The organism is Psychromonas sp. SR45-3, assembly GCF_014163575.1.
Classification (GTDB): domain Bacteria; phylum Pseudomonadota; class Gammaproteobacteria; order Enterobacterales; family Psychromonadaceae; genus Psychromonas; species Psychromonas arctica.
Genome location: NZ_JACJDP010000011.1, coordinates 1 through 57,671, shown reverse-complemented (window position 1 = coordinate 57,671; position 57,671 = coordinate 1). Strand labels below are relative to the sequence as shown.

General features: G+C 37.8%; 50 protein-coding genes and 1 rRNA gene (1 of these 51 running past the window's edge). 11 read left to right on the top strand and 40 right to left on the bottom strand.

Going from position 1 to position 57,671, the window contains the following annotated elements:
• The 18 genes from fusA to H5084_RS08300 form a co-directional block, all read right to left on the bottom strand.
• On the bottom strand, positions 1–450 hold the beginning of the coding sequence (gene fusA, locus H5084_RS08385; protein WP_182690159.1) for an elongation factor G. Its footprint begins 1,647 nt before the window's first position; only the first 450 of its 2,097 coding nucleotides appear in the window; it begins with the start codon at positions 448–450; its stop codon lies beyond the left edge, outside the window.
• 77 nt (positions 451–527) lie between these two features.
• Complete coding sequence (gene rpsG, locus H5084_RS08380) at positions 528–998, bottom strand: 30S ribosomal protein S7 (protein WP_025565708.1); 471 nt, start codon at positions 996–998, stop codon at positions 528–530.
• A gap of 84 nt (positions 999–1,082) precedes the next feature.
• A complete protein-coding gene (gene rpsL, locus H5084_RS08375; protein WP_028869203.1) occupies positions 1,083–1,457 on the bottom strand; it encodes a 30S ribosomal protein S12 in 375 nt (124 codons plus the stop codon).
• Between the two features lie 205 nt (positions 1,458–1,662).
• Positions 1,663–1,953: a sulfurtransferase complex subunit TusB gene (gene tusB / locus H5084_RS08370; RefSeq protein WP_182690158.1), complete on the bottom strand. Its 291-nt coding sequence runs from the start codon at positions 1,951–1,953 to the stop codon at positions 1,663–1,665.
• Positions 1,954–2,313 carry a sulfurtransferase complex subunit TusC gene (gene tusC / locus H5084_RS08365; protein ID WP_182690157.1) on the bottom strand — a complete coding sequence of 120 codons (360 nt, stop codon included), beginning with the start codon at positions 2,311–2,313 and terminating at the stop codon, positions 1,954–1,956. It lies immediately after the preceding gene.
• Positions 2,314–2,322: 9 nt separating this feature from the next.
• Positions 2,323–2,727 (bottom strand): sulfurtransferase complex subunit TusD, encoded by a 405-nt coding sequence (gene tusD / locus H5084_RS08360; RefSeq protein WP_182690156.1) that lies wholly within the window; start codon positions 2,725–2,727, stop codon positions 2,323–2,325.
• Positions 2,728–2,735: 8 nt separating this feature from the next.
• On the bottom strand, positions 2,736–3,122 hold the full coding sequence (locus H5084_RS08355) for a RidA family protein (RefSeq protein ID WP_028869207.1): 387 nt from the start codon (positions 3,120–3,122) through the stop codon (positions 2,736–2,738).
• A gap of 614 nt (positions 3,123–3,736) precedes the next feature.
• A complete protein-coding gene (gene rpoC, locus H5084_RS08350; RefSeq protein WP_028869208.1) occupies positions 3,737–7,957 on the bottom strand; it encodes a DNA-directed RNA polymerase subunit beta' in 4,221 nt (1,406 codons plus the stop codon).
• 75 nt (positions 7,958–8,032) lie between these two features.
• Positions 8,033–12,067: a DNA-directed RNA polymerase subunit beta gene (gene rpoB / locus H5084_RS08345; protein WP_028869209.1), complete on the bottom strand. Its 4,035-nt coding sequence runs from the start codon at positions 12,065–12,067 to the stop codon at positions 8,033–8,035.
• Positions 12,068–12,387: 320 nt separating this feature from the next.
• The gene (gene rplL / locus H5084_RS08340) at positions 12,388–12,753 is read right to left on the bottom strand and encodes a 50S ribosomal protein L7/L12 (RefSeq protein ID WP_028869210.1); all 366 of its coding nucleotides are present in this window, start codon (positions 12,751–12,753) and stop codon (positions 12,388–12,390) included.
• A 43-nt stretch (positions 12,754–12,796) separates the two neighbouring features.
• A complete protein-coding gene (rplJ, locus tag H5084_RS08335; protein WP_028869211.1) occupies positions 12,797–13,300 on the bottom strand; it encodes a 50S ribosomal protein L10 in 504 nt (167 codons plus the stop codon).
• Between the two features lie 266 nt (positions 13,301–13,566).
• Positions 13,567–14,271 (bottom strand): 50S ribosomal protein L1, encoded by a 705-nt coding sequence (rplA, locus tag H5084_RS08330; protein ID WP_182690155.1) that lies wholly within the window; start codon positions 14,269–14,271, stop codon positions 13,567–13,569.
• Between the two features lie 4 nt (positions 14,272–14,275).
• The gene (gene rplK, locus H5084_RS08325; protein ID WP_028869213.1) at positions 14,276–14,704 is read right to left on the bottom strand and encodes a 50S ribosomal protein L11; all 429 of its coding nucleotides are present in this window, start codon (positions 14,702–14,704) and stop codon (positions 14,276–14,278) included.
• 296 nt (positions 14,705–15,000) lie between these two features.
• Positions 15,001–15,549: a transcription termination/antitermination protein NusG gene (gene nusG, locus H5084_RS08320; protein ID WP_028869214.1), complete on the bottom strand. Its 549-nt coding sequence runs from the start codon at positions 15,547–15,549 to the stop codon at positions 15,001–15,003.
• A gap of 9 nt (positions 15,550–15,558) precedes the next feature.
• A complete protein-coding gene (gene secE / locus H5084_RS08315) occupies positions 15,559–15,939 on the bottom strand; it encodes a preprotein translocase subunit SecE (protein ID WP_028869215.1) in 381 nt (126 codons plus the stop codon).
• Positions 15,940–16,297: 358 nt separating this feature from the next.
• Positions 16,298–16,765 (bottom strand): YeeE/YedE family protein, encoded by a 468-nt coding sequence (locus H5084_RS08310; protein ID WP_182690154.1) that lies wholly within the window; start codon positions 16,763–16,765, stop codon positions 16,298–16,300.
• Positions 16,766–17,188, bottom strand: coding sequence for a YeeE/YedE family protein (locus H5084_RS08305; RefSeq protein WP_182690153.1), 423 nt, complete (start codon positions 17,186–17,188; stop codon positions 16,766–16,768).
• Positions 17,189–17,225: 37 nt separating this feature from the next.
• Positions 17,226–17,519 carry a helix-turn-helix transcriptional regulator gene (locus H5084_RS08300; protein ID WP_037071775.1) on the bottom strand — a complete coding sequence of 98 codons (294 nt, stop codon included), beginning with the start codon at positions 17,517–17,519 and terminating at the stop codon, positions 17,226–17,228.
• Positions 17,520–17,749: 230 nt separating this feature from the next.
• On the opposite strand from H5084_RS08300, the gene H5084_RS08295 reads away from it, so the two are divergent.
• On the top strand, positions 17,750–19,453 hold the full coding sequence (locus H5084_RS08295) for an FAD-dependent oxidoreductase (protein WP_028869218.1): 1,704 nt from the start codon (positions 17,750–17,752) through the stop codon (positions 19,451–19,453).
• Positions 19,454–19,578: 125 nt separating this feature from the next.
• On the opposite strand, the gene H5084_RS08290 is transcribed toward H5084_RS08295, so the two are convergent.
• The 12 genes from H5084_RS08290 to rfbB form a co-directional block, all read right to left on the bottom strand.
• A complete protein-coding gene (locus H5084_RS08290) occupies positions 19,579–21,471 on the bottom strand; it encodes a nucleoside-diphosphate sugar epimerase/dehydratase (RefSeq protein ID WP_182690187.1) in 1,893 nt (630 codons plus the stop codon).
• A 90-nt stretch (positions 21,472–21,561) separates the two neighbouring features.
• On the bottom strand, positions 21,562–22,122 hold the full coding sequence (locus H5084_RS08285) for a sugar transferase (protein WP_220485926.1): 561 nt from the start codon (positions 22,120–22,122) through the stop codon (positions 21,562–21,564).
• A gap of 8 nt (positions 22,123–22,130) precedes the next feature.
• Entirely contained in the window at positions 22,131–23,084 is a 954-nt protein-coding gene (locus tag H5084_RS08280) for an SDR family oxidoreductase (RefSeq protein WP_182690152.1), read from the bottom strand.
• Positions 23,081–23,851, bottom strand: a complete 771-nt coding sequence (locus H5084_RS08275) for a glycosyltransferase family 2 protein (protein ID WP_182690151.1) — start codon at positions 23,849–23,851, stop codon at positions 23,081–23,083. Before H5084_RS08275 ends, H5084_RS08280 begins: the two co-directional genes overlap by 4 nt.
• Positions 23,852–24,632: 781 nt before the next feature.
• The gene (locus H5084_RS19520) at positions 24,633–27,743 is read right to left on the bottom strand and encodes a glycosyltransferase (protein ID WP_220485925.1); all 3,111 of its coding nucleotides are present in this window, start codon (positions 27,741–27,743) and stop codon (positions 24,633–24,635) included.
• 1 nt (position 27,744) lies between these two features.
• Positions 27,745–28,569: a glycosyltransferase family 2 protein gene (locus H5084_RS08265; protein ID WP_182690150.1), complete on the bottom strand. Its 825-nt coding sequence runs from the start codon at positions 28,567–28,569 to the stop codon at positions 27,745–27,747.
• Positions 28,550–29,725 carry an ABC transporter ATP-binding protein gene (locus H5084_RS08260; protein WP_182690149.1) on the bottom strand — a complete coding sequence of 392 codons (1,176 nt, stop codon included), beginning with the start codon at positions 29,723–29,725 and terminating at the stop codon, positions 28,550–28,552. Before H5084_RS08260 ends, H5084_RS08265 begins: the two co-directional genes overlap by 20 nt.
• 2 nt (positions 29,726–29,727) lie before the next feature.
• Complete coding sequence (locus tag H5084_RS08255) at positions 29,728–30,498, bottom strand: ABC transporter permease (RefSeq protein ID WP_182690148.1); 771 nt, start codon at positions 30,496–30,498, stop codon at positions 29,728–29,730.
• Positions 30,495–31,046, bottom strand: a complete 552-nt coding sequence (rfbC, locus tag H5084_RS08250; RefSeq protein WP_182690147.1) for a dTDP-4-dehydrorhamnose 3,5-epimerase — start codon at positions 31,044–31,046, stop codon at positions 30,495–30,497. Before rfbC ends, H5084_RS08255 begins: the two co-directional genes overlap by 4 nt.
• A gap of 15 nt (positions 31,047–31,061) precedes the next feature.
• Positions 31,062–31,946, bottom strand: a complete 885-nt coding sequence (rfbD, locus tag H5084_RS08245) for a dTDP-4-dehydrorhamnose reductase (protein WP_182690146.1) — start codon at positions 31,944–31,946, stop codon at positions 31,062–31,064.
• Positions 31,943–32,818, bottom strand: coding sequence for a glucose-1-phosphate thymidylyltransferase RfbA (gene rfbA, locus H5084_RS08240; RefSeq protein ID WP_182690145.1), 876 nt, complete (start codon positions 32,816–32,818; stop codon positions 31,943–31,945). The genes rfbD and rfbA overlap by 4 nt, the downstream gene beginning before the upstream one ends.
• A gap of 17 nt (positions 32,819–32,835) precedes the next feature.
• Positions 32,836–33,909 carry a dTDP-glucose 4,6-dehydratase gene (gene rfbB / locus H5084_RS08235; protein WP_182690144.1) on the bottom strand — a complete coding sequence of 358 codons (1,074 nt, stop codon included), beginning with the start codon at positions 33,907–33,909 and terminating at the stop codon, positions 32,836–32,838.
• Between the two features lie 336 nt (positions 33,910–34,245).
• On the opposite strand from rfbB, the gene H5084_RS08230 reads away from it, so the two are divergent.
• Entirely contained in the window at positions 34,246–35,097 is an 852-nt protein-coding gene (locus H5084_RS08230) for a class I SAM-dependent methyltransferase (RefSeq protein WP_182690143.1), read from the top strand.
• Between the two features lie 308 nt (positions 35,098–35,405).
• Positions 35,406–35,672: a hypothetical protein gene (locus H5084_RS08225; protein ID WP_182690142.1), complete on the top strand. Its 267-nt coding sequence runs from the start codon at positions 35,406–35,408 to the stop codon at positions 35,670–35,672.
• A gap of 122 nt (positions 35,673–35,794) precedes the next feature.
• On the opposite strand, the gene H5084_RS08220 is transcribed toward H5084_RS08225, so the two are convergent.
• The 4 genes from H5084_RS08220 to nirB form a co-directional block, all read right to left on the bottom strand.
• Positions 35,795–37,549 carry a bifunctional protein-serine/threonine kinase/phosphatase gene (locus tag H5084_RS08220; RefSeq protein ID WP_182690141.1) on the bottom strand — a complete coding sequence of 585 codons (1,755 nt, stop codon included), beginning with the start codon at positions 37,547–37,549 and terminating at the stop codon, positions 35,795–35,797.
• A gap of 73 nt (positions 37,550–37,622) precedes the next feature.
• Entirely contained in the window at positions 37,623–39,095 is a 1,473-nt protein-coding gene (locus H5084_RS08215) for a NarK family nitrate/nitrite MFS transporter (protein WP_182690140.1), read from the bottom strand.
• 81 nt (positions 39,096–39,176) lie between these two features.
• On the bottom strand, positions 39,177–39,527 hold the full coding sequence (gene nirD, locus H5084_RS08210; RefSeq protein WP_028868407.1) for a nitrite reductase small subunit NirD: 351 nt from the start codon (positions 39,525–39,527) through the stop codon (positions 39,177–39,179).
• Between the two features lie 13 nt (positions 39,528–39,540).
• Positions 39,541–42,069, bottom strand: coding sequence for a nitrite reductase large subunit NirB (gene nirB / locus H5084_RS08205; protein ID WP_182690139.1), 2,529 nt, complete (start codon positions 42,067–42,069; stop codon positions 39,541–39,543).
• A 449-nt stretch (positions 42,070–42,518) separates the two neighbouring features.
• On the opposite strand from nirB, the gene H5084_RS08200 reads away from it, so the two are divergent.
• The gene (locus H5084_RS08200; protein ID WP_182690138.1) at positions 42,519–45,254 is read left to right on the top strand and encodes a nitrate reductase; all 2,736 of its coding nucleotides are present in this window, start codon (positions 42,519–42,521) and stop codon (positions 45,252–45,254) included.
• Between the two features lie 191 nt (positions 45,255–45,445).
• Here the strand turns inward: H5084_RS08200 and H5084_RS08195 are convergent, their stop codons facing one another.
• A complete protein-coding gene (locus tag H5084_RS08195) occupies positions 45,446–46,267 on the bottom strand; it encodes a 2-keto-4-pentenoate hydratase (protein WP_182690137.1) in 822 nt (273 codons plus the stop codon).
• A gap of 416 nt (positions 46,268–46,683) precedes the next feature.
• On the opposite strand from H5084_RS08195, the gene H5084_RS08190 reads away from it, so the two are divergent.
• Genes H5084_RS08190 through H5084_RS08180 form a run of 3 tightly spaced genes read left to right on the top strand, consistent with a single transcriptional unit; the run spans position 46,684 to position 49,672 of the window.
• Positions 46,684–47,379: an ABC transporter ATP-binding protein gene (locus tag H5084_RS08190; RefSeq protein WP_182690136.1), complete on the top strand. Its 696-nt coding sequence runs from the start codon at positions 46,684–46,686 to the stop codon at positions 47,377–47,379.
• Complete coding sequence (locus tag H5084_RS08185) at positions 47,379–49,001, top strand: FtsX-like permease family protein (RefSeq protein ID WP_182690135.1); 1,623 nt, start codon at positions 47,379–47,381, stop codon at positions 48,999–49,001. The genes H5084_RS08190 and H5084_RS08185 overlap by 1 nt, the downstream gene beginning before the upstream one ends.
• Before the next feature lie 8 nt (positions 49,002–49,009).
• Positions 49,010–49,672: a DUF3299 domain-containing protein gene (locus tag H5084_RS08180; RefSeq protein ID WP_182690134.1), complete on the top strand. Its 663-nt coding sequence runs from the start codon at positions 49,010–49,012 to the stop codon at positions 49,670–49,672.
• A gap of 124 nt (positions 49,673–49,796) precedes the next feature.
• On the opposite strand, the gene H5084_RS08175 is transcribed toward H5084_RS08180, so the two are convergent.
• The gene (locus H5084_RS08175) at positions 49,797–50,222 is read right to left on the bottom strand and encodes a hypothetical protein (protein ID WP_182690133.1); all 426 of its coding nucleotides are present in this window, start codon (positions 50,220–50,222) and stop codon (positions 49,797–49,799) included.
• Between the two features lie 406 nt (positions 50,223–50,628).
• On the opposite strand from H5084_RS08175, the gene H5084_RS08170 reads away from it, so the two are divergent.
• Genes H5084_RS08170 through H5084_RS08155 form a run of 4 tightly spaced genes read left to right on the top strand, consistent with a single transcriptional unit; the run spans position 50,629 to position 52,927 of the window.
• Complete coding sequence (locus tag H5084_RS08170) at positions 50,629–51,249, top strand: flavin reductase family protein (protein ID WP_182690132.1); 621 nt, start codon at positions 50,629–50,631, stop codon at positions 51,247–51,249.
• Positions 51,246–51,743 (top strand): DUF3429 domain-containing protein, encoded by a 498-nt coding sequence (locus H5084_RS08165; protein ID WP_182690131.1) that lies wholly within the window; start codon positions 51,246–51,248, stop codon positions 51,741–51,743. The genes H5084_RS08170 and H5084_RS08165 overlap by 4 nt, the downstream gene beginning before the upstream one ends.
• Before the next feature lie 37 nt (positions 51,744–51,780).
• Positions 51,781–52,215 (top strand): thiol-disulfide oxidoreductase DCC family protein, encoded by a 435-nt coding sequence (locus H5084_RS08160; protein WP_182690130.1) that lies wholly within the window; start codon positions 51,781–51,783, stop codon positions 52,213–52,215.
• Complete coding sequence (locus H5084_RS08155; RefSeq protein WP_182690129.1) at positions 52,181–52,927, top strand: SDR family NAD(P)-dependent oxidoreductase; 747 nt, start codon at positions 52,181–52,183, stop codon at positions 52,925–52,927. The genes H5084_RS08160 and H5084_RS08155 overlap by 35 nt, the downstream gene beginning before the upstream one ends.
• 103 nt (positions 52,928–53,030) lie before the next feature.
• On the opposite strand, the gene H5084_RS08150 is transcribed toward H5084_RS08155, so the two are convergent.
• From H5084_RS08150 to rrf, 4 genes are all read right to left on the bottom strand, one after another.
• Positions 53,031–53,426 (bottom strand): DUF2391 family protein, encoded by a 396-nt coding sequence (locus tag H5084_RS08150; RefSeq protein ID WP_028868395.1) that lies wholly within the window; start codon positions 53,424–53,426, stop codon positions 53,031–53,033.
• A 113-nt stretch (positions 53,427–53,539) separates the two neighbouring features.
• Positions 53,540–54,700: a DUF3541 domain-containing protein gene (locus H5084_RS08145; protein ID WP_182690128.1), complete on the bottom strand. Its 1,161-nt coding sequence runs from the start codon at positions 54,698–54,700 to the stop codon at positions 53,540–53,542.
• 203 nt (positions 54,701–54,903) lie between these two features.
• Positions 54,904–56,562, bottom strand: coding sequence for a putative transporter (locus H5084_RS08140; RefSeq protein ID WP_028868393.1), 1,659 nt, complete (start codon positions 56,560–56,562; stop codon positions 54,904–54,906).
• Between the two features lie 994 nt (positions 56,563–57,556).
• Positions 57,557–57,671, bottom strand: a 5S ribosomal RNA gene (rrf, locus tag H5084_RS08135).

Below are 57,671 nucleotides of genomic sequence, written 5' to 3'. Positions count from 1 at the left end.
ATCAGCACCCGTACGGTCCATTTTGTTAACAAATACGATACGCGGAACGTGGTATTTATTAGCTTGACGCCATACAGTTTCTGATTGAGGTTCTACACCTGACGAGCCACAAAATACAACTACAGCACCATCCAACACACGTAAAGAACGTTCAACTTCAATAGTGAAATCTACGTGTCCAGGGGTATCAATGATATTAATGCGGTGTTGCTCATACTGGTTTTGCATGCCTTGCCAGAAAGTAGTAGTCGCAGCGGATGTGATAGTAATACCACGTTCCTGCTCCTGCTCCATCCAGTCCATTGTTGCTGCGCCGTCGTGAACTTCACCAATACGGTGAGATACGCCAGTGTAGAACAACACACGCTCTGTAGTAGTAGTTTTACCTGCATCGACATGAGCGACAATACCGATATTACGGTAGCGCTCAATAGGAGTTGTACGTGACAATGCAATGTCCTTCTTAAATAAAGCTTTGTGCAAATAGAAACGAAAAAGCACAAGCAAAAGCCTGTGCTAAGAATTTTCTACCAACGGTAGTGAGCAAACGCTTTGTTTGCATCAGCCATACGGTGAACGTCTTCACGTTTCTTAACCGCAGAACCTTTGTTATCTGCTGCATCTACTAGCTCACCAGCTAGACGTAATGCCATTGATTTTTCACCACGCTTACGAGAAGCTTCAACTAACCAACGCATTGCTAACGCATTACGACGAGAAGGACGAACTTCTACAGGAACTTGGTATGTTGAACCACCAACACGGCGAGATTTAACTTCGACGCTTGGGCGGATGTTTTCTAATGAAACTTCAAAAAGTTCCATTGGGTCTTTGCCGCTTTTTTCAGCAGCAGTTGCTAATGCACCGTAAACGATTTTTTCAGCAATTGATTTTTTTCCGTCAACCATTACTACGTTAACGAATTTTGTTAGAACTTCTGATCCAAACTTAGGATCTGGTAGTACTTTACGAGTAGCTACGACGCGTCTTCTTGGCATCTTATTATCTCCGTGCGCTTCAGGATTTTACCCAAAACATATTAAAATTAAATAGTGTTTGTTTGGCCTTACTTACGGAAAGTATTAAGATTTAGGCTTTTTAGCACCGTACTTAGAACGACCGTTACGACGTGCAGAAACACCTGAAGTATCAAGTGCACCACGAATTGTATGGTAACGAACACCCGGTAAATCTTTTACACGACCGCCGCGGATCAAGATTACACTATGCTCTTGCAAGTTATGGCCTTCACCACCGATGTACGAAGTTACTTCGAAACCGTTAGTTAGACGTACACGAGCAACTTTACGCATTGCCGAGTTAGGTTTTTTTGGTGTAGTTGTATATACACGAGTACATACACCACGTTTTTGTGGACACGCTTCTAGCGCAGGAACGTTAGTTTTTTGAACTTTGTCCTTACGCGGTTTGCGTACCAATTGTGAAATTGTTGCCATTGTTAAATAGCTCCTAATGTGTGTGTGAAAAATCAAGCCCTAAAGATTAGGGTCGCAAGAGTTTACGCTGAATAGAAAGGCGAGTCAATAAATAGACAATTGTGTTTTTGTTCACAAAATAAGAAAAGTAAAATGAGGCGACTAGTTATGTTTAGTTTATTGATTTAGAGGTAGGAATTGCTGTTATCTGTTTTTATCAAAAGCCTTACCAAGCTAACTGACTTTGACAACGAATAGTTAACGCAACAAACTCCGCGTAGCTAACTACCTGTCCCATATTTGCTTTTAATCCACGAGCCTGTAGATCGACGTCTAACACAAACAAACGCTTACTTTGATCTAGCTGTAGCAGGTGTGAATGCTGTTCCGTTGTTGCACTAACGGCTGAAACTGCATCATTAAGTAATAACAAAAGGTCATTATCACTCAATTGCTTAACACAATCTTTTAGCGCGAAGCTATTAAATGGAGAACGGCTAACAGTGTGTAATATCATCTAAAAACTCATTAATTGGTGTTGTTGTTGAAGATATTCATTAATTTCATCAGTACTTAACAGCGTCGTTTTAATAACTAATTGTTCTACCGAAATATTTCTTACTGAGAGTGAATCCTGACAAACATAAATTTGCTCAACATCATAAAGCTCAAGCATTTGTAACATCGGCTGAAAATCTTTTTGCAAAATAAGATCTGCTTGATGTTTTGCTAATAATTGATAAACACCATCACCTATAAAAAATATACTTAAGGATTCGTTAAAAGCAGACATCGCTAAGGTTAAATCTAACGCCTCACGAGCAGTACTTGATCCGTGGGGAGCTTGTCGATTTATGATGCCAACCTTCTTTTCCATGTTCATGCCCTAAAACTGTATTAATCGATCACAACTAGCAGATAACTCAGCTAATTGACCTAACCCACTGAGTAAAAAAGGGGGTTTAAGGTTGTAATGCTGTAAACCTAATTGTGCAGCCTCTTGCTCATTAACGATACCGCGACGTAATGATGCCGAGACACAAACTTCAAGTGCAAACTTGTATTGAGTCGCTAAAGCAGCCCAGCGATCAGGTATATTCACCTCATCGCTGGCAGGGTTAATTAAATCACTGGCTGTTAGTACACCATCTAAGTAGAAAAAAACGCCGCATATTTTATGCCCAGCAGCTAATACTGCCTCGCAAAACTGTAAGGCAGAGGCGGCATTTTGACTGCTAGCTGGATTTCCAGTCACTAACAAAGAGAATTTAATTACCTCAGAATCTGACATACTAAGCCTTAAGCCGTGTAAGCAATTGCTTCAACTTCAACCAGTACATCTTTTGGTAAACGAGCTACTTCAACACATGAACGAGCAGGTGCTAATTCAGCAAAGTATTTACCATAAACTTCGTTGAATGCAACAAAGTCATTCATATCTTTAATAAAACAAGTCGTTTTAATTACCGTTTCAGCTGATGCGCCCGCTTCTTTTAATACCGCCATTAAGTTTTTCATTACTTGCTCTGCTTGCTCAGTAACGCCACCTGCAACAACTTCCATCGAGTTAGGATCAAGTGGAATTTGACCAGAAGTGAAGACTAAATTACCTAATTGATTTGCTTGTGAATAAGGACCAATAGCGGCAGGTGCATTTTCTGTGTTAATAATTGTTTTAGTTGTCATTTTATAATATTCCTAGTGAGTGAAAAATTAGTATCGACATATTGAGGTAGAAGCTAAATAAAAACAAGCCTATTTACAAGCCAAAATTAAAACTTTAGGCATAAAAATAATTAACTAATCAGATAGAGAAAAAGAAGCTTAAATAGCTGAACAATCAATCAAGGGATAAATTTTTAGATTTACGACAAATAATATGCCTATAAAAATAAATAGAATAATCACGAAGGACACAGAGAGCACGAAGATTGATTAATCATATAAAAAGTAACGAATATTAACGCGAGTAAATGTCCATTCTGTAGATATGTTGCAAATCGTGCGCTTATAAATCACTAAGGACTTTTCCTTCGTGTTCTTCGCACCTTCGTGGTTAATTGCTTTTAATTTTTGCTTTTATTCTTTCTAGATCCCCATATACAGCTAAGCATTTATCACCCCGCTTCAAACTAAAATTTCAGGCATAAAAAAAGGTGCCGAAGCACCTTTTTTATTTAAACATCATTTTAATTACATAAGGAATCGTTACAAAATAACTTTCTCTAAATTGTTTTCAAAAAACCTTAAACACTGATTATTTTGAAAACAAAAGTTCAAGTAATTTTTGAAGCCGATCCTTATTCACCAAAATCAACGGCGTTTAGTAAGTCAGCTAAGTTTTGCTCAGCTGCTTCAACATCGATGATTGGCTCTTCAGTTACAGGTTCAAGCTCTTTCGCTTTAGCTGCAGCACGAGTACGGTGATGTGCAAAACCAGTACCAGCTGGAATCAAGCGACCTACGATTACATTCTCTTTCAAGCCATGTAATTGGTCACATTTACCTGCAACAGCTGCTTCCGTAAGAACACGCGTCGTTTCTTGGAAAGATGCTGCTGAAATAAATGATTCAGTTGCTAGTGATGCTTTAGTAATACCGAGTAACTGGTACTCAAACTTAGCTAAGTTTTTGCCTTCAGCTTCTAAGCGACGGTTTTCAATGATAACACGTGCTACTTCAGCTTGTTCGCCGACTAAGAACTGTGTATCACCCGCATCAGTAATAGTACATTTACGTAGCATTTGATTAACGATAACTTCAATGTGTTTATCATTAATTTTTACACCTTGTAAACGGTATACTTCTTGTACTTCGTTAGTGATGTAGTTAGCCACTGGGCTAATACCACGTAGACGAAGGATGTCATGAGGAGACTCAGGACCGTCAGAAATAACCTCACCTTTTTCAATCTTCTCACCTTCGAAGATGTTTAGGTGACGCCATTTAGGAATCATCTCTTCGTAAACATCACCATTTGCTTGAGTGATCACTAGGCGACGCTTACCTTTGGTTTCTTTACCAAATGCTAACGTACCAGATACTTCAGCAAGAATAGCGGCATCTTTAGGTGTACGAGCTTCAAATAAGTCAGCTACGCGAGGTAGACCACCCGTGATATCACGAGTTTTCGAACTTTCTTGAGGGATACGAGCAACCGCATCACCAACTCGTACTTGAGCACCATCTTCTAGGCTAACGATTGCTTTGGCAGGAAGTGCATATTGCGCAGCAACTTCAGTACCAGGAATGAATAAATCATTACCTTTAGCATCAACTAATTTAGCCATTGGACGCATTTCTTTACCTGCACTTGGACGCTGTGCAGGGTCAATAATAACAATACTTGATAAACCAGTTAGTTCATCAGTTTGTTTATTAATAGTAATGCCTTCAATAAAGTCTAAGAACTCAACCGTACCTTCCACTTCCGTAATAATTGGATGTGTATGCGGGTCCCAGTTAGCAATGATTTCGCCAGCAGTGATTGCTGCACCATCTTGCTTCTCAAGAACAGCACCATAAGGTAGACGGTGATTCTCTTTAGTACGACCTAATTCATCAATAACGGTTAGCTCAGTTGAACGAGACGTTACAACTACTTTGCCATCAGAGTTAATTACAAACTTAGCGTTATGTAATTTAACTTTACCGGTATTTTTAACTTGGATATTGTTTTCTGATGCAGAACGCGATGCTGCACCACCGATGTGGAATGTACGCATCGTTAACTGTGTACCAGGTTCACCGATAGACTGAGCGGCCATAACACCAACTGCTTCGCCTTGACCAACCATGTGTCCACGAGCCAAATCACGACCGTAACATTGTGCACAAGCACCAAAGTCAGTATTACAAGTAATAACAGAGCGAACCCATACTTGGTCAACCGATGCTTCTTCGATTAAGTCACAGTATTTTTCATCAAGTAATACGTTACGTGCGATTAAGACTTCGTTATCAGTACCTGGTTTAATGATGTCACGAGCAACAACACGACCTAGTACACGTTCACGAAGTGGTTCAACAACGTCGCCACCTTGAATTAACGGAGTAACTAACAGACCTTCAGTACTACCACAATCTTCTTCAGTAATAACTAAATCTTGAGCAATATCAACAAGACGACGAGTTAGGTAACCCGAGTTTGCTGTTTTAAGTGCGGTATCGGCTAGACCTTTACGTGCACCATGCGTCGAGATAAAGTACTGAAGTACGTTTAGACCTTCACGGAAGTTAGCCACGATAGGCGTTTCGATGATTGAACCATCTGGTTTAGCCATCAGACCACGCATACCCGCTAGCTGACGAATCTGAGCGGCACTACCACGTGCGCCCGAGTCGGCCATCATGTAAACGCTGTTAAACGAATCTTGCTGAACTTCTTCACCTTTCGCTGTTAAGACTGTGTCTTTAGAAAGGTTTTCCATCATCGCTTTAGCCACTTGCTCATTCGCACTTGCCCAAATATCGATAACTTTATTGTAGCGCTCACCCGCAGTAACAAGACCAGCTTGGAATTGCTCTTGGATTTCTAGCACTTCAGCTTCAGCTTCTTCAACTAAGCGTTTCTTAGCATCAGGAATAACCATGTCGTCGATACCTACAGAGGCACCTGACAATGTTGCGTACTCAAAACCTGTGTACATCAATTGGTCAGCAAAAATAACAGTGTCTTTAATACCTAGTAAACGGTAACAAGCATTTAGCACGTTAGAGATTGCTTTTTTGCCCATGTTCAAATCAACGTGCTCGAATGGTAAACCTTCAGGCATAATTAAAGATAAGATGGCACGACCAATCGTCGTTTCAACTAAACCAGTTGTTGATGTACGAGATTTATCTTCTGCAATGTGTACCTGTGTCATACGAACTTTAACAATTGCTTGCAAGTCGACAACGCCAGCACGATATGCTTTTTCAGCTTCTTTTGCATTTTTGAAGTACATGCCTTCGCCACGCGCATTAATGCGAGTACGAGTCATGTAGTACAAACCTAATACAACGTCTTGAGAAGGTACGATAATCGGCTCACCATTTGCAGGTGATAGGATATTATTCGTAGACATCATTAACGTACGAGCTTCAAGCTGCGCTTCAATTGTTAACGGTACGTGTACCGCCATTTGGTCACCATCGAAATCGGCATTGTATGCCGCACAAACCAATGGATGTAATTGAATCGCTTTACCTTCGATTAATACAGGTTCAAATGCTTGGATACCTAGTCTGTGAAGTGTTGGTGCACGGTTAAGTAGCACTGGATGTTCACGGATAACACCTTCTAGAATGTCCCAAACTTCACCACCTTCACGGTCAACTAATTTCTTAGCTGCTTTAATAGTAGTAGCAAGACCTAATGCTTCTAACTTACCGTATACGAATGGTTTGAATAGCTCTAATGCCATCTTCTTCGGAAGACCACATTGATGTAAACGTAGCGTTGGACCCACTGTGATTACAGAACGACCAGAGTAATCTACACGTTTACCTAGTAAGTTTTGACGGAAACGACCTTGCTTACCTTTGATCATATCTGCAAGCGATTTTAGAGGACGTTTGTTCGAACCTGTAATAGCTCGGCCACGACGACCATTATCTAATAACGCATCAACAGATTCTTGTAGCATACGTTTTTCGTTACGTACGATGATATCTGGTGCAGCTAGTTCTAAAAGACGTTTTAGACGGTTATTACGGTTAATAACACGACGGTATAAGTCATTTAGATCAGACGTTGCAAAACGTCCGCCATCTAGCGGCACTAGAGGACGTAAATCAGGTGGTAGTACTGGAAGTACTGTTAAGATCATCCACTCTGGTTTGTTTGAAGACTGGTGGAAAGATTCAACCAACTTCAGACGCTTAGTTAATTTCTTACGGCGAGTTTCAGAATTAGTTGTTTCTAATTCTTCACGCATACCTTTGATTTCGTGCTCTAAATCAAGTTGCTTAAGTAGTGCAAATACGGCTTCAGCGCCCATCATTGCGTCAAACTCATCGCCCCATTGCTCTAGATTGTCCAAGTACTCTTCTTCAAGAAGAATTTGGCCACGCTCAAGATCCGTCATTCCTGGTTCAACAACCACGAAAGATTCAAAATAGAGGATACGTTCGATATCACGTAACGTCATATCTAGCATTAAGCCGATACGAGACGGAAGTGATTTAAGGAACCAAATGTGTGCAACAGGTGATGCTAATTCGATGTGTCCCATACGGTCACGACGAACTTTAGCTTGAGTAACCTCAACACCACATTTTTCACAAATAACACCACGATGTTTTAGGCGCTTGTACTTACCACATAAACATTCGTAATCTTTAATTGGACCAAAGATACGTGCACAGAATAAACCTTCACGTTCAGGTTTGAATGTACGGTAGTTAATGGTTTCTGGTTTTTTAACTTCACCAAAAGACCATGAACGGATCATTTCTGGTGATGCTAAACCGATTTTAATACCATCGAATTCTTTGGTTTTATTTTGTTGCTTTAAAAACTTGAGTAAGTCTTTCACGCTACTCTCCCATAGGAGTTAAAACTAGGCGTCTCAAAAAAACGAGACGCCACATATTTTCAACTAAAACGAATTTTAGTTAGATTCATCTAGCTCGATATTGATGCTTAATGAACGGATCTCTTTCAACAATACGTTGAATGATTCAGGCATGCCTGGTTCCATTCTATGGTCACCGTCTACGATGTTTTTATACATCTTAGTACGACCGTTAACATCATCCGATTTAACTGTCAGCATCTCTTGTAGAGTGTAAGCAGCACCGTAAGCTTCTAGTGCCCATACTTCCATCTCACCAAAACGCTGGCCACCGAACTGAGCTTTACCACCAAGTGGTTGCTGAGTAACCAAGCTGTAAGAACCTGTTGAACGCGCATGCATTTTGTCATCAACTAAGTGATTTAGTTTTAACATGTACATGTAACCAACGGTTACTGGACGTTCGAATGGGATACCCGTACGGCCATCAGTTAATTGTAACTGACCAGACTCAGGTAAATCAGCCATGCGTAACAATTCACGGATTTCGCTTTCGTGTGCGCCATCAAATGCTGGAGTCGCTACTGGTAAACCTTTGTATAGGTTTTTAGCAAGACGTAATACAGCTTCATCATCGAAGTCATTTAAGTCAACATGACACGGAGCATCACCGAATGAGTAAAGTTTTTGTACATATTCACGTACTTTGCTGATTTCGACTTCACGCTGATCTTTGATCATACGCTCTAGTTTCTCACCAACACCTTTACACGCTAGACCTAGATGTGTTTCAAGAATCTGACCGATGTTCATTCGTGATGGTACACCCAATGGGTTAAGTACGATATCAACTGGAACACCAAACTCATCGTGAGGCATATCTTCTACAGGTACGATGTTTGAAATAACACCTTTGTTACCGTGACGGCCGGCCATTTTATCACCTGGTTGTAGGCGACGACGTACCGCTAAGTAAACTTTAACAATTTTTTGTACACCTGGTGCTAAATCATCACCTTGTGTAATCTTACGACGTTTAATATCAAACTCTTTATCGTAGTTTGCTTTAATTTCGTCGTGTTGTGCATTGATTTGATCTAAAAGCGTTTGCTTCTCATCATCAGAAAGCACGATATCAAACCACTGAGCCTTAGGCATTTGTAGTAGACGCGCTTCTTCTTGACCAGCAGAAACTAATAGGTTTAATGCTTTTTCGTAAATAGAGCCTTCTAAAAGTTTAAACTTCTCAGTTAAATCTTTCTTCGCCGCTTTTAACTGCATTTCTTCAATTTCTAGTGCACGCTTGTCTTTCTCAACGCCGTCACGAGTAAAGACTTGTACGTCAATTACTGTTGCGTAAGTTGAGTTAGCTACGCGTAAAGAGCTGTCTTTAACGTCAGACGCTTTTTCACCGAAGATTGCTCGTAATAGTTTTTCTTCTGGCGTAAGTTGAGTTTCACCTTTAGGTGTTACTTTACCTACTAAGATATCACCAGGTTTAACTTCAGCACCTACATAAACAATACCAGACTCATCTAGTTTGCTTAGTGCAGATTCACCAACGTTAGGGATATCAGCCGTGATCTCTTCAGTACCCAATTTAGTTTCACGTGCAATACATGAGAACTCTTGGATATGGATCGTAGTAAAACGATCTTCTTGAGATACACGCTCAGAAATAAGGATTGAATCCTCAAAGTTGTAACCATTCCAAGGCATGAAGGCAATCTTCATGTTTTGACCAAGTGCTAAATCACCCATATCAGTCGATGGACCATCGGCTAATACGTCACCGCGAACAATTGGCTCGCCAGGTTTACACGTTGGTTTTTGGTTAATACATGTATTCTGATTCGAACGCGTGTATTTAGTTAAGTTGTAGATGTCGATACCGGCTTCACCAGCAACTAATTCATCATCAGCAACTTTAACTACGATACGAGATGCATCAACGTAATCAATTGTTCCGCCACGTTTTGCAATAATGGTTACACCAGAATCGATCGCTAGACGACGTTCTATACCTGTACCTACTAATGGCTTATCAGCACGTAATGTTGGTACAGCTTGACGTTGCATGTTTGCACCCATTAAGGCACGGTTAGCATCATCATGTTCTAAGAACGGGATAAGTGACGCAGCAACAGAAATGATCTGTTGTGGTGACACATCCATGTAATCAATGTCGTTTGGTCCCATGAAGGTAGTTTCACCTTTATGACGACACTGGATCATATCTTCGTTAAGCATGCCATTTTCATCAAGACCGGCAGATGCCTGTGCGATAACAAATGTACCTTCTTCGATAGCTGATAAATATTCAACTTGATCAGAAGGTTTACCATCGATCACTTTACGGTAAGGTGTTTCTAAGAAACCATAACTGTTAGTACGAGAGAAAGTAGCTAACGAGTTGATAAGACCGATGTTTGGTCCCTCAGGTGTTTCGATAGGACATAAACGACCGTAATGCGTTACGTGTACGTCACGTACTTCAAAGCCAGCACGTTCACGTGTTAAACCACCAGGGCCTAAGGCAGAAATACGACGTTTGTGTGTTACTTCTGATAACGGGTTATTTTGATCCATAAACTGAGACAGTTGTGATGAACCAAAGAACTCTTTAACAGCAGCTGAGATAGGTTTTGCATTGATCAGATCTTGCGGCATAGTCGCATCAAGGTCGCCTAAAGATAGACGCTCTTTAACAGCACGTTCAACACGTACTAGACCAACACGGAATTGGTTTTCAGCCATTTCACCTACACAACGAATACGACGGTTACCAAGGTGATCGATATCATCAACTTCGCCATTACCGTTACGGATATCGATCAGTGTTTTCATTACACTTAAGATATCTTCGTTAGATAGAATGCCAGGACCTACATCGCCTTCAATGTTAACACGACGATTGAACTTCATACGACCTACTTTAGATAAGTCATAACGCTCTTCTGCAAAGAATAAGTTTTGGAATAAACCTTCTGCAGCATCTTTTGTTGGTGGCTCACCAGGACGCATCATACGGTAAACTTCTACTAACGCTTCTAAACGGTTAGTTGAAGAATCAACACGTAATGTATCCGAGATAAATGCACCACAATCTAATTCATTAGTGTAAATAGCTTCGAATTTTTTAATACCTGACTGCGCTAGCTCAGCTAATAATTCAAGCGTAAAAATATCATTAGCATTAACAATGATTTCACCAGTTTCGCTGCTGATGTAATCTTTCGCTGATACTTTACCTTCTAGATGTTCAAATGGTACTTCAATATGTTGTACGCCGTCTTTTTCAAGTTGACGAATATGACGAGCAGTAATACGTTTGCCTGCTTCAACATAAGTTGTACCTTTACTCACGATGTCAAAGTTAAACTGCTCACCACGTAAACGGTCTGCAATTAATGCCATCGTAATAACACCATCTTTAACAACAAACTGAGTTGTATCAAAGAAGATATCTAGGATTTGTTCTGTTGTGTACTCAAGTGCACGTAACATGATAGTCGCAGGTAATTTACGACGGCGGTCAATACGAACAAATAAGTTATCTTTCGGGTCAAACTCAAAATCTAACCAAGAACCACGGTAAGGGATAACACGTGCGTTATATAACACTTTACCCGAACTGTGTGTTTTGCCTTTATCATGATCAAAGAAAACACCAGGTGAACGATGTAATTGAGAAACAATAACACGTTCAGTACCATTGATTACAAAAGTACCGTTTTCTGTCATGAGTGGCATTTCACCCATGTAAACTTCTTGTTCACGGATATCTTTAACCGTGCCTGCTGGCGCATCACGATCATAAATAACAAGACGTAGTTTTACACGTAAAGAGGCAGAGTATGTCACTCCGCGGATTTGGCATTCTTTTACATCGAATACAGGTTCACCTAAGCGGTAGCTTACGTATTGTAGCTCCGAAGTGCCTGAGTAACTTGCGATAGGAAAGATGCTGTTAAAAGCAGCTTGTAAACCTACTTCGCCAGTCGGATCGACTTCAATGTATCGTTTGAATGAATCTAGTTGAATCTCCAACAAGTATGGTTTTTCCATTACTTGTGGGCGTTTCCCGAAATCCTTACGAATACGTTTTTTCTCAGTATAAGAGTAACCCATGTGGTTCCTTTGCTCGCTGATTAAATTGGTCATAGTTGTCTTACTTGGCTTGAAACTTATTGCATGACAACGGCGGCACATTATTTTGGTGTTAATGATGTTTTAAATGTCGTTATTGTTTCTGTTTGAGCCTGTTTTTAAGGCGCAGCTTATATCGCTGACTTTATCGTTCGAAACAATATGGCAATAACATCACCTTAAGCGTCCGATGACCGTAAAAAATAATGATAAATCACGGTATCCTATAGCGCAAAAAGGCCGGTGATTAAATAATCACCAGCCAGTGCCATTTTCATGGCTAATAAGTTAGAAAATCTAACTTATTTAAGTTCAGCAGTTGCACCGATTTCAGCAAGCTCTTTCTGGAAAGCTTCAGCTTCGTCTTTCGAGATGCCTTCTTTCAATACAGCAGGGCAAGATTCAACAGCGTCTTTCGCTTCTTTCAGGCCTAGACCTGTGATAGCACGAACAGCTTTGATTGCTTTAACTTTGTTCTCACCGAAAGCAGTAAGTACAAGATTGAATTCAGTTTGCTCAGCAGCAGCTTCGCCTGCAGCAGCAGGACCTGCAGCAACAGCAGCAGCAGATACACCGAATTTTTCTTCCATTGCTTCGATTAGTTCAACAACTTCCATTACAGATAGTTCTGCAACAGCATCAATGATTTGGTCTTTAGTAAGAGACATGAGTCAATTCCTATATATAGATTATAAAATGGTATTACAGCAATTACGCTGCAGATTCTTCTTTCTGGTCGCGAATTGCAGCCAGAGTACGTACAAGTTTGCCCGCTGCAGCTTCTTTCATAGTAGCCATCAGTTTCGCAATTGCTTCGTCGTAAGTTGGTAATGTCGCTAAACGATCGATTTGATCGGCTTCAATAAATTCGCCTTCAAATGCTAGCCCTTTAATTTCAAACTTTTCATTAGCTTTAGCAAAGTCTTTTAAAAGACGTGCTGCTGCACCTGGATGTTCGTTTGAAAAAGCAAGGATAGTAGGACCTGTAAACGTATCTGCCAGACATGCATAGTCAGTACCTTCAACTGCACGACGTGCTAATGTATTACGAATTACTCGTAAAAATACACCGTTTGCACGTGCTTTTGCACGAAGTTCAGTCATTGCACCTACTGTTACGCCACGTGAATCAGCGACAACAGCAGACAGAGCGCCTTTAGCAGCTTCGTTGACTTCAGCAACAATAGCTTGTTTGTCTTCGAGTCTTAATGCCATTTGGTTTTACTCCTGGATTCCACTAGGTTTTACCCTAGATAAACACCCTCACCTAATGGTGAGGCACTATTTTGGTTTCGGATCCAGTAGAATAATCTTTCTGGGGTCCGGTACCGTCTACGCAGGAAATTAAGTCAAATCAGAGATTTAACACCTGCGGTCTAAGAAGAGACCTAAGGCCCTCCAAAGTAAGGTCGCATATTATACAAACAATATGCCACCTTGTATAGTGACTTGATGATTAATCATCAAATCACTACAAAAAATTACGCTACTACTGTTACTAGAGTTGCTTGGTCAACTTTAAGACCTGCACCCATAGTTGTAGATAGAGAAACTTTCTTAATGAATTGACCTTTAGCACCTGATGGTTTGCCTTTTTTAAGCGCAATAATCAAAGCTTCTAGGTTTTCTTTAATCTGTTCAGCAGTGAACGTTGCTTTACCGATTGTAGAATGGATAATACCATTCTTGTCGTTACGGTAACGAACCTGACCAGCTTTAGCATTTTTAACTGCATCAGCAACGTTAGGTGTAACAGTACCAACTTTCGGGTTAGGCATTAGGCCACGTGGACCTAAGATTTGACCTAATTGACCAACAACACGCATAGCGTCTGGTGATGCAATTACTACGTCAAAATCCATTTCGCCAGCTTTAACTTTAGCAGCAAGATCGTCCATACCAACGATATCCGCACCAGCAGCTAGAGCAGCTTCTGCGTTAGCGCCTTGTGTGAATACAGCAACACGAACTTCACGACCAGTACCGTGTGGTAATACAGTTGCGCCACGTACGTTTTGATCACTACGACGAGGATCAACACCTAGGTTAACTGCAACATCAATGCTTTCGCTGAATTTAGCTGTAGCAAACTTTTGTAAAAGTGCTACTGCTTCATTGATTTCGTATTCTTTAGTTCCGTCAACTTCTGCACGGATAGCTGTCATGCGTTTAGATAATTTAGCCATTGTATTAACCCTCTACTTCCAGACCCATAGAACGAGCAGAACCCGCAATACAACGTACCATCGCTTCAAGATCGGCACCCGTTAAATCAACTTCTTTCGCTTTAGCGATTTCTTCAAGTTGAGCAACTGTTACTTTACCTACTTTATTTTTGTTAGGTACAGCAGAACCAGATTTGATGCCAGCAGCTTTCTTAAGTAAGTAAGATGCAGGTGGAGTCTTAGTTTCGAACGTAAAAGAACGGTCAGCATATACTGTAATTACTACAGGAACTGGCGCGCCTTTTTCTTGAGCTTCTGTTTTTGCATTGAATGCTTTACAGAATTCCATGATGTTAACACCGTGTTGACCAAGTGCAGGACCAACTGGTGGTGACGGGTTTGCCATACCAGCTGAAACTTGCAGCTTGATATATGCGGTTACTTTCTTAGCCATGATATATTACCTTTGTTTGGGTATAACGCTGAAAAAACTCAGCTTCCCGATGAATACATAAGTGACTGCATTATTGCAGCCTACTCGATCCTATTGAATTTGCCGTGTTAACTAAAGTTCTCACCACAAATAAAATGGGCGGCGAATTATAACTGTAAGCCACCTCATTTCACAAGATCTTTTGGTGTTTTTTTAACCTAATAACAATTACAGGTGATTAAAAAACAAAAAGCCAATAAGAATAACCTTATTGGCTTAGATACGCGTTAACAAATAACTGATTTGTTATAAATTAATTAGCTTTTTTCAACTTGAGAAAATTCAAGTTCAACTGGTGTCGCACGACCAAAGATAGAAACGGATACTTTTAAACGGCTCTTATCGTAGTCAACTTCTTCAACGGTACCAGAGAAGTCAGCAAATGGACCATCACTAACACGAACCACTTCACCTGCTTCAAACAAGGTACGTGGACGAGGTGTATCGTGAGACTCTTGTAAGCGGTTAAGAATATTATCCACTTCTTTTTGTGAGATAGGTGCAGGACGTTCTGCAGTACCACCAATAAAGCCCATTACACGGTCAATACTTTTTACTAAATGCCAGCTATCGTCATTCATTGCCATTTCAACTAAAACGTAACCAGGGAAGAACTTACGTTCACTTTTACGTTTTTGGCCAGCACGCATTTCAACAACTTCTTCAGTTGGGACTAAGATTTGTCCAAAGTGCTCTTCCATTTCATTTAAACGGATGTGCTCAACTAATGTTTTTTGTACACGTCCTTCATACCCAGAAAAGGCTTGGACTACATACCATCTCTTTTTTTGAACTTCTTCAGTCATAATAAACCCTTAAATAGAGGTAGTGATAAACGCGATGAGGCGAACGAAAATGCCATCAAGACCCCACAATATCAAACCAACAATGGTTGATACCGCTAAGATGATTAATGTAGTTTGTACTGTTTCTTGGCGAGTTGGCCAAACAACTTTACGCACTTCAAGGCGCGCATCTTTAGCAAAACCAATAAACGTTTTGCCTTTTTCAGTAAATGCAGCAGAAAGAACGGCTAAAGCAGCTAATAATAAAAGTACTGCTACACGTAATACAACATGCGTTTCTTCGCCATATAAATAATTACCAACAATGATTGCTGCTAATAATAAAACGGTGATCGTCCATTTAACTCCATCGAATGAGCTTTTGCTGTTTTCAGAATTTACTGTTGTCATAACGCTTTTTATCCACTGTTAAAATTAATAATACCGACCCTAGCATCAGTTGCTAAGAGGTAAAACAACCACCTATTTAAAGCGATTGTTTAGTAGGTGAAAGACTGCTTTTATATTAAGCATAAGTCGTCACCTAAAAATAAAGCACGTAAGTATAAGGATTTTTCTGTCTTTTGTAACCTGATTATATACAAAAATAACAATTCTTATTGATAAAAGATAAACCAGCGACTTTTCTATTACATCATCACCTAACCATCGCCTCTCTCAAACAAAGTATTGACGTGGTTTATCATATTAATTGAATCTAGGTTTTATATTAACAAACATTAATCTTACACCATAGCAATGACTGTAATTAATGCCCACGCTTATTAGTAAACAACGAACAAACTCTCTCCACTAAATATTGATTAACAAGCAGCATCCCTAAAAGCATAAAAACAATAAACACAATTATAACAGGATTAACTGAACTCAGACTAGACACTGCAGGACCAGGACAGAACCCAGCTAGCCCCCATCCAATGCCAAATATGCTAGCACCAAGAATTAATGGCGCATCCACTTTTGTCTTATGGCTTAATAGCAAAGGTTCACCATTGATAGCTGTTTGGCGTTTTTTAATTACACCGTGATAAATAGGCGTGAACACTAATAGCGCTCCTCCCATCACAAAAGCAAGGCTAGGATCCCATGCTCCCGTTACATTTAAGAAAGCGGTCACTTTATTAGGATCAACCATTTCAGAAATCACCATGCCAGCACCAAATAACAACCCCGCTACCGCTGCAACTGCAATACGAAATAAAGATGAATAGTGCATTTATATAGCTCCGAATAATTGACGAAAATAAACAACCACTATTGCACTAATCATAAACACGACAGTAGCAACAATAGATCGCACCGAAAAACGTCCCATACCAACAATGCCATGACCACTAGTACAACCATTACCTAGACGGGTGCCCACACCCACGAGTAGACCCGCTAACGCTATCAATAAGTAACTATCGGGGCGTAAAGATGGTAAATTAATATCAAAGGGGGCGATAAAAACAGCACTCAAAATCATCGCAATAATAAAAGCAGCACGCCAAGCTGTATCCCCTTTTTTAGGCTGTATCAAACCATTCACAATGCCACTAATACCCGCAACTTTACCACTAAACAACATCAGAATGGCGGCAGATAAACCTAACAACATTCCCCCCAACAATGCATGCCAAGGTATTGAAAACGTCATATATTTCTCTCAATTAAGTTGATTAAACCAGTTTTACTTAAACACAAAAAATCCCATGCAAACTTATAATTAACGCTTTAATGCGCGGGTCTGATAAGGAATAAAATACCTGCTGCGACTCTTTACGCACATCAACCAAACCATTTTTACGTAACACCGATAATTGTTGTGAAAACGCCGACTGACTTAATTCAGACCCGGCTTGTAATTGAGTGACCCCAACTTCCCCTTCGATTAATTGGCACAACACCATGAGACGCTCTTGGTGGGCCATGGTCTTTAACAACTCAGCCACTTCACCAGCGCGTAACTTCATTTCATCGAGTTCCATGAATTTCACCTTATACGATTTATTTATTGTAAAAGAATACTGACCACATTGACATTAGTCAACACTTATTTAGAAAAAGCTAAATTAGATAAAGTTAAATTAGACAAATCTAATTTAATAATTTATAGTTTTTGTAAATTCAAGCACGACTAGTGGTTAATAAATAAAGATCAACGATCAATAAAATCTCACCATCAAATTAATAATGAGCAATACGGAGTAAATTGGATATGACAAAAATTGTAATTATCGGTGGCGTTGCTGGAGGGGCATCAGCAGCAGCACGCGCAAGACGTTTAAGTGAAGATGCACAAATTATTATGCTTGAACGAGGCCCATTTATCTCTTTTGCTAACTGTGGATTACCGTACCATGTAGGTGGAGATATTAAGGATCGCAATCAATTATTACTACAAACTCCGGAAAGCTTCTTAGCTCGTTTTAACGTTGATGTACGACCATTGTCAGAAGTTATTCGCATTAACCGCAACGAAAAAACAATCACCATTAAAAACCTCAATGATGGCAGTGAATATACTGAAAGCTATGACTTTTTAGTATTAAGTCCAGGGGCAGCTCCGATCGTACCTAATATTCCGGGGATTGATAATCCATTAACGCACTCACTGCGTAATATTCCCGATATGGATAACATCATCAATACCATCAAATACAATAAACCTAAGCATGCGACCGTGGTAGGCGGAGGTTTTATTGGATTAGAGATGATGGAAGCATTTCATCAATTGGGCATTAAAACCACCCTATTGGAATTAGCAGACCAAGTGATGACTCCAGTAGACAAAGAGATGGCTGGATTTGCTCATCAAGTGATCCGCGATCATGGTATAGACTTACGTCTAGGCGTTGCATTACAGGGTGTTGAATATATTAAAAATGATCACATCGCTAATCAAGACATTGGTGAAAGTATCGACAACCAACATTTACAAGGCGAACTGAACCTCAGTTTAAGTAATGGTGAACAACTGATCACGGATATATTGATTATGGCCATTGGTGTTCGACCTGAAACCAGTTTAGCTAAACAGGCTGGATTAGACATTGGTTTATTAGGTGGCATTAAAACCAACCTACAATTACAAACCAGTGATCCTGTTATTTATGCCGTTGGCGATGCCATTGAGGAACAGGACTTTGTAACAGGTAAACCAACAATCGTCCCTTTAGCGGGCCCTGCAAACCGACAAGGACGCATGGCTGCTGATAATATGTTTGGTCGCAATCAAGATTATCAAGGTACTCAAGGCACAGCTATTTGTAAAATATTTGATTTAGCGATCGCTTCAACGGGTCAAAACGAAAAGCAGCTTAAACAAAAAGGTATTAACTACGAGAAAGTATTTGTACACACGGCAAGCCATGCTAGCTACTATCCAGGTGCAGAAATAGTCTCATTTAAAATGTTATTTGACCCACAAACAGGAAAAATTCTAGGTGCTCAAGCCGCAGGTAAAGATGGTATCGACAAACGAATCGATATCATGGCTGTCGCGCAACGAGCAGGCATGACAGTGGAGCAACTACAACATCTAGAACTGACTTACGCACCACCATTTGGTAGCGCTAAAGATGTTATCAACCAAGCAGCCTTTGTAGCCTATAACCTTATGATTGGAGATACTAAAGCCATACATTTTGATGAAATTGATCACTTAACTGACCAACAAATATTATTGGATGTACGTACTTCAGGTGAACTAGAAGTGTTAGGGAAAATTGGAGAAGCTATCAACATTCCAGTGGATGAGCTACGCCAACGACTACACGAACTACCAAAGGACAAAGAGATCATTATCTATTGTCAAGTTGGCTTACGTGGCAATGTTGCTTATCGTCAGTTAGTGAATAACGGCTTTAAAGCACGCAACTTAATTGGTGGCTACCGCACTTATAAATTTTCCAAAACTTAGGGGATTTAACCTATTTCGTATTACCACAGAATGTTGTGGTAATACGATTTATCCTTCTAGTAAAAACATAGTCGTGAGTTACTGTGTTTTCATACAAGACTGAGAACCTGTTTAAAAAACCAATATTAGTCAGTAATTTCTTGCTGAGCTTTCCAGACTAAATCACCAATACCATCTGTTGGATTAAAGCCAGCTGGTACAGATAATAAAATATCCCTAATTTTCTGATGGTCAAAGTGATGACAAGCAGTATCTAATTCCTCTAAAATTATTTTATACTGGCTATAAGGTAAAAAACTATCATTAGCGCACATGATACGTTCATGCTCTGTTTTCCCTACATCATCACCAATTAATAACTCTTCAAATAACTTCTCCCCTGGACGTAGCCCTGTATAACGAATTTCAATATCACCATATGGGTTTGATACAGACTTTATTTCTAACCCTGATAACTTGATAAGATTAGATGCTAAATCAACGATTTTAACAGGCTCTCCCATATCTAAAACAAATACATCTCCACCTTTACCTAGCGCTCCTGCTTGAATAACTAACTGAGCAGCTTCTGGAATAGTCATAAAATAACGAATGATATCTGGATGAGTTACAGTGACATAATTCCCCTCAGCAATTTGTCGTTTAAATAATGGAATAACGGAGCCAGATGAACCTAATACATTACCAAACCGGACCATACAAAAACGGGTATTATGATTTTCAGCGGCTAAAGATTGTAATACCAACTCAGCCATACGCTTAGTTGTCCCCATCACGTTAGTAGGGCGAACCGCTTTATCCGTCGAAATTAAAACAAATGACTCAACCTCCGCCTCAATAGCAGCTAATGCCGTATAATATGTACCAAATACGTTATTACGTACCCCTTCGACAACATTATACTCCACCAAAGGAACATGTTTATAAGCCGCGGCATGGTATAAAGTTTGTACTTGAAAACTTTTCAGTACTGTTTTTAAGCGATTTAAACGCTGTACAGAACCTAGTAAAGGAATAATCTTTACATTTAAACCTTGCTCAACAACCAACTCAGACAACTCTTTATCTACTTTATATAATGCAAACTCAGATAATTCAAACAAGATTAGAGAACTGGGTTTTTGCAGAACAATTTGCCGACAAAGCTCAGAGCCAATAGAACCTCCAGCCCCCGTCACCATGACGATTTTGTTCTTTATATTTGCTTCAAGCAGTTGAGGTTTAGCTGGTACCGGCTCTCTGCCTAGTAAGTCTTCAATTGGAACATCACGTAACTGATCAATGGTTGCCGCACCAGAAAGCAAATCAGAAAACTTGGGGATTGATTTTATTTCAACGGGTAAGTCAACGAGTGAATCTATAATATTTTTACGTTGTGTCCTTGTTGCACTTGGCATTGCTAACAAAATAATATCGGCACGTTTTTTAGTGATTAAAGAGTGCAAATTGTTACGATTGAAAACGGTTAACCCATTAACGACGGTCTTAAACAAACGTTTTTCATCATCAATAAATCCAACTGGGTGATATTCATTCCCTTGACGTAACAAATTAACTAATTGACGACCTGAGTCCCCTGCTCCATAAATGATGACTCGTTTTTTTTGCTTACACATAACCTGCGAAACAATAATACGCACACATAACCGAGCGCCACCACAAAGTAAAATTAAGTAAGTAGCATAAATAATTGGAACTGAACGAGGTATAAAAATATCGAAAAAGTATCCCAATACAATAAGCAATATTGCGGAAGCAAAACAACTAATCACAATGGTTAATAAAGCATGTACACTCAAATAACGCAAAATAGCACGATATAATCCAACTCTTGCAAAAATAAAAAGTGTCCATAAAGCAAGAGAAGCTACAAGTAACCAATGGTCAACAAAATCAACGTTACCTAGACGGGTCAAGAAAGCGCCAAAAAAAGCAACGGTGACAAAAAGTGTATCAATAAAAAGGCTAAAAACACGCTTGTAAAACCGAGAGGTTGATAAGATAGAGTTAATGATGATTTGATACCTCTAAGAAGAAAAGGGAAAAACCTTATGATTGGGCATAAAAGTAGAAAACATTGTTAAATTAATATTAGCGCGATGGGATTGCTATTGAACTCGATCACCAGAGCCACTTCCTGTTACCGTCATTATGATATATTTAAAGTAAGCTTGGATGGTTAATTCCTGAATCATTTTTTGATCTGTTTTCGCAAGTAATTTAGGCGTAGACATATCAATAGCATTAACCTGAGCAAGACCTGTGATACCAGGTAGCACATCATAAACATGCATGCGCTCACGCTCTATAATCAACGCCTCCTGATTAAATAAATTAGGACGGGGACCAACAAAACTCATTTCTCCTTTTAATACATTAATTAACTGCGGTAACTCATCAATTTTAGTTTTGCGCAGAAAACCACCTAACTTAGTAATTGATGTAGAACTTGCAAGGTGACTAGCAACTGACTTAGTACCAACAGACATAGTACGAAATTTAATAAGTTTAAATGCGCGCTTATTTTTTCCAACTCTCTCTTGAATGAAAATAGGGGACCCCGTATCAAAATAACTAATAACAGTGACAAGAATCAATATTGGTAAGGTCAATACCAAACCGACTAAAGCCATCAAAAAATCTAAAGCTCGAATAATAAAATAGTTCATTAAAATAATTACTTATTATTGTTAATAAAAGCGTCTGCTGTTTTTCTCATACATTCAACAGTGCGATAAGGTGGGCACCAGTATAGCATTTTTTTTGTTTTAGATATATCTACTTGTAAAGAGCCACACAAACGTTGTGATACAGTCGGCTTGCCAATGAGCTTTGCAGCCAAAATAAATAACGAGCTTGGAAACGGCAATAACCGATTGGGGACCGCTAATGCTGTTGCCATGTTAATTAACAATTGCGAAGTTGAAACATCCTCATCATCTGAGACTAAGAAAGTTTGATTTGCCGCATTAGGGTGTTCAATACAAGTGATGATTAAATCAATTAAGTTATCCACCGATACTAAACTACGTTTATTAGCGTTAATACCACCGAAGGGTAATGGTAGCCCCCTATTCACCCACTTCATCATAGATGCAAAATTGGCCTTTACACCGGGGCCATATACCAATGGAGGACGGATTATAACTACTTCCATTCCAGTTTTTTCTGATATCTTACGTAAACCAATTTCAGCTTCATATTTACTTAACCCATAAGGATCGACAGGAATAAAACTATCATCCGGCTTAAATGGGAAACCTAAAACAGTAGATTCGCCATTCACTTTAATCGAACTTATAAATATAAAACGCTTTACACCTGCATTTGCAGCTTGTTGAGCAAGATTTAGTGTGCCATTAGTATTAACAGCACGAAAGGCATCCAGTGGATTACTATCTTTATCATTCATCACGTGGACTCGAGCAGCACAATGAATAACAGTATCTATGTGATAAGCATCTAATTTAAAGTTCTGTGTAGAAATATGATTATCAACATAAATATAGTCAGATTGTTGGGAAAAATTCAAATCTCTGCCCAATCTAATGACTTGAATATTATTTTTATATAGTTCATCTAATAATATTTTTCCAAGAAATCCCGTTATGCCAGTTAATAAGACCTTCATTTTTTCATTCCAAAAGTAGATTTAAATAAGAACCTTAATAAACTTTTCAAATACCATCTAAAATGTTTAGAAAAAACATTTCTATTTCGATATGCTCCTTGATGAACAGCTTTAATATCAGGAAGATAGATGACTTTCTGATTAAAGTATTTATTTGCTCTATAACAAATATCAACATCCTCATAATACATAAAATAGTTTTCGTCAAAACCATTTAACTGCTTATATAAATCGCTTTTGAAAGCTAAAAATGAAGCCGCAGCCCAATCAACGGCCCCCCCGTAGCTTAATTTTTTTTTATCGTATGCTTTAGTAAATGAACTTCCTTTAAGCACATTGAAAAATGAACAAAAAGTAGGGAATTTTCTTAATGAATTCTCCATTTTTGAAAATTTATCATCGAAGAAAAGATTAATCGCAAAAATTTGACTTGAGTAATTGCCAAGAGAAGCAGACAGTTTGTTAATCATTGCAGCAGAGATATCAAGATCTGGGTTAAATAAAACAAACCAATCTGTTTTATTCATTCCCAAATTGGAAGCAACTTCAAAATTAATGTTATTGTTAGCACCAAAGCCTAATACGGCATCTGAAGCGTTATACATAAAATAGTTTGCAGCACAATATGTCTTCAATTTCGGACTTGATAAATTATCTCTAATAATAACGGTAACATTATCAAGTATATTAATTTCCTTTAAATTCGAATTATTAATGATATCGTCATCATTGCCATGGGAAACAATAGATATATAGATGTGCGCCATACTTTCAAACCTTAATAATATCAAGCTGCAGTCAAAAACACCGAATTAAGATGCATGAAATAACATCTTTCTACTGATAATTACAAAGCGAAATAATGAAGCAGTTTACCCTGTAAGGACTTAATTAATTTAATCGGTATTTCTATTCGTCCGTTTTTTTCTTTTAATACTCTATTAAGAGCAGTATGCCGTACTATTGCATAGTTTTCAGCTGAATTTTATCGTCTAATTCGACAAGCATCTTCATGCTATTCTGGTCTCATTGAGTTAATTGACTCGAAAATTAAAAAAATGGAGCACAGAGCAGATATCTGGATGGCTTAAGGAGGAACAGTGCATTGATATTAGTTATGAAGCGATCTATCAGCACATTTGGTCTACTACGACAATATTGGCCGAAATCAACAGACTTCAAAAAAGTATCGCAATCAGAAGTTCTGAGATGTAATAGTAAAGCTCAATGATAGTCCAAGAAAGAAACTAAATTACAAAAAACCTGCCACATTAATGACTGAACATGGTAGCTATAGCTGCTTAGCGGTTATGCACTTCAACGTTGAATCAGCCGAACTTAATCGTGCCATTACAACAGTTATTCGATAAGTACCTAGTGAGCTTTCTTTAGCCTAACTAATAGTCTAGTTTAATATTTAACGCTGCTTCAACGTTTTTTTTACTTAGCATTTATCTGAAGTTGTTCAGATTTTTTATGTTTTTCCAGCCTTTTAACGAGCAAAAGGCTGGGTATACATTTCGAGAGTACAGTTACGTTGTTACATAACTATTTATTTATTAATTGTTCCATGCGGTTAAAGGACTTATCCCATCCCCATTCAGAAACAGTCCGTTGGGAATTCGTCAATATATCTTTCCTTAGCGATTCATCAACTAACAGTTTCTGTACCGCTTCCTTAGCACCCTTTACATCTTTTAGTTCAACAGCTAAAGCATTATAACCATCAACAATATACTCATCCCAACCAGATACTTTGCCAACAACAGGAACACAACCACAAGCCATTGCTTCTAGTGGTGGTCCAAAGAACCCTTCGATACGACTCATTTTAATGAAAATATCACATGAACTATATAAAGAAGGCATCATATGCATCGGAATTTTTTCAAAGAACTTATCATAGCGCCAAGAATCTTTTGGTTTACCTGCACTTGAAATAAACCAAATTTCACAATCAAGATCTTTTACTGCATTATAACAATCTTCGACCGCTTTAAATGGAATATCAATAGGTCCTTCAATTAGAACTCTTTTCTTTTCACCTTTAGCTTCAAAAATACTGGAACGATTAAACATTTCAGTGTCAATACCATTAGGAACATAGAACGCCTGCTTATTAAACTCATCATGAAATATTTTTTGTATCCAATATGCTTCAGTAAAGTATTCATAATCCTTTGAATAACCATCCGTAATTGTTTTTTGAATAGATTTACTATCTATGAAGCGTCTCTCATCAGACTGCACAAAATATAATTTCCGTTTTGATGGGATTTGTGACAGGTACTGTTCAGTATTCCATGCGGTTGCAATAAGGATATCAATATTTTCTAAAATATAACTTTTAGAGCGACTCATTTCATAGATAGGAACTTTATTATCATACCAGTCGATAGTTTCATCATTTGACATTGTCAATAACGAAACATCAGCTCCTTTTGATAATAAATAATTGGCGTGTTTAAGTATAATCGCTAAGCCACCAGATATACCTAATCCTGCAACGATCCAAACAATTTTTTTAGGTAATTTTACTTTAGTATTATATTGTTCTAATAATTGCTTATACCAATATTGATTATCACCTTCAAAAGTTAATTCATTATTTCCTTTATGTAAGCGTAGTTTTACCAACGGTTCTTGTAGAGATTTCAACTTAAAACCATTAGCATATAAACGAGCCCAAAGTTCATGATCTTCTCGATACTTCATGTTGGTATTAATACCACCAACAGCACGTAGAGCCGACGCACGAACCATAACTGTACTTTGACATGGAATACAGTGCCTAATATGATCTCCTAAATTACCATCAGGACTGAATACAGGAGTTCCATTTTCAACACCATTTACGACTCTTGTTCCATCTATAAGCGGAATCCATGTACCATAGACACCGGCATAATCTTCATGTTCTATCAAAAAATCACAGCTAGTTTTAAGTCTTTCCACAAGAGAAATATCATCACTATCAAGAAAAGCAATAAACTCCCCTTTCGCCTCTAATATTCCTTTATTTCGACCTCTTACAGCATTACCAGATGAACTAGGGTAATTAAATACTTTTATTTTTGAATTATTTTCATACTCAGCGATGGCAGCTAAGGTATTTTCTGGTGAGCCATCAGTAATCAAAATTAACTCTATATTTTCATATGATTGTTCTAAAATTGAATCTATGGCCTCTTTCAATTCCCAGCATCTATCATAAACAGGGATAATAACGCTCACTAAACCGGGTATGAAATCATGACATAATGTGATGTTATTAAACGACACGTCAACATTACTTTCCATAATTTTAATATATCGCGGAAATAGCATTGAAAGAGCTTGAGCTCTCTTCTGTAAGATTAGGTGGAAGGCATACTTAAAGCCTCTATTTTTTATTTGAAATACAACTCTTTTCAATAAAAAGAAGAAAACATCTGCCTTAAATTTAACTTTCTGTAAAAAATCCATATCACTTACTCTATTGTTAATTTTCTTTAAAAAACGACTTATTTTACGACTCTCTAATAATGTAACTTTATAAGAGAGCGCTTCATTTTTTTCGATTAGCGTACTAGCTTTATCTTCTAATACTTTGTTTTTTTCGATTAGCGCACTAGCTTTATTATCTAATGCTTTGTTTTTTTCTTGGTAAATATTATTCATCCCTTCAATATGCCGATTTGCTCTTAAAAGATTAACGTAAGTTAGAGCTATTTTATGATATTGAATCAGAGGCTTTATAAGTCTATATTTTTTATTTACATCAGAAAGAATGTATTTATTTACATTTTTAATGATGTCATGTTTGTCTAATATATGTGAATAATAACAATCTACATAATGCAAATTATTAGAAAAATTAAAATAAACATCTTCGAATATTTCTAATGCAGTTCTTTTTATAGCATTAGGTCTTCCAGAAAAATTATAATGAAAATTTTCAGTAATATTATCTCTAATCCAACCATCTCCTCCGAAATGATCATATATATAGACTGGTATTTTCAATGACATTGCCATGACAGCCGTATAGCCGATAGTAACGACCAAGTCATATTGATTTAAAATATCATTATTAATTAGTACACAGTTATCTTTCGTACCACTTATAAGATCTACTGTTATTCCATTATCAATAAAAATAGGAATAGCATCTAAAAGCTCTTGCGGTGGATGATTAGAAACAATAATAATTCTTTCTAATTTGCGATTTCTATCCATAGGGACATAATCATCTATTCTTATCGAGTTTGGAAAAACTTTTGTATTGATATTTTCAGTAGTTAACTTTATTTGCGATTCAGTTTCACATGAATTACAAATAACCAAATCAAAATAATCCTCTCCTTTAAAAAGGGACTCCAAAGGTTCAAAAGCACTTAGACTAAAATGAATGATTTTTTTTGACTTCAAACCATCTTTAAAAAAATATAAAAATGAAGGCCAATGTAAATTAATAACGATATCGTACTCATCATTTAGAAGCTCTAAGCCATCGGTAATTAAATATTCAGACATTTCATTGTAATAAAAATCTCCGATATCAATACAACCAATTGATACCGAGTGTTCTAATTGACTAAGGGTTCTAGATAGCTCATAAACAACTCTTTCAGACCCAGCGTAATTTCTTAACGTGGAGCATAATATACATATATTCATATTAATTTATCGGGTGGATTTTTTGGGAATTTGAAAAGAGCACTTCACCCCAAGGATAAAGCGGAGTTGAAAAATCAGATTCTTTATGAATAGACTGTCCTAATCTTTCTGTCCACTTCTTTCCATACACTTCATAGGGGAAGTTATCTATATAATAGTGACACTTTTGGTCCCATTTATCCGAGGATATTGCCTTTCCATAATGCTGACATGCAAAAATTGTTAGATATTGATCTGAACTAACAGATGGTTCACGGGCATCGTCTAATATATATTCAGCTTTTGCATTTACATTCCAAGCAAAAATAATATCTCTTCGCTCTATTCCAAAATATTCCCGCCCATTTAATAAGGTCGATTTATTAGTGAAAGCCTTGTTATCATGTTCAGTTAAGTAAGCGTCATAAAGAGGGATTCTAATATAATGCACCTCATCAACATTTAGTTTTAATATGTCTTCTCTAATATTACCAACTAAGCGTTCATCAGCATCTAAATAAAATTTCCACGAAAAGTCAAAGAACTCATCGGAAAATGTATTTAATATATCTCTATGCAATGTTTCTTGATTAGATCTTCCCACACTAGACCAATTTCTATTTCTAATAATCGCACATACTTTTTTATGGTTTCGACATATTTCTAAGGTTTGATCATTACTGTCATCATCAAAAACAATAATGGCATCTGAGAATGTACTAACATGATCAAGAAAGTCTTCTAGAATCAAACTTTCATTTCTAATTCTCGTTAAAGTTACTACTTTATTCCCTCTGACCTTTTGGAAATAATACTCGTAACTTATTTCATTCAATATTCCAGTCATGCTTAATTCCTATTTGCCCCTCATACCGAGGTAGTCCTTTACTGTTAAAAACATCTTCAACAGTAAAGCCAATACTGTGATCATGGCGATCATAATGAAATGTTGCTAATTCATCTGTTAACGATACAGAAATACTATATTTCCCAGGCTTAAAGGGTACAAATGGCATTCCTATTTTAATCGACTTTGGTAGCTTATCTATTACAATCCCATCTCTTACGGTGCTAAATATCGAAATAAAATTCTCATCTTCATCAAAAATAATAACACCTAGTCCAAAGCCATCCCTGACTTCTTTCTTTTGCTCAAAATCAACAGAAATAACTAGCTCCCCCCCGATTGAAACTTTATTCTCCGAAATTGCAATGTCACTAAATACGACACTAGGATCACTTGGTGTTAATTTAATAACAGATTTATTTTCTACATCTTTCTTTGGCTGTAAAAAATTAAGATATTCCTGACAGACATATTTTGCCTCTCCATCCATTCGAATTTTCCCTTTGCTTATCCAAATAGCACGGGTACAAAAATTTCTTACCATTGAAATGGAGTGGCTTACAAAAAATATAGGTATGCCTGAATCTTTTAGTTCTTTCATTTTATTGATCGATTTTTCTTGGAATGATGCATCACCAACACTCAATGCTTCATCAACAATTAACAAATCGGGTTGAGAATGAACTGCAATAGAAAAAGCTAATCTAGCAAACATTCCTGATGAATATGTTTTTACCGGACGATCGATAAACTCCTCGATTTCTGAAAAGTTAATAATATCATTATATTTTGCTCGTATTTCCTTCTGGCTCATTCCAATTAATGCACCATTTAGATATATATTCTCTCTTCCACTAAATTCAGGATTAAAACCAGCACCAAGCTCTAATAATGCTGCAATTTTTTTAGGTTTTATAACATTACCGCTTGTAGGCTTTAATGTGCCTGCAATTATTTGAAGCAATGTTGATTTTCCTGAACCATTTTTCCCAATAATACCAACAGTTTCACCTTCTTTGATAGTAAAATTAACATCTTTTAATGCCCAAAAAGTCTGTTCTTCTTTTTGTTTTTTCAACCCCAGATTAGTTAATATTCGTCTCCATTCGTTGGAGTCAATATTATAACCTTTTGATATATTGTTAATACTAAGCATAATTATATTAAATCCGAAAAGTCTTCTTCTAAACGACGAAATAAGAATATTGAGCAAGCGGTCATTATTAGACCAAGGAGGGTTAATGTCATAAAATTAGAAATATTAAAGTTACCATGGAGTACAACGCTACGAATTCCATTGATAATATGTGTTAATGGATTGTAATGAATAACCCCATTAAAAATGGGACTCACTTTGTCAGCACTAAAAAATATTGGGCTGATGAACATTAAAACTGGGTTAATGAAATTAACAATATTACTCAGATCTTTAAAATAAGCGCCTAAGCAAGATAATAATACTGATAGGCCAAACCCAATAAAAAACAATGGTATTAAATAAAAGAACACTAGGAACTCATACATACTTAAGTTCCCATCAAGAACTTGAGAAGCAATTAACAATAAAGAAAAGTTCACCAATAAAGTAAATAAAGAGCTTAATGTAGTGGAAAAGGGTAACACGAGTCGATTAAAAACAACTTTCTTAACTAAATTACCATTATTTTTTATTAGCTCAGAACTTTTCCCCATTAGCTCTGTAAGAAAAAAATATGGTGATAAACCACAAAATAATGCAATGGTAAAATTTAATTCTTCGCCAGATACGTCCCATTTTGCTTTAAATATATATTGAAACACTGCTGAATATAAAGCTAATAATAAAAGCGGGCTTAAGAACACCCAGAAAAACCCTAGAAGTGAGCCTTTGTAACGAGTTAAAAGCTCTCTTTTACTCAAATTTAGAGATAATGATAAATTCTCTTTCATAACAAAGTATCCGCATTTTCTAATAATAATCCGAACTTATCTTTCTCTGATAATAAAGGCACTTCACCTTTAGTTGGCCACTCAATACCAATTTCAGGGTCATTCCAAAGGACTGAAACTTCACTCGTTGGATCATAATAGTTGGTGCATTTGTAAACAAACTCAGCTTCATCACTGGTAACAAAGAAACCGTGCGCGAAACCTTCTGGTATCCACAATTGACGTTTATTTTCTGCTGAAAGCGTCACCCCAACCCATTGACCGAATGTTGGTGAGTTTTTACGTATATCAACGGCAACATCAAACACTTCACCCGAAACAACTCGAACAAGCTTGCCCTGGGTATTTTCTGTTTGGTAATGCAAACCTCTTAATATCCCTTTTTTCGATTTAGAATGATTATCCTGCACGAATGCAGTCGGTTTACCGGTTACTTTTTGTTCAAATAATTTTTGACTCCAAGTTTCCATAAAAAAACCTCGTTCATCACCATAAACTGCAGGTTCAATAATTTTCACATCGCGTATTTTTGTTTCAATAATTTTCATAATAAACTCAATCTGTTATATATTTGTGTACGCTTTAATGTTCTGTAGCGCAGCCTTCCAATCACTGGCATCAATCCCAAACTGGTCTTTGATTAATGTTGTCGCTAATTTTGAATTAACTGGCCGTTTAGCGGGAGTTGGATACTCTGCGGTGCTGATTGCATTTACAGTCGGAGAACTCTTAAGTACACCTTGCTCTACCGCCTTTTCAAAAATAGAATGAGCAAACTCACTCCAACTTACATGCGGCAAACCAGAAAAATGATAAATGCCGAATTTATCATTTTCACCATCAAAAATTGCTTTAGCCATAACAATTAAAGCCGATGCAATATCACCCGCATACGTTGGACCACCAAATTGATCGCCAACAACACCTAACACATCTCTTGTTTGAGCCAGGCGCAGCATAGTTTTGACAAAGTTATTACCATGTTCACCAAAGACCCACGCAGTTCGCAAAATAATATGTCGAGAGCATGCATTGATAACAGCTTGTTCGCCGGCTAATTTACTCGCACCGTACACACCTTGTAGCGCGGTTGTATCAGCTTCGCTGTAAGTCCCTTTTTTATTACCGGAAAATACATAATCGGTTGAAATATGCAGAATCAACGCACTATTTCGTTCTGCAGCTTCCGCTAAAAATTTTGGACCATCTCGATTCACTGCATACGCTAAATTAATCTCACTTTCTGCTTTATCGACTGCCGTATAAGCAGCTGCATTAATGATTACGTTAGGTTTAAATTCGCCAACAACTCGGTTAACTTGTACTTCGTTAGTAATATCTAACTCAGCTCTGTCTAATGCTAAAAATGTAATCTCAGGTAATCTATTTAGTTGTTCAACTAAACACTTTCCGACTTGACCTTTTTTGCCAGTGATAAGTATTCTCATTTTTGAGCCTCAGTAATCAGGCGTTTTAGATACTGACCATATTCATTTTTCATCATCGGTTTTGCTATTTCAAACACTTGTTGTGAACTTAACCAGCCATTACGCCATGCTATTTCCTCTAAACAAGCCACTTTTAAACCTTGCACATTTTCAATGGTTTGTACAAATGATGAGGCTTCGTGCAAACTTTCATGTGTACCAGTATCTAACCATGCAAAACCGCGCCCAAGTAATTCGACATTTAACGAGCCATCTTTTAAATACATCTCATTAAGTGTAGTTATTTCTAGTTCGCCTCGTTGCGATGGCTTTACTTGTTTAGCGAGTTCAACAACACGGTTATCGTAAAAATATAACCCAGTGACCGCATAATTTGATTTCGGTTTATCTGGTTTTTCTTCTATAGACACGGCTTTCATATTTGCATCGAATTCAACAACCCCAAATCGTTGAGGGTCTTTAACTTGATAACCAAACACAGTAGCCCCATTCGTTCTATTTGCCGCATTTTTTAATGTTTGACTAAAAGATTGTCCATAATAAATATTATCACCTAACACTAAGCAAACATTATCATCACCAATGAACTCCTCTCCGATTAAGAAAGCCTGAGCTAAGCCATCGGGAGAAGGTTGCACAGCATAAGTTAAGTTAATACCGTAATCTGAACCGTTACCTAATAAACGCCTGAAACTTTCATTATCCTCAGGTGTAGTAATAATCAAAATATCACGAATACCTGCTAGCATAAGTGTAGATAAGGGATAATAGATCATGGGCTTATCATAAACCGGTAATAATTGTTTTGATACACCGCGCGTCAATGGGTATAGTCGAGTTCCAGACCCACCAGCTAAAATAATTCCTTTCATAGTATATAGCCCTTTAATTATACGTTGATTTCACCAAGACGCTCTCGCTGATAAGAGCCATCTTGTACATTCAAGCACCATTGCTGGTTATCTAAATACCATTGAATCGTTTTACGTAAACCGGTTTCAAAAGTTTCTTCAGGTGTCCAATTCAGCTCAGAGCTCATTTTGGTTGAATCGATAGCATAGCGTCTATCGTGCCCAGGACGATCAGTTACATAAGTTATTTGTTCTGCATAAGGTGTTTCTTTCGGCACTAAGCTATCTAAAATGGCACAAATAGTTTGCACTACCTCAATATTTTGTTTTTCGTTATGGCCACCGATATTGTAAGTTTCTCCCACAAGCCCTTCGGTAACCACTTTATAAAGTGCACGCGCATGATCTTCCACATACAGCCAATCACGAATTTGGTCGCCTTTACCGTATATTGGTAAAGCTTTACCCTCTAACGCATTTAAGATTACTAATGGGATTAACTTTTCAGGGAAATGATAAGGCCCGTAATTATTTGAGCAATTCGTGACAATAGTAGGAAAACCATAAGTACGTAACCAAGCTCGTACTAAATGATCACTAGAAGCTTTTGATGCAGAATAAGGGCTACTTGGAGTATAAGAGGTTTCTTCAGTAAATAAAGGTAATTCACCTTCTTGTTCATCTGGGTGAGGCAAATCACCATAGACTTCATCGGTTGAAATATGATGGAATCTAAACGCTTTTTTAGCGTCATCTTTTAAGGTATTCCAATATTGGCGTGCAGCTTCTAACAGATTATAAGTGCCAACTATATTAGTTTGGATGAACTCTGCTGGACCTGTAATTGAACGATCTACATGGCTTTCAGCCGCCAAGTGCATCACGGCATCTGGTTGGTGAGTATTAAATACTCTATCAAGCTCAGCTCTATCGCAAATATCAACTTGCTCAAAACAATAACGATCGCTTTTATCAATTTCAAGTAGCGATTCTAAATTGCCCGCATACGTTAACTTATCAACATTTATAATGCTATCTGCTGTGTTGCTGATGATGTTACGAATAACTGCAGACCCGATAAAACCAGCACCGCCTGTTACTAAAATTTTCATTGCATAAACCTTAAATATTGACTATCGCTCTCAGCTTTAAATATTTCAACTACAGCGTTTTATAAAAAGAGCATAATAAGCACTTGAATTATTAATATATTTAATAATAATAAATTTTTAACTAGTAAATAAAAAAACTACCTATGATAAAACTCAAACCTTTATTTGATGCGCGAGATTACCTTTTTTGAGGCAGTAATACAATAAGCGGACAATAGCAGCTTATATTAAATGTGCATTTTTATGGTTTCATTTGTATAATTTAACGTCTTTCTGTTTCATCGTTTTTACTTGTCACAGTCTATCCATTCACTTTTTATAAAAGCTAATACACTTATGATGAAACGTACCTTTACTTCCCCTTGGTCAGATTATGAATTAATCGATGCAGGTAATAATCAAAAACTCGAACGTTGGGGTAACGTTGTCACGATCCGCCCAGAAATGAACGCTTATTTTGAGCCCGTTTTATCTAAAAGAGAGTGGTTGGCTAAAGCGCACTTTGAATTTATTGAGAGCAGCAGCAGTGCTGGAGAGTGGAAAACATTACAAGGTGATTTAGCACATGATTGGCAAATAACCTTTAATAATATCACTATCAACCTACACCTCACTAAGTTCAAGCATGTAGGGTTATTTCCAGAACAACGTGCTAACTGGGATTTTATTGCTAACAACTTAAAGGCCGGTGATCGCTTTTTGAATTTATTTGCTTATACCGGTGTAGCCTCATTAGTCGCAAGAGATCAAGGTGCTGAAGTATTACATTGTGATTCAGTAAAGCAAATCATTAAGTGGGGCAAAGAGAACATGGAATCCTCAGGCTTAACTGATGTGCACTGGGTATTAGAGGATGCATTGAAGTTTGCTCAACGTGAAATTAAACGCGGTAAACAATACCAAGGTTTAATCATGGATCCACCAGCCTTTGGGATTGGCGCGAAAAAAGAACGTTGGAAAATAGAAAATAAATTTCCAGAATTAATACAAGCCGCATTAGCATTACGCGCTAAAGGTGGGTTTATCATTGCCAATACCTATTCACCACGCTTAGATGCACAACGCATTCGAGAAATAACCAATGAGCTATGTAATGGTGAAAAAGTAGAAGTAACGACATTGAGTGTAAAAAGCCAAACGGGCAAAATATTAGACTATGGCTTAAGAACTGTCATTACCGGTAATTAATAAACCCAGACCTTAAAGATGAAAGCTCAAAGATGCCATCTTAAATTACTAGCCATCTATAGCGCTTATCAGCCATGAGCGCTTTTTAACTGATTTTATGCCTGTTGCAGCATCAGATTATCGAATACCTCCATCCATTAATCATTCTTCATTTTTGATTAACTGATAACACACTACTCATTAGCCTAATTCACTTCAACGATAAGCGATAAAATCATTGATACTTTAATAAACAACGCTAATGATATTCATTTCTATTCGCATTAGTGCTACATTATTAATAAGTACGATAAATAATGAGGTGACGAATGGATAATAAAAAAGCATTCAAAGCACTAACCAATAAAATCAAAGAGCTTCAACGCAATCAACATAGGCAACAACAAGAGCCGAAGCAATATCAGCAACATGAATATAAACAGCTGAAGCCAAGCCTATCTTTTACGAATGATTTTAATGCCGCGGATTTATCTTCTGCTTATACTCCGTACAAATCGGTGGCATGTAAAAAATGTCCGGCATTATCTAATGGGCTTTGTAAATGTGCATTGAAACAGATGCACAAAGTCGCGTGACCTCAAAAAGTAGATGTTGAAATTATTTAATATTCGAAAAGTTTTGTCTATGCTGATAGTCGGTAAGTGGCTGCCTGAGAAAGGTTATAACTCCTTATCCCAGTTGTTCTTTTCTTAAAACTCTACCCTTTTAACAATAATAATAATTCAAATGCACTCACCCCAATAAAAATAAATGCCAAGTATTGCCAAAATTTAACAGGATCGCGTTCTAATAACGTTTTCTTAGGTTCTGCCAACTGCTGCTTTTTTTGAACATGACTCAGTTCAGCGACAAACTCACTCATACTGCTATAGCGTTTTAATGGGGCGGGATGTAATGCTTTTTGCAAAACATGATCTAACCGGTTTGATAGCTCTGGTCGATGCGTTTTAATGGGTTGATAAACCCACCCATATTGCCTTGCTCTGTCTAACGATTGTCCTTGATTACCGGGATAAGGCAGGTGGCCTGCTAATAATTCATAGGCAATAACCGCAATTGAAAATAGATCAGATAATGATGAGCTCTCACCCTCATTTAAATATTCTGGTGCAATATAATCAACCGCTCCTAGCGGCTCTTCTTGCTGTTCTTTTTCTATCTCTTCAAAACCATTTACTTTAACCGTACCAAAATCAATAAGTTTCACCTCACCTTGGTCAGAAATCATAATATTTTCAGGCTTTAAATCACGATGCACCATCCCAGCTCGCTGCAATACTCGCACCGCATTTACAACTTTAGTCACAATCTCATAAGCTTGTTGTTGCTCTATGATTGGATTTCTTTGCATCCACTCCCTTAAGGAAATCCCTTCTACTAGCTCGCAAATATGGTACAAAAAAACAGAGTTTTTAATATTACTCGCAATCGACATAATCGCAGGATGCTTAATAGACTGCCCTACCCACTGTTCTTTATAAAAACCTAACAGATAATTTAAATCTTCTTCGAAGTTGAGCGACGGCATTTTAAGCACGACAGATTTTTTTGTACTCTTATCGGTAGCAAGATAGACATGGCTGCGTACCCCTTGATGCAAAATTTTATCAATATGAAAACAATCAATTTCATTTCCTACTTGTAATGCAGGAGGAATGATCAAACTATTTAAATGTACAAATAACTCAGTTAAATCCGCACGAGGTAACGACGTGATCTTGACTAATAAACAACTAATATTATCGCTACTGCCTTGTGCTAAGGCATCATCACAAATTATTTGCGCAAGCTGCTCAAAGGCTTTGGTATCAGCGTCATTACTTAAGGTATTTAAGTAGCCGCTAAGGGAACTGTTATCTAAATAATCATGCACACCATCGCTACATAACATAAACAGGTCTTCAACCTGAACAGGGATTGCTTGGTAATCAATATCAAGGTGGCAATCCATGCCTAGTGCACGTGTTAATACCGCATTTTGTTTATAAACGGCACGGCTATGATCATGCGATAATTGCTTTAATTTTTTTGCTCTAAAACGATAAATACGGCTATCGCCGATATGTAATAAATGCGCAGTATTAGATTTTATGACAACACTACTAAATGTAGTGATCAAGCCATTATGACGAAGATCATCTTGATTGTGTTGGTATAACCAACTATTGAGTGAATTGAGGACTTTACTTGCAGATTCTTTTACATCCCAGTTTTTATTGGTGCTGTAATAGTCACTAATAAACTGAGTAACACTAGTATGGCTAGCTTGTTGGCCTTTGTTACTGCAACTCACACCATCAGCAACACACGCAACAATACCTTTAGTAGTTTTTTCTAAGGCTGAATAAGGATCTTTAACTGCAAAAGCATCTTGATTGACCGAACGCTTTCCGGCTGTTGAATAACCACCGATACACACTTTCAACTTTGGTGTTGATTGACTCTTATTCATGCAGATTGTTACCTTACCGACTTACTGTGATTGCTACAATATGGCAGTGACAAAAGCCACTGCCATAAAATGATTAGTGACTCCCAACATCAATAAGCGTCACACTACCATCTTCATTAACTTCTGCAATCTTGCCTTTTGGTTCAGCCATAAATAATAACGTCACTAAACCAATAAATGCAGTCACTGCAATCACGTAGAAAAATGTTTGGTAATCAACAAAAGATAAGATAGTTAAGTAGACAACCGCACCCACATTACCATAAGCGCCTGTCATACCTGCAATTTGTCCTGTCATACGACGTTTAATTAGTGGCACAGTCGCAAATACAGCACCTTCACCCGCTTGCACGAAGAAAGAACATAACATAGCAGCTGCAACCGCTACCCATAATGTCCAACCACCGTTGATTTGTGCCATTAATAAGTAACCTAGTGCTAAACCTGCCGTCAGGATAATCAGAGTCGATTTACGACCAAATCTATCTGAAAGCCAACCACCACCGGGACGAGATGCTAAGTTCATGAAGGCATAAGCAGAGGCCACCATACCAGCAACAACCGGTGTTAATTCAAAGGTTTCTAGGAAGAACAAAGGTAGCATTGAAACAACGGCTAATTCAGAACCAAAAGTAGCAAAATAAAGAATGTTTAATACCGCAACTTGTTTGAATTTATACTGATGTAATTCAGGTACAGGTGTTGTAAAGATTGATTTATTAACTTTCCATACTTGTGACCATTCATACAGGTATAAAGCTAATAATAAACCGTAAATAGTATAGCAAACAGTGTCAGTGATCATACCCACATTAGAAGGTGAAAGCTTCCAAGCTAATAATGCTAATGCAGCATACATAGGGATTTTCATCAGTAATAATAAGAAGAAATCACCTTTAGAAGTCACTTCCATTGCAGTTAAATTAGCAGGTTTAAAGTATGTCGCCCCTTTTGGGGTGTCTGTTACGTTTGCATAAAAGATAAAACCAAACACTAAGCTTAATAAACCAGTAACAGCCATTGCATAGCGCCATCCGTCATCACCACCAAATAATAAAGCGATCGTTGGTAATGAGAACGCAGCAGCCGCACTACCAAAGTTACCCCAACCACCATAAATACCTTCAGCAGTACCTAGCTCATTATGTGGGAACCATTCAGAGACCAAACGAATACCAACAACAAAACCTGCACCAATGAAACCTAGTGCAAAACGCGATATGGCCGCTTGCATAAAGTTTTCTGAAAAAGCAAAAGTGAAACAAGGAATTGAACATAGGATTAATAACGCTGAATAGACAATTCTTGGTCCATATTTATCTGTTAGCGAACCAATAATGACACGGGCAGGAATAGTGATTGCAACGTTAAGGATCAATAGTGTTTTGATTTCTTCACTACTTAATCCAAGGGTTTCTTTTACTGCATGCAATAAAGGAGCGAAGTTAAACCAAACTGCAAAAGTGATGAAAAAGGCCATCCAACTTAAATGCAGTGTTTTCATTTTTCCCTGAAAAGAAAAAATATTAAAATTACTCTTACTCATATATATCCTGTCTGTCTTATGCAAAAGCTTAATGCGACATTAAGCTTATTAACGTTAACTTATTAACTATAAAAGGTTCGCTTAGCTGGCTTCTTTAAGCTGAATATGATCGTTTTCAATGCGAACGTTAAAGGTTTTAAGTTTATGTTCTTCAGAATCTAAACATTCACCCGTCACTAAGTTAAAACGTTGTTTATACAAAGGTGATGCGACATAAGTGATGTCTGCTGTTGAACCTATGATGCCGCGCGATAACACGTTTGCTTCACCGAATGGGTCAAAGTTATCAACGGCATAAACACTGTTACTTTGTTTACATAAGAATATTGCAACTTGTTGTTGATTAAATAGAGCGCAAATACCTGCATCAGGTGTTAAGTCATTGAGAGGACAGATATCCGTCCATGTTGTATCGTTTGATTTAGCTTCCATGTTTTGCATCCTATTAGCTTAACTCTTTGATTAAAATTTCTTTCTTAGAAGCAGGGAAACGTTGTTCCCTCTCAACTTTGAAAGCAAGGCCAGTATCGGCTTCAGTACTATTGATATAGTGTTTGAAACGTTTTAGTTTTTCTGGATCTTCAATCGTTGTTTTCCACTCACATTGGTAGTTCTCAATGTTAGTTTCCATTTCAGCTTCTAATTCAGTCGCAATATTAAGAGAATCGTTAATTACAACCTCTCTTAAGTATTCAATCCCACCTTCCATATTCTCTAACCACACTGAAGTACGTTGTAGGCGATCTGCCGTACGAATGTAGAACATATAGATGCGATCCACATAAGTGCGTAATTGCTCATCGCTTAAATCAGAAGCAAATAAATCACCATGGCGAGGGCGCATTCCTCCATTACCGCCAACATATAAGTTCCAGCCGCTATCCGTTGCAATTAATCCAAAGTCTTTACCTTGTGCTTCTGCACATTCACGGGTACAACCAGAGACACCGAATTTAACTTTATGAGGAGAACGTAAACCTTTGTAACGATTTTCAAGATCAATCGCGAAACCGATACTGTTTTTAAGCCCGTAACGACACCAAGTACTACCAACACAAGATTTAACGGTACGTAACGACTTGCCGTATGCATGTCCTGTTTCAAAACCTGCATCAACTAACTTTTTCCAAATAGCCGGTAATTCATGCAACTGTGCACCAAATAGGTCAACACGCGCACCGCCGGTAATTTTGGTGTAAAGGTCAAACTCTTTAGCGACTTGCCCGATAACAATCAAACCATCGGGTGTTATTTCACCACCAGGAATACGAGGCACAACGGAATAGGTACCATCTTTTTGCATATTGCCAAGGTAGTTATCATTAGTATCCTGTAAGCCTATGTGCTCATCTTCTAATACATAAGCATTCCAGTAAGACGCTAAAATACTCGCTACTGCAGGTTTACAAATTTCACAACCAATGCCACTTCCACACTCAGCGAGTAAAGCTGAAAATGTTTTAATTTTTTTAACACGGATAATGTCAGCTAGTTCTTGGCGTGAATAAGCAAAATGCTCACAGATATCTTTTTTAACTTCAAAACCAAGGTTTGATAATTCGTTATCTAACACTTGTTTAGCGAGGGCAGAACAACCACCACAACCTGTGGTCGCTTTAGTCGACGCTTTTAGCTCCCCCATGCTGCAACAACCTGCTGCAACCGCATTTTTGATGTCTCCTTTAGACACATCAAAACATGAACAAATAGCAGCCGTATCAGGTAACGCATCAACGCCCATCCCCGCATCTTCTTCACCACCTGATGACGGTAGAATAAGCACACTTGGGTTAGCAGGCAGTTTCATATCATTTAGTTTTAATTGTAATAACGTGCCGTAAGCTTCAACATCCCCTACTAATACCGCACCAACCATTTTTGTGCCGTCAGCTGAAACAATTAAACGCTTGTAAACTTGTTCAATTTCATCGTGATAAGTATACGACTGTGCACCCGGTGTTTTACCGTGCACTTCACCAATACTGGCTACGTCAATACCTAACAACTTCAATTTAGTACTCATGTCTGCACCGGTAAATTCAGAGTCTGAATCTCCATGCATGTGTGCTGCAGCTACTTTTGCCATTTGGTAACCAGGCGCTACTAGACCGAATATAAAGTTTTCCCATAACGCACACTCACCAATCGCGTAAACATCTTCAACACCTGTTTCACAATGGTTGTTAATAACGATACCGCCACGCTCACCAATGGGAATACCAGTTTTACGAGCGAGTTCATCTTGAGGGCGAATACCCGCAGAAAAGATGATCATGTCGGTTTCTAAATGCGAACCATCAGCAAAGTTCATTCTGTAACGCGAGGTTGTACCTGCAACGATTTCTGTGGTCGCTTTTTCAGTATGTACGTGTACACCTAAGTCTTCGATTTTGCGTTTTAATAATGCACCACCGCCATCATCTAACTGAACAGCCATTAAACGTGGTGCGAATTCAACTATATGTGTTTCAACACCTAAATTAACCAATGCGTTACCCGCTTCAAGCCCTAATAAACCGCCACCAATAACAACACCTGTTTTGCTGGTTTCACCGGATTGGGTGATTGCTTCTAAATCATCGATGGTACGATATACATGACAATGCTCTTGGTCATTGCCTGGAATAGGTGGAACAAATGGGTAAGAACCCGTCGCTAATACTAATTTATCGTAGCTTTCAACGCGGCCACTTGCCGTAATAACATTTCTGTTATCAAAGTCTAAATCAACAACTTTATCGTTAAGGACAAATTTGATGCCATTTTCTTGGTAATAGGCAGCATCTGTTAATGCAAGGTCTTCGGCTGTTTTGCCTGAAAAGAAATAACTTAATTGGACACGGTCATATGCAAGGCGGGACTCTTCAGAAAAAGTAATCACCTCATATTTGGACTCATCAGTACCGATAATGGTATCGATAAACTTATGGCCTACCATGCCGTTTCCAACCACAACAATGCGCTGTTTACTCATAATTGTTACTTCCTTTAACTTCTATTTTGTAGTGTTAACTTATTGCTTATGTGCATAAGCTGTAGATATAAGCATCTGAAGTAACCTTTGCAAAGGCGAGGCCAATTACAGAAATCTAAAAAACAAAAATTATTAACTATATAATTTCAATTAGTTACGATTAAAAACAAGGAAATTATTAATTTTTTGACAGTGTTTTTGATGTTTCATTGTTAAATAAATGTAAAGAAACAGTGCAAGATGCGCTTTTTTGGTGCGTTTTTCACAAGAGAAATCATAAGGCCTTTTTTATTTGCGCCATCAAAGTACAACTGAATATCTCTTAACTATTGATTTTAAAGTTAAAAGCTAGCTTTTTAACGTTCATTTAAAAATTACCACATAGTTGGTGTGCTCTTTGCTCCATATATAGGCATAGATATAGATATTCAAAGAGTAGAGAGAACAACATGACCCAAGAAAAGAGCTTATGGACTAAATCAACCTGTGCGTATTGTGGTGTGGGCTGTGGCATTGAAGCAAGTATCGGCGCTAAAGGTGAATTAAGCATTCGCGGCGATCAATCACACCCAGCTAACTACGGAAACCTCTGTTCTAAAGGATTAGCGCTAGGTGAAACCGTGAGTCATGAAGGTCGACTATTGCACCCTTCAATTGATGGTATTGAAACTGACTGGCCCAAAGCATTACAACATGTTGCTTCAAAATTCTCACAAGCGATTGAAGAATATGGTCCAGATTCAGTGGCTTTTTATGTATCAGGTCAACTCCTCACTGAAGATTATTATGTTGCGAATAAACTGATGAAAGGGTTTATTGGCAGTGGTAACATTGATACCAATTCACGACTATGTATGTCATCAAGTGTAGTTGGCCACAAGCGTGCTTTTGGTAGTGATACTGTGCCCGGTTGTTATGAAGATCTTGATACGGCAGAATTAGTTACTATCACAGGGTCCAACCTTGCATGGTGTCATCCCGTTTTATTTCAACGCTTGAAAGCTGAAAAAGCCAAGCGTGACAATCTATTTATTGTGGTTATCGATCCACGTGAAACAGATACCTGTTCGATTGCAGATTTGCATTTAGCTATTCAACCAGAAACTGACGTTGCATTATTTAATGGCTTATTGACTTACCTCGTTGACCATAAAAAAATTGATAATGACTATATTCAGCAACATAGTGAAGGATTTGAAGCGGCACTTAAAAGTGCCCAAGAAGATACGCCAAACATTACTCAATTAGCGACCAACTTAGCGCTAAATAAACAAGACTTAATCGTATTTTTCGAGCACTTTGCTAACACCAAAAAAACACTGACTGTTTACTCTCAAGGTGTAAACCAATCAACGCAAGGCAGTAATAAAGTAAACAGTATTATTAACTGCCATATTGCCACTGGCCGAATAGGCAACCCCGGCATGGGCCCTTTCTCAATCACAGGGCAACCCAATGCAATGGGAGGCCGAGAAGTGGGCGGGCTTGCGAATACCTTGGCAGCACATATGGAATTTGGCGACCAAAAAACCAATCAACTAATCAGTGATTTCTGGGAAACAGATCAACTAGCCACCAGCCCAGGATTAAAAGCAGTCGACCTATTTGAAGCAATGAATGAAGGCAAAATAAAAGCAGTTTGGATCATGGCAACCAACCCTGTAGTGAGCTTACCTAATAGTAATAAAATTATTGAAGCCTTAAAAAAATGCCCAACGGTTATTGTGTCAGATTGCATGGCTGAAACAGCAACAACACAGTACGCAGATGTATTGTTACCAGCGCAAGGTTGGAGTGAAAAGTCAGGCACCGTCACCAACTCTGAAAGACGCATTTCAAGACAACGCCGTTTATTACCGAGCCCAGGTGTTGCCAAACCGGATTGGTGGATTATTACTGAAGTGGCGAAGAAAATGGGGTTTGCAAAGGCATTTAACTTTCTTCATGAGGGAGAAGTTTTCTCTGAGTTTACAAAAATGACCACGTTAGACAATGAAGATGGTTTATCACGTGACCTTAATTTAATTGGATTAACAACGTTAGATGCAAAGGGATATAGCCAATTAACACCTCAACAATGGCCAGTCACTGAATTACAAACAGAAAATATACATCAACGCTTATTTGCTGATAAACAATTTTTCACCGCTTCTAAGAAAGCCCAATTTATTGCAGTTTCACAGTTAGCAACGAGCATTAATGTAAAAAGCGAACCGCCTAAACAATCTCAATACCCTTTAATCTTAAATAGTGGCCGTATTCGAGACCATTGGCATACGATGACTCGCACCGGTTTATCAAGCCGATTAGGGGCACATATAACAGAACCTTTTGTTGCAATACACCCAAATGATGCAGAAAAATTACAGATAAAAGATAACAATTTGGTGGCGATCAATAGCCCTCAAGGTACAATGTTAGTGAGAGCTTTACTCACTAAGCAACAAAATATAGGGCAAATTTTTACGCCAATTCACTGGAATAGTCAAACGGCTAAAAGCGCTAATATTTGTAATTTAGTCAGTGATGATAACGACCCTATTTCTGGACAACCAGGTTTTAAATCCACTCAAGTGAATGTTAAAAAATGGCATTATCGTAGTGAAGCAATGTTGTTAACTCGTGAGCCTTTAGTCCTTAATGAGTTTGATTATTGGGTAAAACAGAAAGTTGAAAAAGGTTACTTATACCGTATTGCAGATAATCGTTCACCTATAGTGTTAGCTGAAAAATTACAAAGCCTGTTAAATAATAAACAAGGTAAAACACTGCAATTTTCAAGTACCGATCAATCCCAACAGGCTATTCATCGTTATGCTTTTGTGCAAAATGCACAACTTAATAATGCTTATATTACCTCTGAACAGCTCACTACACAGTCATTAGATTGGCTACAAAGTGTGTTAGATCTTCCACTTGATAGTAGTATTGAATTAACCTTAATTTCCGGCATTGTAGAAGGGAAACTAGCGCAAGGTAAAATAATTTGTGCTTGTAAACAAGTCGGCATCAACACTATTACTGACGCGATTTTAGAAGAAGGTTGTCAAACACTTGATAGCATAAAACAATGCACTGGTGCAGGAACAGGTTGTGGTAGCTGTTTACCTGAAGTAGAAAGTATTTTGGCCGATAAATTGGTTGTGACAACACAGCACATTGAAGTTGAGGAGTTTGTTGCTTAATTATTTTTTTATATGCAGTACAAATTAATCAAGGCTAATAGCACATTTTAGTATTTATTAAGCCTTATTTTCCTTCGTGCCCTCTGTGTAGCGAAGCGGCTTCGTGGTAAATAGCTTCTTTCTGACTTTTCAATAGCCACAAAAAAAGCGATCAATGATCGCTTTTTTAAATGTAACTGAATTGGCAGCAACTATTTATTAATATCAACTAAGGTAAAGTCCATTGTACAAACGTCACCAAATTTAACCGTAGACTTAGCACCAACTAACACTTCATGCACCCCAGTGATAGCACCAGAACAACATAAAGAGCCAGCAGGTAATGTAATACCGCGCTCAGCACAACAATCAATCATGAAAGCTAATGCAGCCATTGGGCCATTTAAAATACCATCGGTAGGAGCAGTATTAATTAGTTGGTCATTAATAGTAACGCTCGTTTGCATGTTAGCAATGCTATTTTTCCAATCACTAATAGCGCTGCCCACTACCACACCGTATTGGTTACCAATATCTGCAATGATTGCCGTTGGACCATAACTATTTAGGTCAACAACCGGGCTACTTGCAATTTCGATACCTGCGTAAACACCCTTAACAAGATGCTCAACACCGTCTGCAGTATTAATGCTACCTGGAGCGATATCTTGATTAATCTCAATCACTAACTCAGCTTCAATAGCAATAAAACCACCAGCAAACACTGGTAATTCAAACATTTCACCTGTTGCTTGTTGCTCATTTAAAGGCACGTGTACATTTTTAAATATAGGACCAATAATACGCTCAGCACCCATTTTTTCACGTAGTTCAGATGGAACCATGCCTACTTTCCAGCCAACAATCGGTTGCTCAGAAGCACTAACTGAACCATCCTGAACAACATACGCTTCTTCTAATGTACTTGGGATAGGGCCAGGAAAACGGTCTAAAATACGAACATCTTTACGAGCACTAGAAAGTGCGTGTGCTAGTTCACTGATTTGCTCACTAGTTAAAGGGGTAGCTGACATAAAATACTCTCACAATAGTTTCATAAATTTATGGTGATGGCGGCAACAAGTAAGTGCAAACTTGAGCCCTGAAAAATCAGTATAAACGTCCTATAACAGCAAACAAAGGGATAATTAGCTGTTTAACTAGGATTTTGATTGAGATCTAAGATTCAATGACTTATGAGAAAAAGAGTGATAATTAAACAGGTAAAAGGAATCATTTAGATAGGTTGTGCAAGGAGCGATTCGATTTTAAGTCATTTAATGAATTAGATTGAAAATTCTACTCAGCGAAAGGTCAATTTATAAAAAAGATCTAATACCTGAATTTTATAGTTCGTATTTATTTTATACTTTGTTATATTATAACAAATAAATTGTTATGTTGTAACAAAGCAATAATTTAATGCTAAAACATTATCGGTGGGAAGAACATGATTAATCTAACTAATTTATGCTTTGCTTGGCAGAAAAAAGACATTATTAATATTAAAGCATTAAACATTAATAAAGGCCAACACCTCTTTATTGAAGGCCCGAGTGGTAGTGGTAAAAGTACATTATTAAATTTATTAGGCGGAGTGTTAACACCACAAAGTGGCGATGTAAGTATTCTGGGACAATCTTTAAATGCGCTATCTTCCAGTCAAAAAGACAGTTTTAGAGCCAATCATATCGGCTTCATATTCCAACAGTTTAATTTGATCCCCTATTTAAGTGTGTTAGATAACATCACTTTACCTTGCACCTTCTCAAAAGCCCGAAAAGAAAAAGCGCTAAAGCACAGTAAAAGCTTAAATGAAGAAGCCATTCGTTTATTAGCCGCGCTGGGTTTACACGATTCAGAATTATTACAGCGCAGTGTTAATGAACTCAGTGTTGGACAACAACAACGAGTGGCCGCGGCCAGAGCGATGTTAGGAAGCCCTGAAATAATTATTGCTGATGAACCCTCCTCTGCATTGGACAGTGATCATCGCCAAGGTTTTATTAAAATACTATTTGAAGAGTGTCAAAAAGAGAATATTACCCTTATTTTTGTCAGCCACGATGCCGATTTAAAACATCACTTTACGCATAACATTAATTTACAACAGCTCAATCAGGTGAACTTCAAGGAATCGATATAATGGCGATTTTATCATTAGCATTCAAAAGCTTACTTAACCGTAAACTGACCTTTTTTATTACTCTGTTTTCTATCGCAATCAGCGTCACTTTATTGCTAGGTGTTCAAACCTTAAAAACAGAAACCAATAATAGTTTCATGAAAAGTATTTCTGGTACTGATTTAATTATTGGTTCTCGAGGCGCTTCTTCACAATTATTATTGAGCTCAGTTTTTCATATTGGTAATACTACCAATACCATTAAATATGATACTTACCAGACAATCAGTGAGTCCCCTGCAGTCGAATGGTCTGTGCCAATTTCATTGGGTGATTCTCATCATGGCTATACCGTAATGGCTACTGATTTGAGTTTCTTCGATTATTTTAGCTATGCGAATAAACAACATTTAAAGGTTGAGTCAGGAAAAATAGATGATGATATGTTTGCAGTTGTTATTGGTTCAGAAGTCGCTAAAAAATTAAATTATAAAATTGGTGATGAAGTTATCGTCACACATGGCGGTGGTGAAATAGAAGGACATCATCATGACAATATTCCTTACTTCATCAGTGCAATTCTATCCCCTTCTTTTACCGCTATAGACCAGTCTCTTATTATTTCATTGGAAGCAATGGAAGCAATGCATACCGATAACCACGGTCATTTTGGTGCTTTACCTGGTGAAACCCTATTAGCTTCTGGTCATACTGTTCACGATGGACATGACCACGAAGATGTAAATCATGAAGAACATCATGATGAAGCTACTCACGATGAGCATGACCACGAAGATGCAAATCATCAAGAACATGACCATGAAAAACATCATGGTGAAGCCACTCACGATGAACATGACCACGAAGATGCAAATCATCAAGAACATCATGGTGAAGCTACTCACGATGAACATGACCACGAAGATGCAAATCATCAAGAACATGACCATGAAAAACATAATGGTGAAGCCACTCACGATGAACATGACCATGAAGATGCAAATCATCAAGAACATCATGATAAAGCGACTAATGAAAGTCATCGTGATACACAGGAACAACGTGTTGCTAGGTTATTAAAGATAAAACCAGAGAATATTAATGCAATCTTTGTCGGTTTAACATCCCCACAAGCCGTATTAGGCATGCAGAATTATGTTAATAACTTTCAAGCAGAGCCATTATCAGCGATTATTCCTGCGTTAGCATTACAAGAGCTATGGCAATTTTTTAGTCTCGCAGAAATGGCGTTAAACATCGTAACGGTGTTTGTTGTATTAGTAGGCTTATTAGGTATGTTAAGTATTATTCTAATGAGTTTAAATGAACGTCGTCGAGAAATGGCCATCTTACGCTCAGTGGGCGCGAGACCAGGTCATATCTTTGGTTTGATTATTGGTGAAGCCGGTTTTGTATGTTTTGCAGGGATAGTACTCGGTGTCGCATTGCTTTATTTATTACTTGCGGTGTTACAAGCCCCCCTTGCCTCTTATTATGGGTTTTATATTGACATCAATATGCTAACGTCTAATGATCTACTTATTTTAACTGTAATCCAAGGTAGTGCTTTATTGATTGCACTTATCCCTGGCTGGCTGATCTACAAATATTCATTATCAGATGGAATGAGCATTAAATTTTAGGAATAAGCATGAAAAAATTTTTATTAATACCATTTTTAATCATCTTAACGTCTATGGTTCAGGCCCAACCGATGCAGATCGGTTGGCAAGACTTGCAGGGAAAAGTTGAACCTTATCAAGACCCTTTTTCTGCTTTAACAGATGATCAACTTTTTAATCTATCTGTTTATGGCCGTATTACAGAGATGCAAACCTTATATCCTTCATATGAGATAACTGATGCAATGCTCAAAGAAGCTGAAGAAGCTAAAGCTCAGTTAATAAAAGAAAATATTAATATTGAGTATATGTTTGAACAGCGCGATATTATTATGAAAAAGCGCCAAAAAGCAGCCCTAATTACTAATGACTTGTTAGCCAATAGAGAAATACAAATGTCTGGTTATATGTTGGCGCTTGAGTTTGATAATGGGACCGTATCGGAGTTTTTACTGGTTCCTACCATTGGGGCTTGCTCACACAAACCAGTGCCTCCGGCGAACCAACTAATATTCGTAAAAGCAGCAACTCCTGTTAATGCGGGATCTCCTTATATGCCAATAAAAATAACGGGCACGCTACGAGTCACACCGGAAGTTAAAGATCTTTATTTAGTTGATGGTAAAAAACAAGTGCGTATGGCTTATAGTATAGAAGATGCCATCGTAGAACCATTTATTGCAACGCATTAAATTTGGTAACAAGTTAACACTCAAAACCGTGGCGGAGTAACTGCCACGGTTTTGAAACAATTGAGATTCCGATTAGCAACTAATAGCAAATTTAATAACGAGTCAGTAACTAATTTAACCTAAGCTAATCTAGCCTAGTTACACTAAACCCCTTACCTTTTAATTTACTTAAATCAACCATCACATTTTGACTGCCTACACCATGTACATTACATTGCGCACTCACCACTACCTGCATCAATGCTTTAGGCAACTTGATATTGCATAAACTGCGTGTAAAAGGCTGTTCGTTATCATGGGGATGTGCCAGCTCTAGAATAGCCAATACATTGCCTTTTAAGTCAGTTATTTTCCAAGCATCTGCATAATGCTGCCAACCTTGGTCGTTATGCCTCACTTTAGTATTAAAGCACCAACTGTCATCTTTGCTTTGAATAGCATTTACATTTATAACTTGTGCAAATTCTAGTGATGAGGGAAAAGGATCCAATGGCGTTTCAGCTGCAAATACCACAGAAGTAAAAAGCCCTAATACCAATAATTTTTTCATTCCTCCTCCCATCAATATGTCGTTTTTATATGCTAACGGCAGATAATGCTGGCTGTGCATTAGTTAATTAAGCAATAAGCAATTAAGGCATTAAACCAGTTACTGGTCACTCATCTACAGGTTAATCATTATTAATCCTAGAAAATCAAGTTAGCATAAAATTGGATTTTTTTTAAACAAATAAGATCTTTAAAAACAACATCTACGTATACAACATATATAAAACATAACAGAGCGAACGATAGCACAATTGCACCCAGCAGCGAGCTACAGAATATTTACCCTGACATTCTTGATCTATTAGGTTCGATTTACTAAATATGAATAGGCAGATGACTATCAATACAAGTTTTTTGAGGAGAAATTTATCACTTTTAAATATTTTGACAGCAGTGATTTTAAAGCTATGCCAGATAGGGATAGAGCGCGGTTTATTAATAGCTTATCCGGCTTTAAAAGTGCCAACCTAATAGCAACACAAAATGCTGATGGTAACAGCAATGTGGCTATCTTTAGTTCAGTTGTTCATCTCGGAGCATCGCCCGCATTAGTTGGCTTTGTCATGCGCCCTGACAACAATGATAGGCACACATTAGATAACATTATCAATACCTCTGAGTATACGATCAACCAAGTATCTGCTGATTTCTATCAACAAGCACATCAAACCTCTGCTCATTATACTAAACATCAAAGTGAGTTTGAAGCAACGGGGTTATCGACACATTTTATCGATCCTATAAAAGCACCTTTTGTGAAAGAGAGTGTTTTAAAATATGCCGTTGAGTTAAAGGAAATAATCCCCATCCCACTCAATAACACACAGTTTATTATTGGTGAGATAAAGCTAGTTGTCTGTGCTCATGATGCGATTCAAGAAGATGGTTACATTGATATCGAACAACTACATACTACCTCGATATCTGGATTGGATAGCTATCATACTAGTCAGCGTCTATCTCGCTTAAGCTACGCTAAACCCAACAAAAACAATCGTAAATTAAGTGTCAACGGTGAACCGTTATGAACGATATAAGCAAGGCTGAAAGGGTAAACAATAGCAAAAAAGCAGATAAGGGAGTTGAAAAAACATCAACTTCCTTAGGTTACTTAGGGTTATTACCCTTCTGTATTTGTTTATTGCTTAGCCAAATAGTAAATAACGAGCAACTAGAATCTCACTATTTTATTGTTTCGATACAACAAGCTTTTGTTTTTTATAGCGCCATTATATTGAGTTTTATATCCGGCACGTTATGGCAAAAGCAAGCATCGAAAAGACAGATTAAGTTACAAGTACTCAGTAATATATTTTGTTTAATTTCCTTCGCTTGTTTATTACTACCTGCTTTTCATGCGCTAATTATTTTGCCTACCGCTTATGCAGGGCTGCTGTTGGCAGAATACTTACTCCGTTTTCAACAACAAATAACATTAACAGCAAGCTATATAAAAATGAGGCTAATACTGACACTGTTAGTTGTTTTATCACATATTAGTGCACTTCAATTATGGTATTAACAACAGGCTATAATGGAAGAATAATAAGGATCATAATATGAGTTCGAAAAAATTAACCATTTTTTACGATGGTAGATGCCCATTATGTAGTTTAGAAATGCAAAGATTAACACAACAAGATCTGACTGATCAAATCAGTTTAGAAGACCTACATCAGGATAATTTTACAGCCCGCTTTCCTCATATTAACGTGGCGAAGGCACTGGCTATTTTACATGGTGAATATCAAGGTAAGCTATTACTAGGTTTAGAAGTTACACACCGAGCTTGGACACTAGTAGGAAAAGGGACACTCGTCGCTCCCTTGCAATGGCCGGTTATGAAGCAAGTCGCTAATGCATCTTACTTAATACTCGCTAAATATCGTTATCCTATTTCTAGCTTTATACATCGTCGCTTTGGAATAGGTATCAATACATGCGAACAAGGAACCTGTTATGAAAGACCAAACAACACTAATCATCGGCGCTAACAGTGATATTGCAAAATCGCTTGCAGTTGAAGTGATAAAAACCGAACAGTCCCACTTAATGGTGATCACCCGTGATAGTCACTTTTATCAACAGGAGCAGTTTAACAATAGTGATATTTTCTTAGTGGCCGATTATCAAGAGTCGACGATACAAAAAATAGTCACAGACTTAAATAAACAACTTACGGCACCATTATCACAGGTATTTATTTGTCATGGTTTATTACATAGTGAGCAAGTGACGCCTGAAAAACGCTTACAATCATTAACAGAAAATGCATTTAATGAAGTGATGACAGCCAATGCGCTTACTCCTATATTATGGATAAAAAATTTAATCCCAACCTTTAAACACAGGTTGAACCAAAAACAAGCCTGCAAAATCGTTGTATTTAGCGCTCGCGTGGGCAGTATCAGTGACAATCAAATAGGTGGTTGGTATAGCTATCGCGCATCAAAAGCAGCATTAAACATGTTAATCAAATCCGCGGCAGTGGAATTCTCAAGAACGGTTAAAAACGTTAAATTAATCTCTTTTCACCCAGGGACAACGGATACTCCGCTTTCTAAACCTTTCCAAAAAAATGTGCCTGAACATAAATTATTTAGCAGTGAGTTTGTTGCATTACAACTTCTAGAAATAGTAAAAAATACTAACATCGATGGCGAAGCAAGCTTTGTTGATTGGCAAGGTAAAACAATCCCTTGGTAACTACGACAAGTGATCATTAACCACTTGTCGTAGTGAACACTAATGGTATTGTCTTTAAAGAAGAAGGATACATTTAAGGTTATCTATATTTAAGGCGTATCTACTACTCCTTGTCAAAACTGTCCACCACAATTGCCCCCATTGAAGCAGGCATCGTAATCACAATAATGCGTTTAATAGCGATCAATGGGTCATCGAAGAAGGGCAACTTATTTAAGCAAAAGAGCACTAATGCGACCACTAAAGCCGTCATAATATAAGCAATGATAATACGTGAGACAAAAACTAACTTTCTAGATTGTATATCTTTTTGGAAAACACTTTCATAGGTATATAGTGTTAAAAATATAACGGATAAGGTTAATAACATTAACAGGTTAGTATGAGGTAAAGTTTCACCTAAGCGCCACGCTTCTTCAGAAAAAGAGATCGGAACAGCTAGTGCAAATGCACCTACAAATATCTGACTCGCATCTTCAAAATTAAAGCTAAATTTCATATATTTCCTAAATAACCTTAATCAACAATTAATAAAGATAGTACTTTTTGAGTATTGATAGAGCATGCAGAACACTCAATTGCTCATTATTCCTTTGCATTCGATTCTTATACTCAGTGACTTCCACTTACTTTTTTATCGATTAAACCATAAGGTAAAGCACTAAAAATATTAGGCTGTTGGGTGATCGTTGGCGCGGCATGTACTCCTTTCCAATCAAGCAACATAATCGCTAAGACATTACGATGATCCCCTTTTTTCAAATCAACTCCTCCCGTCACAGAAGGCACTAAACCCTGCTCGCGATTTAATGATTGCTGAATAACTTTTCTCGTTTTTAATACCACCGGATCATCATCCAAACCAGCCAATAAAAAGTTAATGCCAACCTCGGCAATAACATCTTCTTTTGCTCGAGCAATAATAATATCAATATTATCGCGATAGTAATCAAATACCCATTGGTAATCTTCTTCCCTAACAGAGTGTTGATAATAAGCAGATGCAGCGAGGATAATATGTGTTAATCCGTAAATTTTATTGCCAAATTGCTGTTCTGATAAACTGCTATCCATCGCATCAGGATACACCTTTCTAAAGCTACTAATAAACTCATCAACAACATCCTGCTCGCCCAGTTGTCGTAACCAGTACACTTGATTGGCTAACTGCGCAGCCCAAGCTTTGATCATAGCCTCATTGGTTGCATATTTAGTAAAATCATAACGGCGAATAATTTGTTTTAATCTATTATTCTCAAGGTGCTGTAATCCATACTCATTCGCACGGGCCATTGACCCCAGTAAATCAACACCTAAATAAAGGTACTCTGGCATCTCCTTAGTAATTTGATAACGTAACTGACTACGCTCGCTTTCCTCATCCAAATAACCTTTAATGCGCTTCTCTGCATACTTACTGATCTGCTCCTGTGTATGTACTTCGTTAGCAAAATAATTTAATCGACTAGCAACGCGCGCCATGTCCGACCATATCGCAGCAGCATATTTATTATCAAGCGTTTGTCGGTACATTCTCAAACCATAATGACCAGACTTAAAAGCAGGCAAAGTATATAAACGTGCTTCATAGGTACTACGAATCAAAGCGGCATCTTGTTCAAAACTAGGATGAAAGTTAATAACTTGTTGAGATAATTGATTTTGAACATCAACAGCGGGTGTTTTGATAGAGAGTAGTGACTCTGAACTATATACATTTACGGTAACGAGCAAAGAGATAAGAATAGAACTGGTAATATGTAAAAATCTCATACAATTTCCTTTTTGTCTTAGCTAATCAGTATTTAAATAATCGATTAACCAAGCTAATTTAAAAATACGATGACTGCGCAAGCTCTATAAAAAAACAAAGACCATTAAACGATTAATGGTCTTTCAATACAGGATAACTTATGTGTCTACGATACTATTTTTATAATAAAATATAGCTTAACGATTGAACATAATTGCTGTTCTTAACCAGCCCAAAGCAATAATGCCATGATTTGTGGCGATAAAATTCGCAAACACATTACTAAAGGATAAACTGTGGCATAAGCAAGCGCTGAAGCACCGCTAGTTGGGTGTAAACCATTAGCAAAAGCCAATGCAGGAGGATCGGTCATTGAACCAGCTAACATACCACATATCGTTAAATAGTTTATTTTAGCGAATATGCGCGCAATAAACCCCACCACAATAAGTGGAATAAACGTAATGGCAATACCGTAGCACATCCAAATTAGGCCATCACCTTCGACCAAAGTGTGCACAAACCCACCACCTGATTTAAGGCCAACTACCGCGAGAAAAAGTACAATACCAATTTCACGTAACGCAAGATTAGCACTCGGAGGCATAAACCAATACAATTTACCAATACTACCAATTCTAGCGAGGATCAGAGCAACGACCAGTGGTCCACCTGCTAGGCCTAATTTCAATGCCACAGGAAATCCAGGAATAGTAATAGGAATAGAACCAACTAGCATACCTAAGCCAATACCAATAAATACTGGCAACATTTGTACTTGTTGTAACTTTTGCTCTGCATTCCCTACCACAGCACCTACCGCATCGATTGCATCTTGTCGCCCTACTAGATTTAAAATATCACCGAACTGTAACGAGGTTGAACTACTTGGCACTAACTCAATACCACTTCGATGGAGTCGAGAAATAACCACATCATAAGTTTCAATTAAATTTAACTCTCTAATCGTTTTATTTAACACTTCATCAGCAGTCACCACTACGCGCACTGAACGTAAATTGGTACCCTTTGTTGAAAGAGATGTATCGACCACTTCACCAATTATAATACGCGCCTCATTGACCGATGCTACATCTCCAACTAGATGTAATAAATCCCCCATTTTTACGATGCTACTAGCCATTGGCACGAGCAGTTCACCATTATGTTTTAAACGAGAGCAGACGACTCGACCACTATTAATGACGGGTATGTCTTTAATCATTAAGCCGTCTAAATTTGTATTATGCAGTTCGACGTTAAGAGAGGCTAAGTTAGAACTTTTCTTTCCTGAATTATCATCAAAAGAGTCAGCTTCATCATTAATATTTATTCGGAAAAACCACCGAATAATCCACATAGTGAATAAAATACCGCAGATACCAAAAGGATAGGCAATCGCATACCCCATCCCAGTTTGCTCCAACAAATCAGCACTCACTCCAAGCTCTCCCATGATTTGCTGACCAGCCCCTAATGAAGGAGTATTAGTCACGGCACCTGAGAAAATACCTAGAATAATCGGCAATGGCACATCAAATATTTTGTACAATAGAGCTGTCACAATGCAACTCAGCAGAACCAATAAAGCGGCAAAACCATTTAATCGCATTCCAGAACTGCGCAGAGAAGCAAAGAAACCAGGACCTACTTGAATACCAATGGTATAAACAAACAGAATTAGACCAAACTCTTGAATGAAATGTAACGTATGCATATCGAGTTCAATACCATACTGAGTGGAAAAGTGACCAACAAAAATACCGCCAAAAAGCACGCCGCCAATACCTAACCCAACACCATAAACTTTCCAACTTCCTATCCATAAGCCGAGCACTGCAACCAGTGACAACATACTAATAGATAGTGCGATCTCACTCATAAAAACTCCTTTAATAAATAATAGCCAACCCGATAAAAATAGGTTCATTTAAACAAGTTGGAATCAATGAACAGAGTGAAAAGAGTGAAAAGCTAATTGATAAAAGTTATCGTTAAAAAGTAAGCAATGCCAATCAAATCAAACTAATAGGTAGCTATAATAGGTCTATTATTAATCATAATTAGCTATCTAAATCACACTTACTTAGTGCTATTTGCAAAGGGAATAAATAGATATCAAAAACAAAGGTCAGATCTCATAATTGATTTTTCATTAAATCAATAACAGACAAAGTATTAATTATTCATATATTGAATAAAAAACTTCAAGCACGTTGCGCTTAGGTCGTACATTAAACGATGTTCGTTTCTACCTATCACAATGAAGGAGGCCACTGCATAGCGCTTTGTTTTCTCCCGTATTCAAATAGGGCAAAGCGAACAAAAGCCCTAAACGAAAAAATCCCTGTAGACAGAGTCTACAGGGATTGTTCTGAATACTATGCAAGCTCGGCGATGGGTGGAGATTGCTCATGACCCATCGCTATCGCGATATCACCAGGGCACACAGAGCTTAGCCCGCTCATAAGACGATGCTGACCGCATCATTCCTCCCTATCTGTCGCACTAAAGGATGGCCACTGCGTGGCGCTTTATTTATCCCCTGCTCAAGCAGGACATCACCACCAAAAGCCCTAATCGAAAAAATCCCTGCTGACATAAGTTAACAGGGATTGTTCCGAATACTATGCAAGCTTGGCGATGGGTGAAGATTGCTCATGACCCATCGCTATCGCGATATCACCAGGGCACACAGAGCTTAGCCCGCTCATAAGACGATGCTGACCGCATCATTCACCCCTATCTGTCGCACTGAAGGATGGCCACTGCGTGGCGCTTTATTTATCCCCTGCTCAAGCAGGACATCACCACCAAAAGCCCTAAACGAAAAAATCCCTGCTGACATAAGTCAACAGGGATTGTTCGTATTAGGCGCTTGGCGATGACCTACTTTCGCATGGGGAGACCCCACACTATCATCGGCGCAGCTGCGTTTCACTTCTGAGTTCGGCATGGGATCAGGTGGTACCACAGCGCTATTGTCGCCAA

Coding starts and splice junctions, on each gene's coding strand:
- H5084_RS08300 (WP_037071775.1), bottom strand. CDS start 17,519: ATGGAACTCGATGAAATGAAGTTACGCGCTGGTGAAGTGGCTGAGTTG.
- H5084_RS08180 (WP_182690134.1), top strand. CDS start 49,010: ATGAAAAAATTTTTATTAATACCATTTTTAATCATCTTAACGTCTATG.
- secE (WP_028869215.1), bottom strand. CDS start 15,939: ATGACAACAGTAAATTCTGAAAACAGCAAAAGCTCATTCGATGGAGTT.
- H5084_RS08310 (WP_182690154.1), bottom strand. CDS start 16,765: ATGCACTATTCATCTTTATTTCGTATTGCAGTTGCAGCGGTAGCGGGG.
- rfbB (WP_182690144.1), bottom strand. CDS start 33,909: ATGAAAATTTTAGTAACAGGCGGTGCTGGTTTTATCGGGTCTGCAGTT.
- H5084_RS08285 (WP_220485926.1), bottom strand. CDS start 22,122: ATGAACTATTTTATTATTCGAGCTTTAGATTTTTTGATGGCTTTAGTC.
- rfbC (WP_182690147.1), bottom strand. CDS start 31,046: ATGAAAATTATTGAAACAAAAATACGCGATGTGAAAATTATTGAACCT.
- nirB (WP_182690139.1), bottom strand. CDS start 42,069: ATGAGTAAACAGCGCATTGTTGTGGTTGGAAACGGCATGGTAGGCCAT.
- H5084_RS08150 (WP_028868395.1), bottom strand. CDS start 53,426: ATGAAATTTAGCTTTAATTTTGAAGATGCGAGTCAGATATTTGTAGGT.
- tusD (WP_182690156.1), bottom strand. CDS start 2,727: ATGTCAGATTCTGAGGTAATTAAATTCTCTTTGTTAGTGACTGGAAAT.
- rplK (WP_028869213.1), bottom strand. CDS start 14,704: ATGGCTAAGAAAGTAACCGCATATATCAAGCTGCAAGTTTCAGCTGGT.
- H5084_RS08190 (WP_182690136.1), top strand. CDS start 46,684: ATGATTAATCTAACTAATTTATGCTTTGCTTGGCAGAAAAAAGACATT.
- rplL (WP_028869210.1), bottom strand. CDS start 12,753: ATGTCTCTTACTAAAGACCAAATCATTGATGCTGTTGCAGAACTATCT.
- H5084_RS08295 (WP_028869218.1), top strand. CDS start 17,750: ATGACAAAAATTGTAATTATCGGTGGCGTTGCTGGAGGGGCATCAGCA.
- rplJ (WP_028869211.1), bottom strand. CDS start 13,300: ATGGCATTAAGACTCGAAGACAAACAAGCTATTGTTGCTGAAGTCAAC.
- H5084_RS08215 (WP_182690140.1), bottom strand. CDS start 39,095: ATGAGTAAGAGTAATTTTAATATTTTTTCTTTTCAGGGAAAAATGAAA.
- H5084_RS08165 (WP_182690131.1), top strand. CDS start 51,246: ATGAACGATATAAGCAAGGCTGAAAGGGTAAACAATAGCAAAAAAGCA.
- H5084_RS08195 (WP_182690137.1), bottom strand. CDS start 46,267: ATGTCAGCTACCCCTTTAACTAGTGAGCAAATCAGTGAACTAGCACAC.
- H5084_RS08155 (WP_182690129.1), top strand. CDS start 52,181: ATGAAAGACCAAACAACACTAATCATCGGCGCTAACAGTGATATTGCA.
- rfbD (WP_182690146.1), bottom strand. CDS start 31,946: ATGAGAATACTTATCACTGGCAAAAAAGGTCAAGTCGGAAAGTGTTTA.
- H5084_RS08255 (WP_182690148.1), bottom strand. CDS start 30,498: ATGAAAGAGAATTTATCATTATCTCTAAATTTGAGTAAAAGAGAGCTT.
- nirD (WP_028868407.1), bottom strand. CDS start 39,527: ATGGAAGCTAAATCAAACGATACAACATGGACGGATATCTGTCCTCTC.
- H5084_RS08230 (WP_182690143.1), top strand. CDS start 34,246: ATGATGAAACGTACCTTTACTTCCCCTTGGTCAGATTATGAATTAATC.
- rplA (WP_182690155.1), bottom strand. CDS start 14,271: ATGGCTAAATTATCTAAACGCATGACAGCTATCCGTGCAGAAGTTGAC.
- rfbA (WP_182690145.1), bottom strand. CDS start 32,818: ATGAAAGGAATTATTTTAGCTGGTGGGTCTGGAACTCGACTATACCCA.
- H5084_RS08185 (WP_182690135.1), top strand. CDS start 47,379: ATGGCGATTTTATCATTAGCATTCAAAAGCTTACTTAACCGTAAACTG.
- H5084_RS08220 (WP_182690141.1), bottom strand. CDS start 37,549: ATGAATAAGAGTCAATCAACACCAAAGTTGAAAGTGTGTATCGGTGGT.
- H5084_RS08280 (WP_182690152.1), bottom strand. CDS start 23,084: ATGAAGGTCTTATTAACTGGCATAACGGGATTTCTTGGAAAAATATTA.
- rpsL (WP_028869203.1), bottom strand. CDS start 1,457: ATGGCAACAATTTCACAATTGGTACGCAAACCGCGTAAGGACAAAGTT.
- H5084_RS08170 (WP_182690132.1), top strand. CDS start 50,629: ATGCCAGATAGGGATAGAGCGCGGTTTATTAATAGCTTATCCGGCTTT.
- H5084_RS08175 (WP_182690133.1), bottom strand. CDS start 50,222: ATGAAAAAATTATTGGTATTAGGGCTTTTTACTTCTGTGGTATTTGCA.
- H5084_RS08265 (WP_182690150.1), bottom strand. CDS start 28,569: ATGACTGGAATATTGAATGAAATAAGTTACGAGTATTATTTCCAAAAG.
- H5084_RS08200 (WP_182690138.1), top strand. CDS start 42,519: ATGACCCAAGAAAAGAGCTTATGGACTAAATCAACCTGTGCGTATTGT.
- H5084_RS08145 (WP_182690128.1), bottom strand. CDS start 54,700: ATGAGATTTTTACATATTACCAGTTCTATTCTTATCTCTTTGCTCGTT.
- H5084_RS08275 (WP_182690151.1), bottom strand. CDS start 23,851: ATGGCGCACATCTATATATCTATTGTTTCCCATGGCAATGATGACGAT.
- tusC (WP_182690157.1), bottom strand. CDS start 2,313: ATGGAAAAGAAGGTTGGCATCATAAATCGACAAGCTCCCCACGGATCA.
- nusG (WP_028869214.1), bottom strand. CDS start 15,549: ATGACTGAAGAAGTTCAAAAAAAGAGATGGTATGTAGTCCAAGCCTTT.
- rpoB (WP_028869209.1), bottom strand. CDS start 12,067: ATGGGTTACTCTTATACTGAGAAAAAACGTATTCGTAAGGATTTCGGG.
- H5084_RS08355 (WP_028869207.1), bottom strand. CDS start 3,122: ATGACAACTAAAACAATTATTAACACAGAAAATGCACCTGCCGCTATT.
- H5084_RS19520 (WP_220485925.1), bottom strand. CDS start 27,743: ATGAATATATGTATATTATGCTCCACGTTAAGAAATTACGCTGGGTCT.
- H5084_RS08225 (WP_182690142.1), top strand. CDS start 35,406: ATGGATAATAAAAAAGCATTCAAAGCACTAACCAATAAAATCAAAGAG.
- H5084_RS08260 (WP_182690149.1), bottom strand. CDS start 29,725: ATGCTTAGTATTAACAATATATCAAAAGGTTATAATATTGACTCCAAC.
- H5084_RS08160 (WP_182690130.1), top strand. CDS start 51,781: ATGAGTTCGAAAAAATTAACCATTTTTTACGATGGTAGATGCCCATTA.
- tusB (WP_182690158.1), bottom strand. CDS start 1,953: ATGATATTACACACTGTTAGCCGTTCTCCATTTAATAGCTTCGCGCTA.
- H5084_RS08140 (WP_028868393.1), bottom strand. CDS start 56,562: ATGAGTGAGATCGCACTATCTATTAGTATGTTGTCACTGGTTGCAGTG.
- H5084_RS08305 (WP_182690153.1), bottom strand. CDS start 17,188: ATGACGTTTTCAATACCTTGGCATGCATTGTTGGGGGGAATGTTGTTA.
- rpsG (WP_025565708.1), bottom strand. CDS start 998: ATGCCAAGAAGACGCGTCGTAGCTACTCGTAAAGTACTACCAGATCCT.